Origin of the sequence: Pseudomonas sp. NPDC086112, assembly GCF_044746425.1 — a bacterium.
GTDB lineage: Bacteria > Pseudomonadota > Gammaproteobacteria > Pseudomonadales > Pseudomonadaceae > Aquipseudomonas.
Genome location: NZ_JBIVCD010000034.1, coordinates 1 through 45,293, shown reverse-complemented (window position 1 = coordinate 45,293; position 45,293 = coordinate 1). Strand labels below are relative to the sequence as shown.

Annotated in this window: 40 protein-coding genes, 1 other RNA gene and 3 pseudogenes; 17 read left to right on the top strand and 27 right to left on the bottom strand. The window is 59.6% G+C overall.

All coding sequences use genetic code 11. The features are described 5' to 3' along the window. Both ACIPLA_RS21175 and ACIPLA_RS21170 read left to right on the top strand, forming a co-directional pair. The coding region (locus ACIPLA_RS21175; RefSeq protein WP_401175634.1) for a glutamine synthetase family protein at positions 1-1,237 on the top strand (1,237 nt) is incomplete at its 5' end. Positions 1,238-1,483: 246 nt separating this feature from the next. Next, entirely contained in the window at positions 1,484-2,122 is a 639-nt protein-coding gene (locus tag ACIPLA_RS21170; RefSeq protein WP_218395350.1) for a TetR/AcrR family transcriptional regulator, read from the top strand. A gap of 201 nt (positions 2,123-2,323) precedes the next feature. Here the strand turns inward: ACIPLA_RS21170 and ACIPLA_RS21165 are convergent, their stop codons facing one another. The 8 genes from ACIPLA_RS21165 to ACIPLA_RS21130 all read right to left on the bottom strand — a co-directional run bounded on the left by ACIPLA_RS21165 (position 2,324) and on the right by ACIPLA_RS21130 (position 9,536). Further along, positions 2,324-2,539: a molybdopterin-binding protein gene (locus ACIPLA_RS21165; RefSeq protein WP_003229256.1), complete on the bottom strand. Its 216-nt coding sequence runs from the start codon at positions 2,537-2,539 to the stop codon at positions 2,324-2,326. A gap of 34 nt (positions 2,540-2,573) precedes the next feature. Beyond that, positions 2,574-3,380 (bottom strand): aliphatic sulfonates ABC transporter ATP-binding protein, encoded by an 807-nt coding sequence (ssuB, locus tag ACIPLA_RS21160; RefSeq protein WP_123500365.1) that lies wholly within the window; start codon positions 3,378-3,380, stop codon positions 2,574-2,576. Then, complete coding sequence (ssuC, locus tag ACIPLA_RS21155; protein WP_218395351.1) at positions 3,377-4,159, bottom strand: aliphatic sulfonate ABC transporter permease SsuC; 783 nt, start codon at positions 4,157-4,159, stop codon at positions 3,377-3,379. The genes ssuB and ssuC overlap by 4 nt, the downstream gene beginning before the upstream one ends. 9 nt (positions 4,160-4,168) lie before the next feature. Continuing rightward, positions 4,169-5,317 (bottom strand): FMNH2-dependent alkanesulfonate monooxygenase, encoded by a 1,149-nt coding sequence (ssuD, locus tag ACIPLA_RS21150; RefSeq protein ID WP_218395352.1) that lies wholly within the window; start codon positions 5,315-5,317, stop codon positions 4,169-4,171. A 25-nt stretch (positions 5,318-5,342) separates the two neighbouring features. Further along, complete coding sequence (locus ACIPLA_RS21145) at positions 5,343-6,308, bottom strand: sulfonate ABC transporter substrate-binding protein (RefSeq protein WP_218395353.1); 966 nt, start codon at positions 6,306-6,308, stop codon at positions 5,343-5,345. Positions 6,309-6,409: 101 nt separating this feature from the next. After that, positions 6,410-7,003 carry an NADPH-dependent FMN reductase gene (ssuE, locus tag ACIPLA_RS21140; RefSeq protein ID WP_007899466.1) on the bottom strand — a complete coding sequence of 198 codons (594 nt, stop codon included), beginning with the start codon at positions 7,001-7,003 and terminating at the stop codon, positions 6,410-6,412. A gap of 281 nt (positions 7,004-7,284) precedes the next feature. Then, positions 7,285-7,923, bottom strand: a complete 639-nt coding sequence (locus ACIPLA_RS21135; RefSeq protein WP_401175628.1) for a peroxiredoxin — start codon at positions 7,921-7,923, stop codon at positions 7,285-7,287. 284 nt (positions 7,924-8,207) lie between these two features. Beyond that, positions 8,208-9,536, bottom strand: a complete 1,329-nt coding sequence (locus ACIPLA_RS21130) for an OprD family outer membrane porin (RefSeq protein WP_401175625.1) — start codon at positions 9,534-9,536, stop codon at positions 8,208-8,210. 467 nt (positions 9,537-10,003) lie between these two features. Here ACIPLA_RS21130 and ACIPLA_RS21125 point away from each other — a divergent pair. Continuing rightward, positions 10,004-10,186: pseudogene (locus tag ACIPLA_RS21125) on the top strand (hypothetical protein); the annotation flags it as partial. Between the two features lie 99 nt (positions 10,187-10,285). Here ACIPLA_RS21125 and argA read toward each other — a convergent pair. Both argA and argE read right to left on the bottom strand, forming a co-directional pair. Further along, entirely contained in the window at positions 10,286-11,584 is a 1,299-nt protein-coding gene (argA, locus tag ACIPLA_RS21120) for an amino-acid N-acetyltransferase (RefSeq protein ID WP_123500376.1), read from the bottom strand. 265 nt (positions 11,585-11,849) lie between these two features. After that, positions 11,850-13,019 carry an acetylornithine deacetylase gene (argE, locus tag ACIPLA_RS21115; protein WP_218395354.1) on the bottom strand — a complete coding sequence of 390 codons (1,170 nt, stop codon included), beginning with the start codon at positions 13,017-13,019 and terminating at the stop codon, positions 11,850-11,852. A gap of 175 nt (positions 13,020-13,194) precedes the next feature. On the opposite strand from argE, the gene ACIPLA_RS21110 reads away from it, so the two are divergent. Then, the gene (locus tag ACIPLA_RS21110) at positions 13,195-14,562 is read left to right on the top strand and encodes an inorganic triphosphatase (RefSeq protein ID WP_218395355.1); all 1,368 of its coding nucleotides are present in this window, start codon (positions 13,195-13,197) and stop codon (positions 14,560-14,562) included. A gap of 100 nt (positions 14,563-14,662) precedes the next feature. Here the strand turns inward: ACIPLA_RS21110 and ACIPLA_RS21105 are convergent, their stop codons facing one another. Beyond that, positions 14,663-15,136: an Lrp/AsnC family transcriptional regulator gene (locus ACIPLA_RS21105; protein WP_008076029.1), complete on the bottom strand. Its 474-nt coding sequence runs from the start codon at positions 15,134-15,136 to the stop codon at positions 14,663-14,665. A gap of 126 nt (positions 15,137-15,262) precedes the next feature. On the opposite strand from ACIPLA_RS21105, the gene ACIPLA_RS21100 reads away from it, so the two are divergent. From ACIPLA_RS21100 to ACIPLA_RS21090, 3 genes are all read left to right on the top strand, one after another. Further along, entirely contained in the window at positions 15,263-15,601 is a 339-nt protein-coding gene (locus tag ACIPLA_RS21100; protein WP_218395356.1) for a hypothetical protein, read from the top strand. A gap of 90 nt (positions 15,602-15,691) precedes the next feature. Then, positions 15,692-17,476: a GspE/PulE family protein gene (locus ACIPLA_RS21095; RefSeq protein WP_218395357.1), complete on the top strand. Its 1,785-nt coding sequence runs from the start codon at positions 15,692-15,694 to the stop codon at positions 17,474-17,476. Between the two features lie 176 nt (positions 17,477-17,652). Then, a complete protein-coding gene (locus ACIPLA_RS21090; protein ID WP_218395358.1) occupies positions 17,653-17,973 on the top strand; it encodes a DUF2388 domain-containing protein in 321 nt (106 codons plus the stop codon). Between the two features lie 164 nt (positions 17,974-18,137). Here the strand turns inward: ACIPLA_RS21090 and gcvP are convergent, their stop codons facing one another. The 10 genes and pseudogenes from gcvP to ACIPLA_RS21040 all read right to left on the bottom strand — a co-directional run bounded on the left by gcvP (position 18,138) and on the right by ACIPLA_RS21040 (position 30,459). Next, positions 18,138-21,011, bottom strand: coding sequence for an aminomethyl-transferring glycine dehydrogenase (gene gcvP, locus ACIPLA_RS21085; RefSeq protein WP_401175618.1), 2,874 nt, complete (start codon positions 21,009-21,011; stop codon positions 18,138-18,140). A 269-nt stretch (positions 21,012-21,280) separates the two neighbouring features. Continuing rightward, a complete protein-coding gene (gene gcvH, locus ACIPLA_RS21080; protein ID WP_192344978.1) occupies positions 21,281-21,667 on the bottom strand; it encodes a glycine cleavage system protein GcvH in 387 nt (128 codons plus the stop codon). Positions 21,668-21,717: 50 nt separating this feature from the next. Next, positions 21,718-22,800, bottom strand: a complete 1,083-nt coding sequence (gene gcvT / locus ACIPLA_RS21075; RefSeq protein WP_401175614.1) for a glycine cleavage system aminomethyltransferase GcvT — start codon at positions 22,798-22,800, stop codon at positions 21,718-21,720. A 156-nt stretch (positions 22,801-22,956) separates the two neighbouring features. After that, entirely contained in the window at positions 22,957-24,573 is a 1,617-nt protein-coding gene (locus ACIPLA_RS21070) for an iron ABC transporter permease (RefSeq protein ID WP_123500396.1), read from the bottom strand. A gap of 214 nt (positions 24,574-24,787) precedes the next feature. Then, on the bottom strand, positions 24,788-25,792 hold the full coding sequence (locus ACIPLA_RS21065) for an extracellular solute-binding protein (RefSeq protein WP_401175611.1): 1,005 nt from the start codon (positions 25,790-25,792) through the stop codon (positions 24,788-24,790). Positions 25,793-26,013: 221 nt separating this feature from the next. After that, the gene (locus tag ACIPLA_RS21060; RefSeq protein ID WP_401175668.1) at positions 26,014-27,231 is read right to left on the bottom strand and encodes a 2-octaprenyl-3-methyl-6-methoxy-1,4-benzoquinol hydroxylase; all 1,218 of its coding nucleotides are present in this window, start codon (positions 27,229-27,231) and stop codon (positions 26,014-26,016) included. 9 nt (positions 27,232-27,240) lie between these two features. Further along, a pseudogene (locus tag ACIPLA_RS21055) lies at positions 27,241-27,336 on the bottom strand (tetrameric acyl-CoA thioesterase); the annotation flags it as partial. A 22-nt stretch (positions 27,337-27,358) separates the two neighbouring features. Beyond that, entirely contained in the window at positions 27,359-28,546 is a 1,188-nt protein-coding gene (gene ubiH, locus ACIPLA_RS21050; RefSeq protein ID WP_218395362.1) for a 2-octaprenyl-6-methoxyphenyl hydroxylase, read from the bottom strand. After that, positions 28,543-29,877: a Xaa-Pro aminopeptidase gene (pepP, locus tag ACIPLA_RS21045; RefSeq protein ID WP_192344983.1), complete on the bottom strand. Its 1,335-nt coding sequence runs from the start codon at positions 29,875-29,877 to the stop codon at positions 28,543-28,545. The genes ubiH and pepP overlap by 4 nt, the downstream gene beginning before the upstream one ends. A 27-nt stretch (positions 29,878-29,904) precedes the next feature. Next, the gene (locus tag ACIPLA_RS21040; RefSeq protein ID WP_008012538.1) at positions 29,905-30,459 is read right to left on the bottom strand and encodes a YecA family protein; all 555 of its coding nucleotides are present in this window, start codon (positions 30,457-30,459) and stop codon (positions 29,905-29,907) included. 126 nt (positions 30,460-30,585) lie between these two features. On the opposite strand from ACIPLA_RS21040, the gene ACIPLA_RS21035 reads away from it, so the two are divergent. From ACIPLA_RS21035 to ACIPLA_RS21020, 4 genes are all read left to right on the top strand, one after another. Then, positions 30,586-30,795, top strand: coding sequence for a TIGR02449 family protein (locus tag ACIPLA_RS21035; protein WP_007899405.1), 210 nt, complete (start codon positions 30,586-30,588; stop codon positions 30,793-30,795). Further along, positions 30,792-31,109, top strand: a complete 318-nt coding sequence (locus tag ACIPLA_RS21030) for a cell division protein ZapA (protein ID WP_123500406.1) — start codon at positions 30,792-30,794, stop codon at positions 31,107-31,109. The genes ACIPLA_RS21035 and ACIPLA_RS21030 overlap by 4 nt, the downstream gene beginning before the upstream one ends. A gap of 30 nt (positions 31,110-31,139) precedes the next feature. Next, positions 31,140-31,318: non-coding RNA, 6S RNA (gene ssrS / locus ACIPLA_RS21025), on the top strand. Between the two features lie 85 nt (positions 31,319-31,403). Next, positions 31,404-32,009 carry a 5-formyltetrahydrofolate cyclo-ligase gene (locus ACIPLA_RS21020; RefSeq protein WP_401175605.1) on the top strand — a complete coding sequence of 202 codons (606 nt, stop codon included), beginning with the start codon at positions 31,404-31,406 and terminating at the stop codon, positions 32,007-32,009. Positions 32,010-32,043: 34 nt separating this feature from the next. On the opposite strand, the gene ACIPLA_RS21015 is transcribed toward ACIPLA_RS21020, so the two are convergent. Further along, positions 32,044-32,193 carry a hypothetical protein gene (locus tag ACIPLA_RS21015; RefSeq protein WP_401175602.1) on the bottom strand — a complete coding sequence of 50 codons (150 nt, stop codon included), beginning with the start codon at positions 32,191-32,193 and terminating at the stop codon, positions 32,044-32,046. A gap of 188 nt (positions 32,194-32,381) precedes the next feature. Here ACIPLA_RS21015 and ACIPLA_RS21010 point away from each other — a divergent pair, with 188 nt between their 5' ends. The 4 genes from ACIPLA_RS21010 (at position 32,382) to ACIPLA_RS20995 (ending at position 37,762) form a co-directional block, all read left to right on the top strand. Then, positions 32,382-32,831, top strand: coding sequence for an EVE domain-containing protein (locus ACIPLA_RS21010; protein ID WP_401175599.1), 450 nt, complete (start codon positions 32,382-32,384; stop codon positions 32,829-32,831). 127 nt (positions 32,832-32,958) lie between these two features. Then, positions 32,959-33,924: an HlyD family secretion protein gene (locus ACIPLA_RS21005; protein ID WP_123500412.1), complete on the top strand. Its 966-nt coding sequence runs from the start codon at positions 32,959-32,961 to the stop codon at positions 33,922-33,924. Continuing rightward, positions 33,921-36,644, top strand: coding sequence for a ribosome-associated ATPase/putative transporter RbbA (rbbA, locus tag ACIPLA_RS21000; RefSeq protein ID WP_401175596.1), 2,724 nt, complete (start codon positions 33,921-33,923; stop codon positions 36,642-36,644). Before ACIPLA_RS21005 ends, rbbA begins: the two co-directional genes overlap by 4 nt. Next, entirely contained in the window at positions 36,644-37,762 is a 1,119-nt protein-coding gene (locus ACIPLA_RS20995) for an ABC transporter permease (protein ID WP_218395366.1), read from the top strand. Before rbbA ends, ACIPLA_RS20995 begins: the two co-directional genes overlap by 1 nt. Before the next feature lie 103 nt (positions 37,763-37,865). Here ACIPLA_RS20995 and ACIPLA_RS20990 read toward each other — a convergent pair whose 3' ends face one another. Continuing rightward, on the bottom strand, positions 37,866-38,273 hold the full coding sequence (locus ACIPLA_RS20990) for a flagellar basal body-associated protein FliL (protein WP_095633149.1): 408 nt from the start codon (positions 38,271-38,273) through the stop codon (positions 37,866-37,868). A gap of 150 nt (positions 38,274-38,423) precedes the next feature. Between ACIPLA_RS20990 and ACIPLA_RS20985 the strand changes: the two genes are divergently transcribed. Then, on the top strand, positions 38,424-39,401 hold the full coding sequence (locus ACIPLA_RS20985; protein WP_007899393.1) for an NADPH:quinone oxidoreductase family protein: 978 nt from the start codon (positions 38,424-38,426) through the stop codon (positions 39,399-39,401). A gap of 220 nt (positions 39,402-39,621) precedes the next feature. Continuing rightward, on the top strand, positions 39,622-40,971 hold the full coding sequence (gene glpT / locus ACIPLA_RS20980; protein ID WP_192344987.1) for a glycerol-3-phosphate transporter: 1,350 nt from the start codon (positions 39,622-39,624) through the stop codon (positions 40,969-40,971). Here the strand turns inward: glpT and ACIPLA_RS20975 are convergent. From ACIPLA_RS20975 to rho, 4 genes and pseudogenes are all read right to left on the bottom strand, one after another. After that, entirely contained in the window at positions 40,947-41,615 is a 669-nt protein-coding gene (locus ACIPLA_RS20975; RefSeq protein ID WP_218395367.1) for a gamma-glutamylcyclotransferase, read from the bottom strand. The two genes, glpT and ACIPLA_RS20975, sit on opposite strands and share 25 nt — an antisense overlap. 210 nt (positions 41,616-41,825) lie before the next feature. After that, entirely contained in the window at positions 41,826-42,794 is a 969-nt protein-coding gene (locus ACIPLA_RS20970; protein ID WP_218395368.1) for a CDP-6-deoxy-delta-3,4-glucoseen reductase, read from the bottom strand. Next, positions 42,794-44,260, bottom strand: coding sequence for a 4-hydroxy-3-polyprenylbenzoate decarboxylase (gene ubiD, locus ACIPLA_RS20965; protein WP_218395369.1), 1,467 nt, complete (start codon positions 44,258-44,260; stop codon positions 42,794-42,796). The genes ACIPLA_RS20970 and ubiD overlap by 1 nt, the downstream gene beginning before the upstream one ends. 142 nt (positions 44,261-44,402) lie before the next feature. After that, positions 44,403-45,287: pseudogene (gene rho, locus ACIPLA_RS20960) on the bottom strand (transcription termination factor Rho); the annotation flags it as partial. Positions 45,288-45,293: the final 6 nt, after the last annotated feature.

Genomic DNA, 45,293 nt, shown 5'->3' with positions numbered 1-45,293 from the left:
CCACAAGGTTTACGAGAAAGGCATCAACCTGCCGGCCTCTCTATTTGCTCTGGATATCAATGGCTCGACGGTGGAAAGCACCGGCCTGGGCCTGGACATCGGCGATGCTGACCGAATCTGCTATCCAATCCCCGACACCCTGTGCAATGAGCCCTGGCAGAAGCGCCCGACCGCGCAACTGCTGATGACCATGCACGAACTCGAAGGTGATCCTTTCTTCGCCGACCCGCGCGAAGTCCTGCGACAAGTCGTAGCCAAGTTCGACGAGATGGGCCTGACCATCTGCGCTGCGTTCGAACTGGAGTTCTACCTGATCGACCAGGAGAACGTGAACGGTCGCCCACAACCGCCGCGCTCGCCGATCTCCGGCAAACGCCCGCATTCGACACAGGTCTACCTGATCGACGACCTCGACGAATACGTCGATTGCCTCCAGGACATTCTGGAAGGTGCGAAAGAGCAAGGCATCCCTGCCGACGCGATCGTCAAGGAAAGTGCCCCGGCACAGTTCGAAGTGAACCTGCATCACGTGGCCGACCCGATCAAGGCCTGCGACTATGCGGTCCTGCTCAAGCGTCTGATCAAAAACATCGCCTATGACCATGAGATGGACACCACCTTCATGGCCAAGCCTTACCCTGGCCAGGCGGGTAACGGTCTGCATGTCCACATCTCGATTCTTGATAAAGATGGCAAAAACATTTTTGCCAGCGAGGATCCCGAGCAGAACGCCGCACTGCGTCACGCGATCGGCGGTGTGCTCGAGACCCTACCCGCGCAGATGGCTTTCCTCTGCCCGAACGTCAACTCCTACCGTCGTTTCGGCGCACAGTTCTACGTGCCGAACTCGCCGTGCTGGGGCCTGGACAACCGTACCGTGGCCATCCGCGTACCAACCGGTTCCTCCGATGCCGTGCGCATCGAACACCGTGTCGCCGGCGCCGACGCCAACCCGTATCTGTTGATGGCTTCTGTTTTGGCGGGCGTGCACCATGGCCTGACCAACAAAATCGAGCCGGGCGCACCCGTGGAAGGCAACTCCTACGAGCAGAACGAGCAAAGCCTGCCGAACAACTTGCGTGATGCACTGCGCGAACTGGACGACAGCGAAGTCATGGCCAAGTACATCGATCCGAAATACATCGACATTTTTGTCGCCTGTAAAGAGAGCGAGCTGGAGGAGTTCGAACACTCCATCTCCGACCTCGAATACAACTGGTACCTGCATACCGTGTAAGCGGTTGCAGTAAAAACAACGCCGCCGGCTGACAAAGCCTGCGGCGTTTTTTTATGGCTTTTTTTCAGCAGGACCGAGGCGCCTGCTTCGCGAGCAAGCCCGCTCCCACATTAGATCTCCAGTGAACAAAGTATTTGTGTACGGGGCAGAGTTCAAAAGTGGGAGCGGGCTTGCTCGCGAAGGCGTCCGGGCAGACAACAACAAACCCTGCTCGTACAATGCCCGCTGCCCCCGCAGGAGACTTCGATGACCCGACTCGCCACCCCACGCAAACCCCGCGCCCGCAGTCAGGCCCGGATCGATTCGATACTCGATGCCGCCCGCACGCTGCTGGCCGCCGAGGGCGTGGCCAGCCTGTCGATCTACAGCGTCGCCGAACGCGCGGAGATCCCGCCCTCCTCCGTCTACCATTTTTTCGCCAGCGTCCCGGCCCTGCTTGAAGCCCTGACCGCCGACGTCCACGCCGCATTCCGCGCCTGCCTGCAAGCACCCATCGATCACCATGCCCTCAACGGCTGGCGCGATCTGTCGCGACTGGTGGAACAACGCATGCTCGCCATCTACGACGAAGACGCCGCCGCCCGCCAACTGATCCTCGCCCAGCACGGCCTGACTGAAGTCACCCAGGCCGACCGCCAGCACGACATCGAACTCGGCGACCTGATGCACAAGCTGTTCGACCACCACTTCGAACTGCCGACCCTGCCGAGTGATGTCGATGTGTTTGCGCTGGCCATGGAGCTGGGCGATCGGGTGTATGCACGCTCGGTGCAACAGCATGGGCAGATCACGCCGCGCATGGCTGAAGAAGGGATGCGGGTGTTTGATGCTTATCTTGGGTTGTATTTGCCACCCTATCTGCCCAAGCGCGGTATTACAGCCTGATCCTCGCGGGCTTCACTGGCCCCTTCGCGAGCAAGCCCGCTCCCACAGTGGATTTCTGTCGTACAGAGAATCTGTGGCCACTGAAGATCAAATGTGGGAGCGGGCTTGCTCGCGAAGGCCGCACCGCCGAACTCACTGAGTCACACGCATAAAAACCCCCGAAGGGCTCACACCCTCCAGGGTTGTTGTTTACGCACGCACTTACAACTTGGCGATCGACACCTCGGTGGATTTCACAAACGCGATTACTTCACTGCCGACCACCAGTTCCAGCTCTTTCACCGAACGGGTGGTAATCACCGAAGTGACGATGCCGGAGGCCGTCTGCACGTCGATTTCCGACAGCACGTCACCCAGCACGATTTCCTTGATCGAGCCTTTGAACTGGTTACGAACGTTGATGGCTTTGATAGTCATGATGTTGATTCCTGTCGTTGGATGAATCTTTAAGTTATTGAGCCCAACGCAATTGCGCAGGCAGTGGTGAAACAGGTTCCGGTTCCGGCGGTTGGCCAGGCAGGGACAGCACGCGGTTGAGCACTTCGGTTTCCAGCGCCGCCAGCCGATGGGAGCCACGGACCCGAGGGCGCGGCAGCTCCACATGCAGGTCGAGGCCGACTTCGCCCTCTTCAATCAGGATCACCCGATCGGCAATCGCCACTGCTTCGCTGACGTCGTGGGTCACCAGCAACACGGTGAAGCCATGCTGTTGCCAGAGCCGTTCGATCAGCTGCTGCATTTCGATTCGGGTCAGGGCATCCAATGCGCCCAGCGGTTCGTCGAGCAACAGCAAGCGCGGTTGATGGATCAACGCGCGAGCCAGGGCCACACGTTGCTTCTGCCCGCCGGACAAGGCTGCCGGCCATTCGTTGGCGCGATCCGCCAGGCCGACCGCTTCGAGCGCTTGCAATGCTTGCGGCCGCCAGTTGCCCTTGAGCCCGAGACCGACGTTGTCGATGATCTTTTTCCACGGCAGCAGACGCGCTTCCTGGAACATCAGTCGAGTGTCTTCCCGCGCATCATTCAGTGGCGCTGCGCCTGCAAGCAGCTGCCCCCCCGTGGGCTTGTCGAGACCGGCGAGCAAGCGCAGCAAAGTACTTTTGCCGCAGCCGCTACGCCCGACCACCGCGACAAACTGCCCGGCCGGAATGTGCAGATCGATTTCACGCAACACTTGCCGCGAACCGAAGGTTTTTTGCAGCTTGCGCACCACCAGCGGAATACCGCGCAGCAGGCGTGGAGGTTGTTGAGCCGTCATGCGGCACCTCCCTTGGTTACCTGATAAGCCGGATGCCAGCGCAGCCATACACGTTCAAGCCCTCGCGCCGCCAGATCAGCCAGCTTGCCGAGCACCGCGTACAAAAGAATCGCCAGCACCACCACGTCGGTCTGCAAAAACTCCCGGGCATTCATCGCCAGATAGCCGATGCCCGAGCTCGCGGAAATGGTTTCCGCCACGATCAAGGTCAACCACATGAAGCCCAGCGCAAAACGCACACCGACTAGAATCGATGGCAGCGCACCCGGCAAAATCACTTGGCGAAACAGGCTGAAACCGGACAAGCCATAACTGCGCGCCATCTCCACCAGCGCCGGATCGACGTTGCGAATGCCGTGATACGTGTTGAGGTAAATCGGGAATAACGTACCCAACGCCACCAGAAAAATCTTCGCCGACTCGTCGATGCCGAACCACAGGATCACCAGTGGAATCAACGCCAGGTGCGGTACGTTGCGGATCATCTGCACCGAACTGTCGAGCAGACGTTCGCCCCACGTCGACAGGCCAGTGATGAAGCCCAGCGCAAGACCGATGCCGCCGCCGATGACGAAACCGAGCGCCGCGCGCCAGCCGCTGATGGCCAGGTGAGTCCAGATTTCACCGCTGCTGACCAGGCTCACACCGGCTTCGATCACCGCGATCGGCGCCGGCAGAATCCGCGTCGACAACCAGCCCGCCGACACCGACAACTGCCACACCGCCAGCAACAAGACCGGCAGCGCCCAGGGCGCGAGGTTGTGGATGATTTTCTTCATGGCGGCGCCTCAGCTCTGGGACGCGGCTTTGGGAAGAATGTCGTTGGCTACCATCTCGCCGAACGGGCTGACGTAACCGGCGCTTTTCGGCAGCTCCGGACGCTCGATATCCAGGTGCGGGAACAGCAACTCAGCCACCCGATAGGACTCTTCCAGGTGTGGATAACCGGAGAAGATGAACGTATCGATGCCCAGGTCCGCGTATTCCTTCACCCGAGCGGCCACGGTCGGGCCATCGCCGACCAGCGCCGTACCGGCTCCGCCGCGCACCAGACCGACACCGGCCCAAAGGTTGGGGCTGACTTCCAGATGGTCGCGACTGCCACCATGCAACGCGGCCATCCGTTGCTGGCCGACCGAATCGAAACGCGCCAGAGACGCCTGGGCACGGGCAATGGTGTCATCGTCCAGATGCGAGATCAGTCGATCCGCCGCTTGCCACGCCTCGGCATTGGTTTCGCGAACGATCACATGCAGACGAATACCGAAGCGCACAGTGCGACCGAGCTTCGCGGCTTTGGCACGAACCTGCTCGACTTTTTCTGCCACGGCGGCCGGTGGCTCGCCCCAGGTCAGAACCATTTCGACCTGCTCTGCCGCGAGGTCTTGGGCGGCTTCCGACGAGCCGCCGAAATACAGCGGCGGGCGCGGTTGCTGGATCGGCGGATAGAGCAACTTGGCGCCCTTCACGCTGATGTGCTGACCGTCGTAATCAACGGTTTCACCTTCCAGCACCCGGCGCCAGATGCGAGTGAATTCCACCGAAGCCTGATAGCGCTCTTCGTGACTGAGGAACAAACCGTCGCCGGCCAGTTCTTCCGGATCGCCACCGGTGACCAGGTTGAACAGCGCACGGCCGCCAGACAAGCGATCCAGTGTCGCGGCCTGACGCGCCGCCACCGTCGGGGAAATGATCCCGGGGCGCAGGGCGACAAGGAATTTCAAACGTTGGGTCACCGGGATCAGCGATGCGGCTACCAGCCACGAGTCTTCGCAGGAGCGACCGGTGGGAATCAGCACCCCGCCAAAGCCCAGACGATCCGCCGCTTGCGCGACCTGTTGCAGGTAACCGTGGTCGACGGCGCGAGCGCCTTCAGCGGTGCCAAGGTAATGGCCATCGCCATGGGTAGGCAGGAACCAGAAGATATTAAGGCTCATGGAGTGGTCTCCTCAGGAAATCGAATTACGGCGCTTTGGCCACGGCGGTGGGTGGCGTCCAGATCACGTCTTTGATGCTCAAGGGTTTGGGAATCAGCTTGAGCTGGTAGAAGCTGTCGGCGATTTTTTGCTGGGCAGCGACTACTTCCGGCGTAAGGAACAGCGCGCCGTAGCCCTGGCGTTTCACCGAGGTCAGGGTGATGTCCGTTGGCAGGCCGAGCAGCGGCGAAACTTGCTTGGTCACGTCCTCAGGATTGGCCTTGGACCATTCGCCAACCGCGCGCACTTCTTCCACCAGAGCCTTGATCACTTCAGGATTTTTCTGCGCGTAAGATTTGGTCGCCAGGTAGAACTGATGGTTGTCGACGAGGCCTTTGCCGTCGCGCAGAGGGCGTGCTTGCAGTTGCTGTTCGGCGGCGGCCTGGTACGGGTCCCAGATCACCCAGGCATCGACGCTGCCACGCTCGAACGCGGCGCGGGCATCGGCTGGCGGCAGGAACACGGTCTGGATGTCGGTGTATTTGAGGCCGGCGTCTTCAAGCGCGCGCACCAGCAGGTAGTGCACGTTGGAGCCTTTGTTGAGCACGACTTTCTTGCCCTTGAGGTCCTGCACCGATTTGATCGGCGAGTCCTTCGGCACCAGGATCGCTTCGCTGTGTGGCGCTGGTGGTTCGTAGGCGACATAAAGCAGATCGGCGCCGGCGGCTTGGGCGAATACGGGCGGCGTTTCACCGGTGACGCCAAAGTCGATGGAGCCGACGTTCAGGCCTTCGAGCAGTTGCGGGCCACCGGGGAATTCAGTCCATTGCACGTCCACGCCCTGGGCGGCGAGGCGTTTTTCCAGTGTGCCTTTGGCTTTGAGCAGCACCAGGGTGCCGTATTTCTGATAGCCGATTCGTAATGTCTCGGCCTGAGCTTGAGTAATGGCGCCGAAGGTTACAGCCGCAGCAAACAGAGCGACCAGACCACGACGCAAAATGACAGTGCGCATAGCGCTCTCCTTTTGCAGTAGGGTTTTGGCTGCACCTGCTTGCCCGTTAGCGGGCCAGTAAGGTGGAGTACTTCAAATTCAGATGTGGCTTGAGGGCTGACTTAAATGCTCCAGCGAGCACTCAACAAACGTTCGTTCAACAGGTTTGGATCAAGCGGCTTGGGCCGACGAGCCATGGCGCTGAAAAACTGCTCCAGCGCTTCAAACAATCGTTGCGCAAGCTCCGGCGCCAACTGCGCCTGGGCGCTGCCTTCGCCGTAAGCGATCTGGCTGTCCACGGCAAAAATCCCCTGCAGCATTTCCTGGGCTTTCAACGCCGACAGCACCGGTTTGAGCGCGTAATCCACCGCCAACATGTGGGCGATACTGCCGCCGGTAGCCATCGGCAAAACCACCTTGTGGCTCAAGGCGCGTTCGGGCAGTAGATCGAGCAAGGTTTTCAGCGCACCGGAGAACGACGCTTTGTAAACCGGCGTGGCGATCAGCAAGCCATCGGCGTTTTCAATCTGTTGCAACAGGTCGATCACTTTCGGGCTGTCGAAACGGGCATGCAGCAAATCTTCGGCCGGGAAGTCCCGTACCTGGTAACTCACCACTTCCACACCTTGCTCTTGCAACCAGCGTCGCGAGCGCTCCAGCAAAACTCCGGAACGGGAGCGTGGGCTGGGACTGCCACCGAGTGAGACGACCAGCATTCAGACAATTCCTTGAGCGGTGTTAGCGATTCGCGGCTTGCGATCTCGCGTTGATGGAGTGACCTTAACAGCTGATTTATATATCCATAAATCATATTTATTCATTTGGTTATACTTTAAATGAATATATGGATTGTCTTTTTTTAGGTAAAAAAACAGGCCGTCGAAACGGCCCGAAATCCCCTGCTTTGTGGATGACATGAAATGTTCATTGGTCGGTCTGCCGCCTTCGCGGGCTTGCCCGCGATAGCGATTTCAGCCACACCGCAAAATTCGGATGATTACCTGTTCGGCTGCGGTGTCAGACGCAGGTACGGCTTCACTGCGCGATAACCCTTGGGAAATCGTTGTCTGACTTCATCTTCGTCCTTGAGCGACGGCACGATCACGACTTCATCACCGTCCTGCCAGTTGGCTGGGGTGGCCACTTTGTAGTTGTCGGTGAGCTGCAGTGAATCGATCACCCGCAAAATTTCATTGAAGTTACGGCCGGTACTCGCCGGGTAAGTAATCGTCAGCCGAATCTTCTTGTTCGGATCGATCACGAACAGAGAACGTACGGTCAGGGTGTCGTTGGCATTCGGATGGATAAGGTCATACAGGTCGGACACTTTGCGGTCCGCATCGGCGAGGATCGGGAAGTTGACGATGGCGTTCTGGGTTTCGTTGATGTCCTCGATCCACCTGTGATGCGAGTCCACCGGGTCGACCGATAGAGCAATGGCTTTGACGCCGCGTTGGGTGAATTCATCCTTGAGCCTGGCGGTGAAGCCCAGCTCGGTGGTGCACACCGGCGTGAAGTCCGCCGGATGGGAAAACAACACGCCCCAGCTATCGCCCAGCCATTCGTGGAAACGGACAGTGCCGGCGCTGGAATCCTGTTCGAAATCGGGGGCGATATCGCCAAGTCTGAGGCTCATGCTGCTGCTCCTTGTGAGTGCTTGTTGAGCCCAACTGTGCCTGCGTTTGATATCAATTAAAAAGAATAAATATCGATTTATTTAGATCCATAAAGAATATTAAAAATCTGTTCACTGGACCTGAATAGTCATCGAGACGAACATCGGTCACAAGGTTCGAGAAGGCCTTGAGTTGTTGCAAAAAGGGGAATTTCAAGGAGGGTTTACGGGGGTGAGCCCACCTTGAAAACGCAAAAGCCCCGCCCGGCGTGATGCCGGGCGGGGCTTTTTTACTTAGGCGTAAATTACATGAAGCTATAGGTGTAGTTGAAGATCAGACGGGTCTGGTCCTGACTGGCAATACCTGTATCGCTGCCACGGTAGGAGCCATGACGTAGCGTCGTGCCAAAACCTTTTAGGACGCCCTGCTGAATGGTGTAGTCCACACGCAAGTCACGTTCCCACTCGGACTGATCAGGACCAGTACCGTTTCTGGCCTTAATATCATCGCCATACAGATAAGCTGCCGAAGCTTTCAAACCTGGCACACCCAGAGCAGCGAAGTCGTAGCTGTACTGACCGAATGTAGTGTTTTCACCTGCACGGACAAAGCCGTTGATCATGGAGTCAGTGAACAGGTAGAAGCTTGCGCCTCCAGCTTCTTCGCTGCGACCGCTGCCATTAACTACGCTGCCCTGGTTCAGATAAACGAAACCGCCGTCATCGCTGACGCGCTGATGGCCGAGCAGGAAGGCACTGCCACCCAGGGTGTAGGTGAACATGGCACTCCAGGTCTGGTTATCAACCTCGCCCGTGTTCTTGGCATAACCACCGTTGTTATTGAAACGATAGCCCGCATCGCCGTTCTTGCCGTCGGAGCTGCTGTCGAAATAACGGATATCGGTCTTGAACGACTGGTTGGTGCCGATCGGGTAAACATGCACCAGGCCGAAGAAATTCTGCTTGTAGTAGTCTTCCAGGTTCGCGTGGTAGGCCTGCAAGGTCAGGTCTTTGGTGACCTTCCAGTCAGCACCGGCGTAACGGAATTTGTTGCTTTCCTCGCTACCGCCAGCCACCGCCAGGCCAGTGCTGTTCGACGAAGCGCGACCCGTCGCGTGCTCCAGCTGACCCAGGTTGAAGGTCACATTGTCGATTTCCTTGGAGGTGATGGTGCCACCTTCAAAGGTTTGCGGCAGCACACGGCTGTCGTTCGCCACCAGAATCGGCATGTTTGGCTGCAGAGCACCACCTAAGTGGGCGTCGGTCTTCGAGAAGCGAGCTTTTACGTTACCCGCCATACGACTCCACTCATGCGCAGCTGAGCCATCGGAGTCGCTTGGAGAGAATGAGCTGGGGTACGGGTGATGACCACGGCCACCATCCAGATGGATACCGACGAGGGCCTGGGCATCAATGCCGAAACCAACGGTGCCTTGCGTGAAGCCCGACTGATAATCGAACTTGAGGCCTTCAGCGGTCTCTTTCTGATCCGCACCGCCATCCCGGTTATCGTTATTGAAGTACAGGGTACGGGAACTGACGGATGCCTTGCTGTCTTCGATGAAACCGGCGGCGCCTGCCTGCTGCGCCAAAACCCCTACGGCCACTGCCAGGGCCAAGGTGGACTTCTTCATTGTTTCGCTCCTCTCGTTCTAATTTTTGTGTTCTTTGGTCTCGGGTCTAACGCCCAAGATCCACAGATGCGCGATTAGCACTGGTCCATGACTGACAAGTCAATCGTAACCATGTGTGTCTACGACCAAAGTCTAACCGCCGTGATTTGGTCCCTGCAGGGTAATGACTTCCTCATAAACCCAAAAAGAATTATTTCATTCTTTTTCATACCATTTAGGAATATAGCTCTCGAGCAATGATCCGAACCGGGACAAACGGTATCGGCTCATAAGCTAATTCCTAAATGGTATTTATTGACGTTTTTCTAGATCGATTAGCTTTCCACGTATTCCCCATACGTCAATCACTTTCGAAAAGGCGACGCCATGATGGCCAAACGCGCACTATCTAGTCAAATTGTTACAGTTTGTGTATCACTGATATTTTCTTTTTTCGCTGACGTATTGGGGCGTTCGCAAGGATTTACGCCGCGATGACCGGCGCCAATGATGTGCCGGAGCTGCTGGTCAGCTCGGCATCTCCAGCCCAGGCGAAGGGCGAAACGGCGAAGTGCTTAAAGGGACAAGGGAAGGTCGAGACGGCGCTGCCGGATTATTCGCCGTATGTCAGCGCGAAATTCATCACTAATGTAACAACCCCGCACCGGTAGGAGCGAGGCTTGCCCGCGAAGAGGACATATCTGCCAACACAAGTGTTGAATGTCAGGCCGCCTTCGCGGGCAAGTCTCGCTCCTACAAGGCTTGGGGCATCACAGGGCTTTTTCGAAGATCTTCGAATTACGCTGATAGTTGTAAAGCGACGCCCGCGCCGACGGCAGACGTTCGACGCTGCTCGGCACGAAGCCCCGCTCACGAAACCAGTGAGCGGTCCGGGTGGTCAGCACGAACAAGGTTTTCAGCCCCTGGGCCCGGGCGCGGGTTTCGATGCGTTCCAGCAGTTCATCACCGCGACCGCCATGGCGGTACTCCGGGTTCACCGCCAGACACGCCAACTCCCCAGCATCCGAATCGGCAATCTGATACAGCGCGGCGCAGGCGATGATCATGCCTTCGCGTTCGACCACGCTGAACTGCTCGATCTCACGCTCCAGCACCTCGCGGGAACGCCGTACCAGAATGCCCTGCTCTTCCAGCGGGCTGATCAAGTCCAGCAAACCGCCGACGTCTTCAATGGCCGCCTCGCGTACAACTTCGAATTGCTCCTGGGCCACCAGCGTACCGCCACCGTCACGGGTGAACAGTTCGGTCAGCAACGCGCCATCTTCGGCGTAGCTGACGATGTGACTGCGCGCCACCCCGCCCCGGCACGCTTCAGCGGCCGCGTCCAGCAGCTCGGCCTGATAATTGTTGCCCAGACGCTGCAAATGCGCCGGTACTTGCTGCGGGCGCAATTCGCGGACCAGCCGGCCATTTTCGTCGATCAAGCCCAAATCGGCGCCGAACAGCAGCAGCTTGTCCGCCCCCAGATCGATAGCTGCACGGGTGGCGACATCTTCGCAAGCGAGGTTGAAGATTTCACCGGTCGGCGAGTAACCCAACGGCGACAACAGCACGATGGAGCGTTCGTCCAGCAGGCGATTGATGCCCTTGCGGTCGACCCGGCGCACTTCGCCGGTGTGGTGATAGTCGACACCTTCAAGTACGCCGATCGGCCGTGCCGTGACCAAATTGCCGCTGGCCACCCGCAGGCGCGAACCCTGCATTGGCGATGAGGCCATGTCCATCGACAGCCGGGCTTCGATGGCGATGCGCAGTTGACCGACTGCATCAATCACGCACTCAAGCGTCGCCGCATCGGTGATGCGCATGCCGTGGTGGTAATGCGGGGTCAGGCCGCGAGCAGCGAGGCGTGTTTCAATTTGCGGGCGCGAACCGTGAACCAGCACCAGTCGCACACCCAGGCTGTGCAGCAGCACCAGGTCGTGGACGATGTTGCCGAAGTTCGGGTGCTCCACGCCGTCGCCGGGCAGCATGACGACGAAAGTGCAATCGCGGTGGGCGTTGATGTAAGGCGAAGCGTGACGAAGCCAATTGACGTATTCGGGCATGAACCTGGGCCTGTAATAAATAGCAGCCGAAAAAAGGGTAAAGCAGTAAACGCACAGCGGGCTGATGGTTATCGTCGGAACAGGCTTGGCGACACGCGCGCTCTCCTCATGAATACGGGTTGGGACACTGGCAATTTATACGTTTAGTCAGCCAAAACACAGAACCTGTGGGAGCGGGCTTGCTCGCGAAGGCGGCGTATCAGACACATTAATATCAACTGACACTCCCTATTCGCGAGCAAGCCCGCTCCCACATGGGTTGCGCTCAACTGACCGGCATCGCCGTTTTGGCCGGTGTCAGGCAGTAATGCTCAATCAGTTGACGTAATAGATGCACGGTAGGCTGCAAACGTGACATTTCGAGGTATTCCCCCGGTTGATGAGCACAGGCGATGTCGCCCGGTCCCAATACCAGTGTTTCACAACCAAGACGCTGAAGATAAGGCGCTTCCGTGCCGAACGCCACTGCTTCGGCGCGATGACCGGTGAGCTTTTCGGCAACCCGCACTAATTCCGAGTCCTCGGCCTGCTCGAAGGGGGGCACTTCGGGGAACAACGGCGCGTAATCGATCTTCACTTGATGCCGTTCGGCAATCGGATTGAGCTTCTGCAGAATCGCCGCGCGCAACGCTTTGGGGTCCATGCCTGGCAAAGGCCTCAGGTCGAATTCCAGCGAACACTGGCCGCAGATGCGATTAGGGTTGTCCCCACCGTGGATGCAACCGAAATTCAGGGTCGGCTGCGGCACGCTGAACTGTGGGTTACGAAACTCGCGCTGCCACGCCAGGCGCAGGCCGCGCAGTTCGCCCATGGCGTCGTGCATGGCTTCGAGGGCGCTGTGGCCCAGGCGCGGGTCCGAGGAGTGGCCGCTCTGGCCGAGGATGTCGATGCGTTCCATCATGATGCCTTTGTGCATCCTGATCGGCTTCAGCCCGGTCGGCTCGCCGATCACCGCGGCCCGGCCCAGCGAACGTCCAGCTTCGGCCAGAGCGCGAGCGCCAGACATCGAGCTTTCTTCATCGCAGGTGGCGAGGATCAGCAAGGGTTGCTTGAACGGTTGGTCGAGCAAGGGTTTGACGGCTTCGATGACCAAGGCGAAAAAACCCTTCATGTCGCAACTGCCCAAGCCGACCCAACGACCGTCCACTTCCGTGAGTTTCAGCGGGTCGGTCTGCCACAACGCCTCGTCGTAGGGCACCGTATCGCTGTGACCGGCCAGCACCAAGCCGCCGGGGCCGGAGCCAAAACTGGCCAGCAGATTGAATTTGCCGGGGCTGACCTGCTGGATATCGCAGGCAAAACCCAAGTCCCCGAGCCAAGTCGCCAACAAGTCGATGACCGGCCGATTGGTTTGATCCAGGCTGGGTTGGGTACAGCTGACAGACGGCGCGGCGATCAGCGCAGCGAACTGATCTTTCATGGACGGCAAAGGCATCGCTGACTCCCAACTCCCGAATTGAAGTCCATCATAGAACCATCCGGCGACAGGAATAAACCGTCGCGGCGCGTAGGGTGTCAACAGACCCTATCTCGAATGAGTCCTGTACACTGCACGACCTTGGCAGCCACACATTCCCCCGGCTGCGCTCCCGATCCTGGATTTTCCGGCCATGCAGAAAGAAACCGAAATCAAACTCCGCGTCAGCCGCGAAACCCTCGCCGCCCTGCGCGAGCACCCGTTACTGAAAAAACGCAACAAAAGTGGCTGGGAACGCCGTGAGTTGATGAACCAGTACTTCGACACGCCTGAGCGCGACCTGGCTCGCGCCAAGGTTGCCCTGCGCCTGCGCCGCGATGGCGAAGAAGTGATTCAGACCCTCAAGACCCGCGGCCAGAGCATCGCCGGTCTGTCCGAGCGTCACGAGTACGACTGGCCTCTGGCCAAAGCCAAGCTCGACGTGAAGAAACTCGACGGTGAATGCTGGCCCGAAGAGCTGGCCGAGCTGGACAAGAAAACCCTGAAAGCCATCTTCACCACCGATTTCGTTCGCGAACGCGCAGAAATCGCCTGGGGCCGTGGCAAGACCAAAGTGGTCATCGAAGCCGCGCTGGACCTGGGCCACGTGGTGGTCGGCAAGCAGAAAGAAGAAATCTGCGAGCTGGAACTGGAGCTGCGCGAAGGCGAACCGGCCGCGCTGCTGGAACTGGCCGCCGAACTGGCTGCGACACTGGCGCTGATGCCGTGTGACATCAGCAAGGCCGAACGCGGTTATCGCTTGTTCGACGCCAACAGCTACTCGCTGAGCTTGCCGGCACCGCAGATCACTGCCGAAATGCCGCTGGACGATGCGTTCGCCGCCCTGAGCTGGCATTTGCTGAGCAGCAGCCAGCGTCTGGCCGAGCAATATCGCTTCAATGGCCACTGGCGCCTGTTGCAGGACTGGGTCGAGAACCTCGCTGAAATGCGCGCGTTGATCAGCAGCCTCGGTCAGGCCGCACCGCGTCAGTCGACTCACGATCTGCGGGTCGCACTGGATGCCTTGCTGGAAGACTGGCGACCGCTGGTACAGGCCGGCCTGGACGACGAAGACGTACGTAAAGCTGCGCCGGAGCAGTTCCTCGAAGAGCTGGAAGACCCACGTTGGGGCCTGTTCTCACTGAACACTTCGCGCTGGTTGCTGGCCCGTACCTGGGCCGCCGATCGCAACGTCCGCGGTAATCGCCAGGGCGCTGCACAACTGGGTAGCTGGCTGCCGCGCATGCTGGGCGAAGAAGCCAACTCGCTGCAATTGCAGCGTTACCAGCAACAGCCGGAAGACTTGGCCGAGCAACTGCCGCGTATCGAGCGCATCCAGGCCTGGCTGCACCATGCCCGCGGCGTACTGGAGATCCCGGAAATGGATCGCCTGTACGGTGAGTTGAACAAACTGACGCAACTGGCCAACGAGCCGATCACCGATGAATCGCTGGATGCGCGTAAGCAGCAGGCGATCGCGGTGTATCAGAATCGCGCCTGGAAAACTCTGCTGCGTCTGTAAGGACGCCTTCGCGGGCAAGCCTCGCTCCTACAGGTAATCATCGGACCATTGTAGGAGCGAGGCTTGCCCGCGAAGAGGCCCGCCCAAACGCTGCAAATCTCTACCCCCGCAACACCGGCAAACTCGTCGTGGACTTGATTTCCGATAACGCCACGATCGAGTTGACCTCCTGAATCCCCGGCACCATCGACAGCTTCTCGAAGAAGAAGCGCTCATAAGCCTCGATGTCCGCCGTGACGATCCGCAGCAAGAAATCCACCGACCCCATCAGCACATAACATTCCAGCACTTCGGGAAAACCGCGAATTGCCTCGGTGAACTCGGTGAAGTTCGAACGTCCGTGGGCGTTGAGTTTGATCTCGGCGAAGATCTGCGTGTTAAGGCCGATTTTCTTGCGGTCAAGCAACGTCACCTGAGCGCGAATGATCCCCTCCTCCTTCATCCGCTGAATCCGCCGCCAGCACGGCGACTGCGAGAGCCCCACCTGTTCGGCGATCTGCGCGCTGGAGAGCGAAGCGTCCTCTTGCAGCAACGCGAGAATCTTGCGGTCGTAGCCATCCAGCTCGCTGTGCATAGAAAAACCTATAGTGGGTACTAATTCGAATTGATCGATTCGATAAATGATCAATAAGCCCAATCATAGATAAGAAATGCCCGGCACCGAATGTAAAAATTCCTCCAGTGATTTTGGAGACCGACCATGCCGCATTTAGAAGCCGTGAACACCTCGCCTGCCCGCGCCGATGTATGGAACGTCAGCAACGCCCACTGCCGCGTTCACTATCAATTACTGGCCGAGGCCGAGCCGGATCTGCTGTGTCGGGCGCTCAATCTTTTCGCCTTGCAGTTTCTGACGCCGCAGCAGGTCAACGTGCAGCGTATGGACGATCTGCTGTCGGTCGATATCGTCATGGACGGCCTGAGCTGGCACCGTGCTCAAGTGATCGCGGAAAAATTACGTAACCTGATCAGCGTCTGCTCGGTAAACCTGCAAGCGGCTGATTCTGCGTGGGAAGAGCCGGCTCAGGCGGCAGGCTGAAAAGAAACGTCACGCCTTGGTCGGGTAGTGGCCCAACGGTCTGCGGGTGCGCGACTATCCTTTGCGAACGGTTGTTCAAAAGGAGCCCGCATGTCCGTTCAACTCGCCACTCAGGACCGCTGGCTGGACCTCAATGATTTGCTGCGTGAATTGGTCGCCCAAGGCTTTATCAGCCAGGATTCGGCCGAGCACGCGCTCAACGCCCGCCGCCGTCACGCCATAAATGGTCAACAGCACCCGCTGGAATTCATCGCCAGCCAACACCTGGACGACCTCAGCCGTCCCGGCAAACACCTCGATCTGGAAAGCCTGACACTCTGGCTGTCTCAGCAGGCCGGTCAGCCTTACTTGCGCATCGACCCGCTGAAAATCAACGTCGCGGCCATCACGCCGCTGATGTCCTATGCCTTCGCCCAACGCCACAAGATTCTGGCGGTATCCATCGACCGCGACGCCGTCACCGTGGCCAGCGCCCAGCCCTTCGTCAGCAGCTGGGAAGCCGACCTGACCCATGTGCTGAAGGTGCCGATCAAGCGCGTGGTGGCCAACCCGGTGGACATCCAGCGCTTCAGCGTGGAGTTTTTCCGTCTGGCCAAATCGGTCAGCGGCGCCACCAACGCCGACCAGCAAATCAGCACCCTGGGCAACTTCGAACAGTTGCTCAACCTCGGCGCCAGCGACCAGGAGCCGGACGCCAACGATGCGCACATCGTCAACATCGTCGACTGGCTGTTCCAGTACGCGTTCCAGCAACGGGCCAGCGATATCCACATCGAACCCCGGCGCGAGCAAGGCACGGTGCGCTTTCGCATCGACGGCGTGCTGCACAACGTCTATCAATTCCCGCCGCAGGTGACCATGGCCATCGTCAGCCGCCTGAAAAGCCTGGGGCGGATGAACGTCGCAGAAAAGCGCAAACCCCAGGACGGCCGGGTCAAAACCAAAACCCCGGATGGCGGCGAAGTCGAGCTGCGGCTGTCGACATTACCGACCGCGTTCGGCGAAAAAATGGTCATGCGGATCTTCGACCCGGAAGTGCTGCTCAAGGACTTCGATCAGCTGGGTTTTTCCGCCGATGACCTGCGTCGCTGGCAAGACATGACCCGCCAGCCCAATGGCATCATTCTGGTGACCGGGCCGACTGGTTCAGGCAAGACCACCACGCTGTACACCACCCTGAAGAAACTGGCGACGCCGGAGGTCAACCTCTGCACCATTGAAGACCCGATCGAAATGGTCGAACCGGCGTTCAATCAGATGCAGGTCCAGCACAACATTGACCTGACCTTTGCCGCCGGCGTGCGCGCACTCATGCGGCAAGACCCGGACATCATCATGATTGGCGAGATCCGCGATCTCGAAACCGCCGAGATGGCGATTCAGGCCGCACTCACTGGCCACTTGGTGCTGTCGACGTTGCACACCAACGACGCCCCGAGTGCCATCAGCCGCCTGCTGGAGCTCGGCGTGCCGCATTACCTGATCAAGGCCACGGTGCTCGGGGTCATGGCCCAGCGTCTGGTCCGGACCCTCTGCCCGCATTGCAAGGCGCCATTAACTTTGGGCGAGGACGACTGGCAAACCCTGACCCGGCCTTGGCAAGCGCCACTGCCAGGCAACGCACAACGCGCCATCGGTTGTCTTGAATGCCGCGAAACCGGCTATCGCGGCCGCGCCGGGGTGTACGAAATCATGCAACTGACTGACGGCATCAAAGCGCTGATCAACCCTGATACCGATTTACTCGCGGTCCGCCGTCAGGCCTTCAAGGAAGGCATGCGCAGTTTGCGCTTGTCGGGGGCGCAGAAAGTGGCGGCGGGTTTGACGACGGTCGAAGAGGTGTTGCGAGTGACGCCGCAGAGTGAGCAGAAGTAGGCCTGATGTCGGTAGGAGCTGCCGCAGGCTGCGATCCGTTGATCTTGTTTTTAAAAGCAAAAATCAGAAGATCGCAGCCTGCGGCAGCTCCTACGGTGAGCCGACTAACGTCACGGAACTCGATTGGGTTATTGGCAATCAAAGCCCGCAGTTAAAACCCAGTGGAGTCACCTTTTATGCGTCTCAAACTTGCTGTCGCTACTTTCGCCATGTTGTCCCTTCAAGTCGGTTCGGCGATGGCTGATGACAGCTTTTTGCGTAACGTCCTTACTTCCGGTGCCACCACCGGTACCTCCTACCTGACCTCCAGGGATCATAAGCTGGTCGTCGCCGCCCAGGACGACGCCGGCAGCTTTGTCGCCAGTGACGGCGCCATTCGCGGCCCCTACCTGGAAGCTGCGATACAGAAAGTCCGCGCCGACAACCCTGGCCTGCAAGCCACGGACATGGAACTGGCGAATGCCATCCTGGCGAAGAATGCCATCGCCTCGAAATAAGGTTCGTTGCTGAACAAAAATGCCGCTCACATGAGCGGCATTTTTTTGCGTGCGATACCTGTAGGAGCGAGGCTTGCCCGCGAAAGCGGTGAATCAGTCGACATAAATGTTGAATGTTAAATCGCTTTCGCGGGCAAGCCTCGCTCCTACAGGGGACAGCGACTTCAGCGATATTCGTCCACCGGCACACACGCGCAAAACAGATTGCGGTCGCCATAAACATTGTCCACCCGGTTCACCACCGGCCAATATTTATGGGCCTTGGTGTGCGCATCCGGCGTCACTGCCTGCTCGATACTGTACGGGCGCTCCCAAACCCCGGTGATGTCGGCCAAGGTATGCGGTGAGCGTTTCAGCGGGTTGTCCTCCGCCGGCCAGTTGCCGTTCTGCACCTCGGTGATTTCCGCGCGGATACTCAGCATCGCGCCGATAAAACGGTCCAGCTCCGCCTTCGACTCACTCTCGGTCGGTTCGACCATCAACGTCCCCGGCACCGGGAATGACATGGTCGGCGCATGGAAGCCATAGTCCATCAGACGCTTGGCAACGTCCTCTTCACTGATTCCGGTCTGCGCCTTGAGCGGTCGCAAGTCGAGAATGCACTCGTGGGCCACTCGCTCGTTGCGCCCGGTGTAGAGCACTGGAAATGCACCGGCCAAATGCTGCGCCAGGTAATTCGCGGCGAGAATCGCCACCTCGCTCGCATCCGCCAACTGCGGCCCCATCATGGCGATGTACATCCAGCTGATAGGCAAAATGCTCGCGCTGCCCCAGGGCGCCGCGCTCACCGCGCCGTTCTCCGGCAGCGGGCCGTCGATGGGCACTACCGGGTGATTGGCGACGAACGGCGCCAGGTGCGCCCGAACGCCAATCGGGCCCATCCCTGGCCCGCCACCGCCGTGGGGAATGCAGAAGGTTTTGTGCAGGTTCATGTGCGACACGTCGGCACCGATGTCTGCCGGCCGTGCCAATCCAACCTGCGCGTTGAGGTTGGCACCATCCATGTACACCTGACCGCCATGGCTGTGGATAACTTCACAGATCTCGCTGATGCCTTCCTCGTAAACCCCGTGGGTCGAAGGATAAGTCGCCATCAGGCAGGCGAGTTTATCCCCCGCCGCCGTGGCCTTTTCCTTCAGATCATCCAGATCGACATTACCCGCCTCATCGCACTCGACGATCACCACCCGCATCCCGGCCATCTGCGCCGAAGCCGGGTTGGTGCCGTGGGCCGATGACGGGATCAGGCAGATATCCCGTGCGCCCTGATGACGGCTCTCGTGATATTTGCGAATCGCCAGTAACCCGGCGTACTCGCCCTGAGCGCCCGAGTTGGGTTGCATGCAGATCGCATCGAAACCGGTGATCGCGCAGAGCCAGCGCTCCAGCTCCTCGATCATCAAGGAATAACCCACCACCTGCTCTTTCGGCACAAACGGATGCAGGTTGGCGAACTGCGGCCAGGTGATGGGGATCATCTCGCTGGTAGCGTTGAGCTTCATGGTGCAAGAGCCCAGCGGAATCATCGATTGATTGAGCGCCAGGTCTTTGTTTTCCAGCTGTTTGAGGTAACGCAGCATTTCGGTTTCGCTGTGATGAGCGTTGAACACCGGATGACGCAGATAAGGTGTACTGCGCTGCAACCCGGCAGGAATGCCGGATACCAGCGTTTCAGCGTCCAGGTCGTCGACGTTGAGCCCATGATCGGCACCGAGAAACACATCGAACAGTTTCGCCACGGTGGTTTCGTCACAGGTTTCGTCAAGGCTCAGGCCCAGCTGCCCACGGCCGAGAATGCGCAAATTGATCTGCGCCGCCTGGGCACTTTCGATGATCGCCGTCTGAGTGCCCCCCACCTCCAGGGTCAGGGTGTCGAAGAAATTCTGGTTGAGACGGGTGATCCCGTGACGCTCCAGGCCGGCAGCGAGGATGCAGGTCAGCCGATGGACGCGCTGGGCAATCCGTTTTAGCCCTTCCGGTCCATGGTAGACCGCGTAGAAACTGGCGATATTGGCCAGCAGCACCTGAGCGGTGCAGATGTTGGAGTTGGCCTTCTCCCGGCGGATATGTTGCTCGCGGGTTTGCAGGGCCATGCGCAGGGCGACGTTTCCGCGCGCATCTTTCGACACGCCGATGATCCGCCCGGGAATCGCCCGTTTGTACTCATCACGACTGGCAAAAAACGCCGCGTGGGGACCGCCGTAACCCATGGGTACGCCGAATCGCTGGGACGAACCGAACACCACGTCGGCGCCCAACTCCCCCGGAGGGGTCAGCAACAGCAGGCTTAGCAAATCGGTCGCCACACAGGCCAAGGCATGCTGGGCATGCAGATGATCGATCAATGGACGCAGATCGCGCACTTCACCGTGGGTGTCGGGATATTGCAGCAACGCGCCGAACACCTGGTGTTTTTTCAAGTTATCCACAGCGTCGACGATCAGGTCGAAACCGAACCCTTCGGCTCGGGTCCGCACGACGGAGATGGTCTGCGGGTGGCAATTCTCATCGACAAAAAACAGGTTACTTCTGGATTTGGCCACGCGCTTGGCCAGCGCCATGGCCTCGGCTGCCGCCGTGGCCTCATCTAGCAACGAGGCGTTGGCCAGTTCCAGACCGGTCAGGTCGATGGTCAGCTGCTGGAAATTCAGCAACGCTTCGAGCCGGCCTTGAGCGATCTCCGGTTGATAGGGGGTATAGGCGGTGTACCAACCGGGATTTTCCAGCACGTTGCGCAGGATGACGGCCGGCGTGAGAGTGCCGTGGTATCCCATGCCGATCAGGCTGGTCCAGACCTGGTTCTGCTCGGCGTAGCCCCGCAGCTTGGCCAGCGCAGCTTCTTCGTCGAGGGCCGGCGGCAAGTCCAGCGGCCGGTTGAGGCGGATTCCCGGCGGCACCGTCTGCTCGATCAGCTCGACCCGGCTACCAAGACCGAGGCTGTCGAGCATCGCCTGCTGCTCGGCGGCATCGGGGCCCAGATGGCGGCGCAGGAAGGTATTGGGGTCACGTAACTGGCTCAGGGACGGCAACTGGGACATGACGGGCTCTCTCTTGACTGGCGCTCGGCGTCGATGCAATGCGGTCAAACCAGCATAGCAGTCGCTGCCGACAGCGAGCCTGTGGGGAGTTTGACACTTACCCTGTGGGAGCGGGCTTGCTCGCGAAAGCGGTGGGTCAGTCGCCATATACGCTGAATGATTAATTGCTTTCGCGAGCAAGCCCGCTCCCACATTTAGTCCTCAGCACATCAAGTTGGCAGATACAAAAAAGCCCCGGATAACCGGGGCTTTGAGGTAACGCTGAAGGCTTATTCGCCGATGGCGGCCTTGTAGGCAACTGCATCGAGCAGCAGATTGTCCAGTTCGGTGGTATCGCTTGGCTCGAGCTTGAAGAACCAGCTGTCATAAGGCGCGCTGTTGACCAGTTCCGGGTTGTTGGCCAACTCTTCGTTGACGGCAATGACGGTGCCGGAAACTGGCGAGTAGATATCGGAGGCAGCCTTGACCGACTCGACGACACCCGCAGCCTCACCGGCAGCGAACACTTTGCCGATTTCCGGCAGCTCAACGAACACTACGTCACCCAAGGCTTCCTGAGCATGGTCTGAAATACCCACTTTCACGCCGCCATCATGGTCTAGACGGGCCCATTCGTGACTTTCGGCAAAACGCAGGTCGACAGGGATTTCGCTCATGTTCTGTGTCCTCAAGAAAAATGTCAGCGGTCTTTGCCCGCCAAAAAAAGTTAGATCAAGGTTTTGCCGTGGCGTACGAAGGTCGGTTTGACCACTCGAACCGGGTACCACTTGCCACGGATTTCCACTTCGGCGCGGTCGGCGGTGGCCACCGGTACGCGCGCCAGTGCAATCGACTTGCTAAGCGTAGGAGAGAAACTACCACTGGTGATCTCACCTTCGCCAACATCAGCGATGCGAACCACTTGATGCGCCCGTAAAACCCCACGTTCCTCCAGAACCAAACCCACCAGTTTGTGCTGTACGCCATTGGCCTGTTCGGCTTCCAGGGCAGTGCGGCCAATGAACTGGCGCGTGGCCGGTTCCCAGGCAATGCTCCAGGCCATGTTGGAGGCCAATGGAGAAACTTCTTGATGAATGTCCTGACCGTAGAGGTTCATGCCGGCTTCGACACGTAAGGTATCGCGCGCGCCGAGGCCGATCGGGGAAATACCCGCGCCCACCAGATCGTTGAAAAAGCCCGGTGCCTGGTCGGCGGGCAGCACGATTTCCAGACCATCCTCACCGGTGTAACCGGTGCGCGCGATGAACCAGTCACCGTCGGTCTGACCTTCGAAATATTTGAGCTGCTGAATCAGCGTGCCGCGGGACTGAGTCACCAGTTCGGCAATCTTGTGCCGGGCGTGAGGCCCTTGAATGGCCAGCATCGCCAACTCGGAACGCTCGTTGAGCCGCACATCGAAGTCGCCGAGATGAGCCTGCATCCAGGCCAGATCCTGATTGCGGGTGGAGGCATTCACCACCAGGCGATAACCGTCCTCGAGACGATAGACGATCATGTCGTCGACGATGCCGCCGTGCTCGTTGAGCATGGCGCTGTACAAGGCACGGCCAGGGCTGTGCAGGCGTTCGACGTCATTGGCCAGCAAATGCTGGAGCCAAACCTTGGCCTGAGGGCCGCTGACATCGATAACGGTCATGTGGGATACATCAAAAACCCCGCAATCGCGGCGCACCTGATGGTGTTCCTCGACCTGCGAGCCGTAATGCAGAGGCATATCCCAACCGCCAAAATCGACCATCTTCGCGCCGAGGGCGAGATGAAGGTCGTACAGAGGCGTACGCTGTCCCATGGGTTTCTCCTTCCGGGCGTGGCGAAGGTGCGGGCAGGCGCTGCACGGGATGAAATGCCTTGAAATAAAAGGCTTTCAGCCGATTTCAGCAACCCGATCCGAGGACGGACCGCACCGAATGCCGCGCATTGTAGCCGCAAGGTGTAGGACTGACACCTACGCGTTTCGATGCGCCGAACGTCGGATCAATCCGATGACCGGTAACAGCCCGACCAACACCAGGGTCAATGCCGGCAACGAGGCTCTCGCCCACTCGCCCTCGCTGGTCATTTCAAAGATCCGCACCGCCAGCGTGTCCCAGCCAAACGGGCGCATCAGCAGGGTCGCGGGCATTTCCTTGAGCACATCGACGAACACCAGCAACGCCGCGCTCAACGTGCCCGGCAGCAGCAGCGGCAGATACACTTTGAAAAACAGTCGTGGCCCACTGACGCCAAGGCTACGTGCTGCTTCGGGCAAAGAGGGCCGTATTCGCGCCAGGCTGCTTTCCAGCGGTCCATAGGCCACCGCGATAAAACGCACCAGATAGGCCAGCAACAACGCCGACAGACTGCCCAGCAGCAACGGTTTGCCCGCGCCGCCAAGCCAGCCTGACAGCGGGATCACCAGTTCGCGATCCAGGTAACTGAACGCCAGCATGATCGACACCGCCAGCACCGAGCCCGGCAACGCGTAGCCAAGGTTGGCCAGACTGATGCCGGAGCGGATCGCCCGGGTCGGCGCCAATCGACGGGCAAAGGCCAGCACCAGAGCGACACTGACGGTGATCAATGCTGCCATGCCGCCCAGGTACAGGGTATGGATGATCAATCCGGCATAACGCTCATCCAGATCGAAGCGCCCACGTTGCCAGAACCACACCACCAGTTGCAGCACGGGAATGACGAAGGCGCAGGCAAATACCAGACCGCACCAGCTCATGGCCGCCAGCGCCTTGAGCCCGCGCAGGTGATACAACGCCTTGACCCGTGGCCGTTCGTTGCTCGCCCGATTGGCCCCGCGGGCACGGCGCTCGCCATACAGCACGACCATCACCACCAACAGCAACAGGCTGGCCAGTTGCGCAGCCGTGGAAAGACTGAAAAAGCCGTACCAGGTTTTGTAGATAGCGGTGGTGAACGTATCGAAGTTGAACACCGACACGGCACCGAAATCCGCCAGGGTTTCCATCAGCGCCAACGCCACGCCCGCGCCAATGGCCGGACGTGCCATCGGCAATGCCACTCGCCAGAACGCCTGCCACGGGGATTGCCCAAGGACTCGCGCTGCTTCCATCAAGCCTTTGCCCTGAGCCAGGAATGCGCTACGTGCCAAGAGGTAAACGTACGGATAAAAAACCAGCACCAGTACCAGAATCACACCGCCGGTGGAGCGCACTCGCGGCAGCCTCAAACCGCTGCCGAACCATTCGCGCAGCAAGGTTTGCACGGGGCCGGCGAAATCCAGCAGGCCAACGAAGACAAATGCCAGCACATAAGCAGGAATCGCAAAGGGCAGCATCAGCGCCCAGTCCAGCCAACGCCGCCCGGGAAACTCGCAGAGGCTTGTGAGCCAGGCCAGGCTGACGCCCAGCAGCGTTACGCCGAAACCGACACCGAGGACCAGCGTGAGGGTATTGCCCAGCAACCGCGGCATCTGGGTGTCCCACAGGTGGGACCAGATCTGCTGATCGATGGTTTGCCAGGAAAGAAGCAGGACGCTCAGGGGCAGCAGGACCAGCGCAGCAATGGCGAAGACCAGGGGATACCAGCGGCGTTGGGCAGGGTGGGCCAAGGAAGTTCTCTAGAAAATTGGGAGCCAACGCGGATCGGCAGTCGGTCCCATTCTGTGGCGAGGGAGCTTGCTCCCGTTCGGCTGCGAAGCAGCCGCAAGAGGTTATCAGATCATCTCGCTCGAGCGGAGTCCGATGCCTTCGGGGTCGCTTCGCGACCCAACGGGAGCAAGCTCCCTCGCCACAGACAAGTCTCTCACCACAGTAACAGTGGCTTCAGTTCCAGCCAGCCCGATCCATCATCCGAATCGCTTCAGCCTGACGCTTGCCCGCGATTTCCACCGGCAAGGTGTCGGCCTTAAACTTGCCCCAGCTCGCGACTTCAGCTGAAGGTTGAACGGCAGGGTTGGCCGGGAATTCCTGGTTCACGTCAGCGAAAATCTTCTGCGCTTCAGGCGTGGTCATCCACTCCACCAGCGCCTTGGCGGCTTCTGGGTGTGGCGCGTGTTTGGTCAGGCCAATACCCGACAGGTTGACGTGCACGCCACGGTCGCCCTGATTCGGCCAGAACAGCTTCACCCGCAGGTTCGGCTTCTGTTGGTGCAGACGGCCGTAGTAGTAAGTGTTGACGATACCGACGTCGCACTGGCCGGCGTTGATCGCCTCCAGCACGGCAATGTCGTCGGAGAACACGTCGGTGGACAGGTTGTTGACCCAGCCCTTGAGGATTTTCTCGGTTTTCTCGGCGCCATGGACTTCGATCATGGTGGCGGTCAGGGACTGGTTGTAGACCTTCTTCGCCGTGCGCAGGCACAGGCGACCTTCCCATTGCTTGTCGGCCAGCGCTTCGTAGGTGGTCAGTTCACCGGGTTTTACCCGGTCGGTGGAATAGGCGATGGTCCGTGCCCGCAGGCTGAGGCCGGTCCAGGCATGGGAGGACGCGCGGTATTGCAATGGAATGTTGGCGTCGATCACCTTGGAAGTGAACGGCTGGAGGATGCCCATCTGCTCGGCCTGCCAGAGGTTGCCGGCATCGACGGTCAGCAGCAGATCGGCAGTGGCGTTTTCGCCCTCTGCCTTGATCCGCTGCATCAGCGGCGCTTCCTTGTCGGTGATGAACTTCACCTGCACGCCGGTTTTCTGGGTGTAGACATCGAAGACTGGCTTGATCAATTCATCGATACGCGAGGAGTAAACCACCACCTCGTCGGCGGCCTGGGCGGCGGTGCTGCCAATCAGGGTCAGTGCCAGTGCGGTCAGTAGACGCTTGGGTGCCAACATGGAAGCGGTCTCTCGAGTAGGGAAGTGAGGGCGAATGATAAGGACTCATATTTCGCTTCTCAATCGAACAGTGAGTGGAGGCGTTACCGGATGTTGCACGATTTTGGAAGGTGCGTTGAATGTGCCGCCGCCTTCGCGAGCAAGCCCGCTCCCACACTGGAATGCATTTCAAATGTGGGAGCGGGCTTGCTCGCGAAGAGGCCATCAGCCCAGCGAAGATCTCAGGCCTTGGCCAACGCCGGCAGATCCCCAATCAACCCAAGCGCTTCACGCACGAACAACGCCTTGGCCTCGGGCATCTGATCGACCATCTTCAACCCGGTATTACGCAACCAGCGTACCGGCAACGGATCGGCCTGGAACAACCGCTCGAACCCTTCCATCGCCGCCATCAACGCCAGGTTGTGGGGCATGCGACGACGCTCGTAGCGACTGAGCACTTTCACGTCCGCCAACCGCTCGCCACGCGCGGCCGCTTGCAGCAGCACTTCGGCCAGCACCGCGGCATCGAGGAAACCGAGGTTCACGCCCTGCCCGGCCAGCGGATGAATGGTGTGGGCCGCGTCGCCGATCAGCGCCAAGCCCTCAGCCACGTAACGTTTTGCATGACGCTGACGCAGTGGCACACACAAACGCGGGTCGGCGCGGAGCACCGTGCCGAGGCAGCCTTCGAAGGCCCGCTCCAGCTCTTTACAGAAGCCTTCGTCATCCAGCGCCATCAAGCGCTCGGCTTCGCTCGGCGTGGTCGACCAGACGATCGAGCACCAATCCTGTTGACCGTCCCGCTCCAGCGGCAGAAACGCCAGCGGACCGTTGTCAGTGAATCGTTGCCACGCAGTCATTCGATGGGGTTTTGAGCTTTGCACGCTGGTAACGATCGCGTGGTGCATGTAATCCCATTCGCGAGTCGCAACACCGGTCAGGCGCCGAACGGCCGAGTTGGCGCCATCCGCCGCGATCACCAAAGGTGCCCGCAAGGTGCGGCCATCGGCCAGGGTCAGAAGCCAGTCGTCACCGGAGCGGCGCATCTGTTCCAGACGCGCATTGGCCAGCATCCCGAGATCGCAGTCGTGCAGTCGGTCGAGCAAGGCGTCCTGAACCACGCGGTTCTCGACGATATGCCCGAGCACTTCGGCATGCACGCTGGTCGCCGAGAAATGGATCTGCCCGGTGCCGCTGCCATCCCAGACATGCATGTCCGTATAGGGGCTGCTGCGCCGGCTGACGATGCCATCCCAAACGCCCAGACGTTCGAGTATTCGCTGGCTGGCCGCCGACAAAGCGCTCACCCGCGGTTCGAACGGAGCCTGCCCATCGAAGGGTTTGACGCTCAGGGGGCTACCGTCCAGCAGCAGGACTTCGAGCCCACTGTTTTGTAACGCCAGCGCCAGGGCACTGCCGACCATTCCGGCCCCGACAATCAGCAGATCTGCGCGCATATCCATGCTTTAAGCCTGTCTCGCTTGCGGCTTGAGCCGCACATAAAGGTTTTTCTCGACCCGCGTCACCCAAGTGCTCGCGCCGTCGTGAATATCGACTTGCAGGTACACCCTGCCCGACTTTCGCTTAGTCATCGGGACGCGTACCCAGGCCCATGGCCTGCCGGGCGAACCAGCGTTTGGCCGGCGGCAGCAGATCGAGGCCAAGCAGCCCAATGTTGCGGCCCAGGGAAACCAGCGGCTGAGTGCTGCCAAACAAGCGGGTGACCTGATCGGAGAAGCCCACGGTCAGGCTCTGGTCCAGACGCTGACGCTCGCGATAGGCCTGCAAGGTGGCGAAATCGCCGGGCGATGTCTCACTGCCCAACAAACTGTCGGCCAGCGCCTGGGCGTCACGCAACGACAGGTTGAACCCTTGCCCGGCAATCGGATGCAGGCTGTGGGCGGCGTTGCCGAGGATCGCCAGATGCGGGCGGACTTGTTCCTCGGCTTCGATCAGCGACAGCGGATACAAATTCCGTGCGCCCACCTGTTTCAGCGTGCCGAGACGATAACCGAAGATGCCCTGCAGCTCAGTGAGAAAGCTGCGGTCATCAAGGGCTGCCAGTCGTTGCGCGTCCATGCCCAGACGGGTCCAGACCAAAGCGCAGCGATTGTCCGGCAATGGCAGCAAAGCCATCGGACCATCGTCGGTGAAACGCTCGAAGGCCATGCCGTTGTGCGCTTCGCTGGGGGTGATGTTGGCGATCAGTGCGCTCTGGTTATACGGGCGTTTCTTGATGCCGATTCCCAGTTGCTCACGCAAGCCGGAACGGCCGCCATCGGCGAGCACCGCAAGGTCGCATTCCACCAGGGTTTCATCGTTGAGCGTCAGGCGATAGCCGTCGGTCAGCGGTTCCATGCCGGTGACCTCCGCCGGGCAACGCCAACTGATCACGTCCTTGTCCAGACTGTGCCAGAGGCATTGGCCGAGCCAGGCGTTTTCCACCACATAACCCAGCGCCGGAACGCCCTCTTCCATCGCCGACAGCCGCGCGGTGGAGAAACGTCCACGGTCGGAGACATGAATCTGCTTGATCGGCTCGGCACGGCGGGAGATTTCCTGCCACACACCCAACCGTTGATAAATCTGCCGGGCACCAAAGGACAGCGCCGAAGAGCGGGCGTCATAACTCGGTTGATAGCTGTCGCCGGGGGCAAACGGTTCGATCAGCACGATCTTCCAGCCACGGGCCTTGGCCCCGGCCTGCAACGCCAACGCCAGGCTGGCGCCAACCAGGCCACCGCCGATGATTGCCAGATTGACTCGACTCATGCCGCTTGTGTCCGTGCTGCGGCCATCAATGCCTCGATGTCGGCGACCGTTTTCGGCACGCCGTTCGTCAGGATTTCACAACCGGTTTTAGTGACCACCACGTCGTCCTCGATGCGCACGCCAATGCCGCGCCATTTCTTCGCCACGTTCTGGTTGTCCGGCGCAATGTAAATGCCCGGCTCGACCGTCAGCGCCATGCCGACTTCCAGCACGCGCCATTCGCCGCCGACCTTGTACTCGCCAACGTCGTGCACATCCATGCCCAGCCAGTGGCCGGCGCGGTGCATGTAAAACGCTTTATAGGCTTCGCTGGCGATCAACTCGTCGACGTCGCCCTGCAACAGGCCCAACTTCACCAGACCGGTGGTAATCACCCGGACCGTGGCTTCGTGCGCCTGATTCCAGTGTTTGTTCGGCGCAATTTCGGCAAACGCCGCTTCCTGAGAAGCCAGCACCAACTCGTAAATTGCCTTCTGCTCCGGTGAATACTTGCCATTGACCGGCCAAGTGCGGGTGATGTCGCTGGCGTAGCAGTCGATCTCGCAACCGGCGTCGATCAGCACCAGATCACCGTCCTTGAGCACTGCGTCATTCTGCTGGTAATGCAGGATGCAGCTGTTGCGCCCGGCGGCGACGATCGAACCGTAAGCCGGCATCTTCGCCCCGCCCTTGCGAAATTCGTAATCGAGCTCGGCTTCGAGGCTGAACTCATGCAAACCGGCACGGCTGGCTTGCATCGCACGAATATGGGCCTGGGCGGAAATCCGTGCGGCTTCGCGCATTACCTTCACTTCTGCCGCCGATTTATACAGGCGCATGTCGTGAAGCAGATGATCCAGGGCAACGTATTCGTTCGGCGGCTGGGCGCCGAGGTGCGCTTTTGAGCGGATCACGTTGATCCAGTCCATCAGGTGCCGGTCGAATTCCGGATTGCTGCCCATGGCCGAGTACACCCGGTCACGGCCTTCGATCAGGCCCGGCAGGATGTCGTCGATGTCGGTGATGGGGAATGCGTCGTCGGCGCCGAAGTCGCGGATCGCGCCTTCCTGGCCGGCGCGCAGTCCGTCCCACAATTCCCGTTCGGCATTACGTTCCCGGCAAAACAGCACGTATTCGCCGTGCTCACGGCCGGGCATCAAGACGATGACGGCTTGAGGCTCGGGGAAACCGCTGAGGTACTGGAAATCGCTGTCCTGACGGTAGACGTGCTCGACATCGCGGTTGCGGATGGCCACCGCGGCGGCAGGCAGGATGGCGATGCTGTTGGGTTCCATCTGCGCCATCAGGGCCTTGCGGCGACGGCTGTATTCCGATTTCGGGATATGAATCATGGGCAGACGGCTTTCCCTGGCACGCGATTAATGCAACGACGGTTTGGCAGCCGCTTCGTCGGTTTTCTTGGTTTCGGTGAACAGCAGCAACGGAGCGACGCGCAGGTACTCCATTACTTCCATGTAGTCGCTTTCGCCGTCGTCGGACTCTTCCAGCGCGTCCTGTACCTGGGCAATGGCGGCGAGATCCTGCAACACTTCGGTGGCTTCAGTGCTCAAGGCATATTCGCGGCGGGTCAGACCGAAGCCGGTAAGAAAGCCCTGGCACCACTGGCCCAGTGCAGCCGCGCGCTCGGTGAGCGGCGCGTCGTCGGTCGGCAGCAGCAGAACAACGGTCATGTCGTCGCTGGTAAGCTCGCCCTTGACCATCTCTTGCAGGCCGATCAAGGCGTTGCGAACGTTGTCTTGTGGCTCGCCTTCGAGCAGCTCGGCGGCGTCAGCCAACCAGCTGTCGGCTTCGAAGCCGGCACCGGCGCAACTGCGGCCGAGCAACAAGCCGTGCAGTTCGGCAGGCGAGACGGGATGGCCGCTGGTGCTCAGCAGGGTGGCAAAGGCTTGGTACGGAGAATTCTGAATGGGCATGGGCAGCTAGGCGCCAGACGGCGCTATGTCTAGAATGAAGGCCTTGTATCCTACATCGACAGACTCGCCAAGACTATTAAAGGCTGTCCGCCAGCTATCACGCATCAGACACAACCAGTGGACACAATGGAAGACACCGACCTGCAAGCGCTGATGGCCAGACTCGAGCTGCTAATTACTCGAGTCGAGCAACTAAAGAGTCAGAATGGACTCCTATTAGCTCAGGAAAAGAGCTGGCGCGAGGAACGCGCGCATCTCATTGAAAAAAATGAAATCGCCCGGCGTAAGGTCGAATCGATGATTTCGCGCCTCAAGGCCCTGGAGCAAGACTCATGAGTTCAAGCAATAGCGTTACCGTGCAGATCCTCGACAAAGAATATTCGATCATCTGCCCCCAGGAAGAGCGCAGCAACCTGGTGAGCGCTGCTCGTTACCTGGACGGCAAGATGCGCGAAATTCGCAGCAGCGGCAAAGTCATCGGCGCCGACCGCATCGCCGTGATGGCCGCGCTGAACATCACGCACGATCTTCTGCACAAGGAAGATCGCCCGGATGTGCAGGCCAGCGGTTCGACCCGCGAGCAGGTTCGCGACCTGCTGGACCGCGTCGATCTGGTGCTGTCGACCGATCCGGATGTCACCAAGGGCTGAAACGCGAAACCGCTTGGGGTATACTCGCATCACTCCCTGGGGTGCTTGCCAGTTGACGACGTCCCTGAGCCGATTCGCACTACCCTGGAGGTTGCACGTTGGGCTGGTGTGCATGTCCGCTAGACGGAAAGCCTTAAAGCCTACTGCATCTTCCACCTTGAACTTTCGGGTTCAAGGGCTAAGTCGACAGCGGTTCATCCGGGGAGCCTGATTCCAGTCCGATGCCGGTTTAAATACCGGCATCGGCTTTTTTACGGGTACGCTTTGGTACTCGCACTTCTGAAGCCTGAACCCATGACCGAACCTGCGCTGCTGCCCCGCCCGCAACTTCGACGCATGCTGCGCAAGGCCCGCCGCGCACTGACTCCCAGTCAGCAGCGCGAGGCCGCTCGCGGGCTGTATAAGCAATTGGCCCAGCACCCGCTGTTCCGCCGCGCAAAACACATCTCCCTGTACCTGCCCACCGACGGTGAAATCGATCCGCGCCTGTTGATGCGTGCCGCACAACGTCGGGGCAAGGCGACGTATCTGCCGGTGCTCAGTGCCTGGCCGCGAACCAAAATGGTGTTCCAGCGGATTCGCCCCGGCGAAAAGCTCAAACCCAACCGTTTTCGCATCCCCGAACCACGACACAACATTGCCCGACAACGCAAGGTCTGGGCGCTGGATCTGGTGTTGTTGCCGCTGGTGGGGTTTGACGATGTCGGCGGACGCCTGGGAATGGGCGGTGGTTTCTACGATCGAAGCCTGGCGTACCTGGCGCGCCGCAAAAACTGGCGCAAGCCGACGCTTCTGGGCCTGGCCCATGAATGTCAGAAGGTTCAACGATTAGCTCAGGCGAGCTGGGATGTGCCGCTGCAGGGAACGGTCACGGACAAGGCATGGTATTTCGCGGACTAGACGCCACTGATTTCAGCGGCGTCGAAAGACAGGTTCAGCGCTTGAAGGCCGACGGCTGTTGCTGCGAGATCTCGACCGGAGCATCGGGTTTGTTGTTCCACAAGCTTTGGGCATAGCCGGTGGTCACGACACCAAGGCCGAATAAAATAACCAAAATCCATAGTAAATCCGGTTTGCGTTTCATCGATTGCCCCCCAAAGGCACATCAACACGATGACAGCAGCGGTTTCCGTTGTAGGTGTAGGCCGTGCAGCAGCGTCAAGCTTAGAAGGCCGGCATTTTGCGACAACGTGAACCGACACGCAAACGCTGGCGTCAACCGACTGTCGGTTTGTCATAAAATTGCCCACTCACCTCGCAAGGAGCAAAACCATGGCCTATTGGCTGATGAAATCCGAGCCCGACGAACTCTCGATCGAAGACCTGGAGAAGCTTGGCCGAGCGCGCTGGGACGGGGTTCGCAACTACCAGGCGCGCAACTTTTTGCGGGCCATGGCGGTGGGTGACGAGTTTTTCTTCTATCACTCCAGCTGCCCGGAGCCGGGGATTGCCGGGATCGGCAAGATTGTCGAGGCAGCCTATCCGGACCCGACGGCGCTGGAGCCTGAGAGTCATTACTTCGATCCGAAGGCCACTGCCGAGAAAAACGCCTGGAGCGCGATTGATGTTGCTCACGTCGAGACGTTTTCCAAGGTGCTGAAGCTCGATTATCTGAAGCAGCAAACGGCGTTGGCCGAGATGCCACTGGTACAGAAAGGCTCGCGACTGTCGGTGATGCCCGTCACCGCTGAGCAATGGGCCGCGGTGCTTGATCTGCGCTAAATAACGCAGATCCGTCCGTCACACTGGATCATCTCCCGATCGCTCAGGGTGACCCTCAGTTGACTGACATCAAGCCCCTCAGGCGCTTGCCTGTCAGACTACGGCGCTACAGACGCAGGATGCCTACATGTCGACGCACAGCCGTTCTTCTCTTTTCTTCGCCTTTTTACTGGGGGCTTTGCTACTGGCCGCTGGGGGATTCGGTTATTGGAAGTCGACGCTTAACCGACTGCCCGAAGGTCTGTATGTCGGCAATGGTCGGCTTGAAGCCACTGAAGTGCAGATCGCCAGCAAGACTCCCGGCCGGCTGGCTGAAGTACTGGTGGACGAAGGCGACAAAGTAACCAAAGGTCAACTGCTGGCCCGCATGGACACCCGCACCCTTGAAGCCCAGCGCAGGCAGGCTGAAGCCGAAGTGATACGCGCCCGGGAAAATCTCTCCGCCGCCCAGGCCAATGTGCAACTGCGCCAGAGTGAGCAACTGCTTGCCCATCAAGAGCTCAAACGCTCCCAGGAACTGTTCAAGCGCGGTTTCGCCAGTGGTCAGATCATCGACCAGCAGCAGTCACGCTTCGACACTGGCAATGCGGCCGTCACCGCGGCCCGCGCTCAGGTGTCCGCCGTCGGCGCAGCCATTGGCGCGGCACAGGCACAAGTCGCTCAGCTAACCAGCGAAATTGACGACAGCAGCTTACGAGCCCCCATCGACGGGGTGATTCAGCTGCGCATGGCCGAACCCGGTGAAGTGCTCGGCGCCGGTGGGCGGGTACTACTGCTGATTGACCCGAACGACCAATACATGAACCTCTATCTTGCGGCGTCCGTGGCCGGACGCCTGGCGGTCGGCGATGAAGCGCGGATCCTGCTGGACGCCCTGCCCGGTCAGCCGTTGCCGGCGAAAATCAGCTTCGTGGCGGCCAAATCGCAGTTCACACCCAAAGAAGTCGAGACCCGCGACGAGCGTCAGAAACTGGTGTTTCGGGTCAAGCTACACCTGACCCAACCCAGCGCTGTGCCCCAGGCCAAACCGGGGATGCCCGGCAACGGCTACGTGCGCACCGCTCCCATTGACTGGCCGGCCAATCTTCAATGACCGGCCTGGCACTGCATGCCACCCGCCTTCAGCATCGTTATGGCCAACAGCAGGCGCTGACCGACATCACGTTCAGCCTGCCTGCCGGCACCCGGTGCGGGTTGATTGGTCCGGATGGCGCTGGTAAATCCAGCCTGCTGGGATTGATCGCCGGCGTGAAGACATTACAAGACGGCCAGCTGGAAGTACTCGGTGGCTCGATCCAGAATCGGCGCCACCGCAACAGCCTCTACTCGCGTATCGCGTTCATGCCTCAGGGCCTGGGCGGCAACCTGTATCCCGAGCTGTCGATCAGCGAGAACATTCACTTCTTCGCCACACTGTTCGGGTTGTCCGGGGCCGAGTGCGATCAGCGCATGCAGAGCCTGCTACTGGCCACTGATCTACTGCGGTTTGCCGAGCGCCCGGCCGGCAAGCTATCGGGCGGAATGAAACAGAAGCTCGGCCTCTGTTGTGCGCTGATCCATGAACCGGACTTGTTGATCCTCGATGAACCGACCACTGGCGTCGATCCCTTGTCCCGGCGGCGCTTCTGGGAGTTGATTGATGACGTTCGGCGCCAACGCCCACAACTGACGTTACTGGTCGCCACCGCGTATATGGAAGAGGCCGAGCAGTTTGAACACTGCCTGATGCTCGATGGCGGCAAGCTGATCGCCGCCGGTTTGAGCCACGAACTGAAGGCGGTTACTCCTGGCGGCAAACTTGATGAGGCCTTCACCCACTTTCAGGGCGACACCGGCCATGACAACCAGCCGCTACTGATCCCTCCTCGAACCAACGCCACTGCCGACATCGCCATCGAAGCCCACAACCTGACCTTGCGCTTCGGCGATTTCACGGCTGTGGACAAGGTCAGCTTCGCCATCGGCCGCGGCGAGATCTTCGGGTTTCTGGGTTCCAACGGCTGCGGCAAAACCACCACCATGAAAGTGCTCACCGGGCTGATTCCGGCCAGCGAAGGCAGCGCCACGTTGCTGGGCAATCCGGTGAACGCCAAGGATCTGGCCACCCGAAAACGCGTTGGTTTCATGTCCCAGAGTTTCTCTTTGTATGGCGAACTCAGCGTACGGCAGAACCTGGACTTGCACGCGCGGTTGTTCGATTTGCCCAAGGCCGACAGTGCTCAGCGCATCGACGAGCTGATCCAGCGTTTCAACCTGGGTAGCGTCGCTCATCAACCCTCTGGTGCATTGCCGCTTGGCCTGCGCCAACGCTTATCCCTGGCGGTGGCGGTGCTGCATCGCCCGGAAGTGCTGATCCTCGACGAACCGACCTCCGGTGTCGACCCGGCGGCCCGGGACGATTTCTGGCGACTGCTGATCGAACTGTCCCGCGAACAGGGCGTGACGATTTTCCTGTCTACCCATTTCATGAACGAAGCCCAGCGCTGCGACCGCATCTCGTTGATGCACGCCGGCAAGGTATTGGCCTGCGACACCCCGGCAGCCCTGCAACAGCAGTTCAAGGGCCAGACACTGGAGGCGGCGTTCGTCACCTGCCTGGAACAGGCCCAGGGCCCGATCGCAACGGCGCCGTCGCCAGTGCCCATCGACACGACACTTGCACCTACCACAAAGGTGAAAGATCACGGCTTCAGTTTTGGACGGCTGCGGGCACTGGCGAGTCGCGAAGGCAAGGAACTGCTGCGCGATAAAGTACGCATGGCCTTCGCCCTGCTCGGGGCGATTTTGATGATGGTGATCTTCGGCTACGGCATTTCCCTGGATGTGGAGAAACTCGCCTTCGCGGTTTACGACCAGGACCAGACCCCGCAAAGCCGGGCTTACCTGGAGGCCTTCCGCGGCTCCCGTTACTTCGACGAGCAACCCTCCATAAGCGATGCGGCGCAGTTGCATCGACGACTGCAGCGCTCGGAAATCAAACTGGCGCTGGAGATCCCGCCCGGGTTCAGCCGAGACCTGTTCGCCGGTCGCCAACCCGCTGTAGCGGCCTGGCTCGATGGCGGCATGCCGTTTCGCGCCGAAACCAGCCGCAACTATGTGGAAGCGGTCCACCTGGCCAACCTTGAGCAATTGGCCGAGCAGTCCAGCCCGGCATTAAACCGGCAAGCAGCGGCCGAACTGGAAACCCGCTTCCGCTACAACCAGGACGTCATCAGCGTAAACGCCATCGGTCCCGGGGTGATGGCGCTGATCCTGGCGTTCATCCCGGCCATGCTGACTGCGCTGGGTATCGTGCGGGAAAAAGAACTGGGCTCGATTACCAACTTCTACGCTACACCGCTGACCCGCCTGGAGTTCCTGTTAGGTAAACAGGCGCCGTATCTGGCCGTCAGCCTGATCAACCTCGCCGTCCTGACGGCCATGAATCGCTGGCTGTTCGGCGTGCCCTTCAAGGGCAGCGCACTGACCCTGGCCTTCGGCGGGCTGCTCTACGTACTGGCGACCACCAGCATGGGTCTGTTGATTTCAGCGTTCACCCGAACCCAGATTGCCGCCATCCTCGGCACCATGATCATCACCAGTCTGCCGACCATTCAGTTTTCCGGTTTGATCGTGCCGCGCTCCTCCCTTGACGGCGCGGCCGCGGTCATGGGGATGCTGTTTCCGGCGGGCTACTTCCTCGATATCGCCGTCGGCACCTTTACCAAGGCACTGGATATCCGGCAGTTGTGGCCGCAATGCCTGGCACTGTTCGGGTTCTTTCTCGGGTTCACCGGGCTTAGCCTGGCCATGCTGAAAAAGCAGGAGGTCTGATGCACAAGCTTGCGCACATCCTGCGTCTTGGTCTCAAGGAACTCATGAGCCTGCGACACGACAGTGTATTGCTGCTGTTCCTGTTCTACGCCTTTACCGTGGCGATCTATATGCCGGCCGCGGGCTCCGTGATCGGCGTGCACAACGCCAGCGTGGCCATGGTCGATGAAGATCACAGCCACCTGTCACGACAATTGGCCCAAGCCCTGCAACCACCGGAATTCCAGCCGCCGGTGTCGCTGCCCTATGAACAGATGGACGAAGTGCTGGATAGCGGGCGATACACCTTCGTGATCAATGTTCCGGCAAATTTTCAGGCGGATCTGTTGGCCGGCCGCCAGCCGGCGGTGCAGGTCAACGTCGACGCCACGGCCATGAGCCAGGCCTTCATGGGCGCGGGCTACATCGGACGGATTTTCCAGCGCGAGCTGCTGACCTACAGTGGCCAGGGCGATGCGGCGAACAAGTCCCCCGTGTTGTTGACGACGCGAGCCTTGTTCAATACCAACCTGGAGGGCGGCTGGTTCCTGGCGGTGATTCAGATCGTCAACAACATCACCATCCTCGCCATCATATTGACCGGCACAGCGCTGCTGCGTGAGCGCGAACACGGCACCCTCGATCATTTGCTGGTGCTGCCGCTGACGGCGCTGGAGATCATGCTGGCGAAAATCTGGAGCAATATGCTGGTGGTGGTGCTGTGCACCTGGGTGTCGCTGGAAGTGATAGTCAAAGGCGCACTCGGCGTGCCGCTGGCCGGCTCCATGACCTTATTTTTGCTGGTGACGGCGGTTTATCTGTTCGCCAGCACAGCGCTGGGGATATTCCTCGCGACCCTCGCCCGCTCGACACCGCAGTTCGGCTTGTTGGCGATTCCGGTCATTATCCCGATGTTGCTGCTCTCTGGCGGCAGTACGCCGCTCGACAGCATGCCGCAATGGCTGCAATGGGTGATGCAGGGCTCGCCATCCACGCACTTCGTCAGCCTCAGCGCCGCGATACTGTTTCGCGACGCTGGCATCCGTGTGGTCTGGCCGGACTTGCTGGCATTGAGCGCCATCGGCCTGCTGTTTTTTACCATTGCGCTGATGCGGTTTCGCAAGAGCCTGGCGTCCTGAAGGACCGAGTCGCGCCCTTCGCAAGCCCGCTCCCACAGGGTTCTGCGCTGCTCCTGCAGGAGCGGGGTTGCCCGCGAAGAGGCCGCCTGGACAGCAAAAAGACTTATTGAATAATAAGGTTGTTGAACAACAAATCCTCAACCACCGGCTTGCCGGTCTCATCATTCATCACTTGCTGGGTTTGTTTCAGGGCTTCCTGACGCAGCTTTTCCTTGGCTTCGACGTTGTTCATGGCTTCAGTGGTCTGCTGCGCAAACAACGCCACCAGCTTATTACGGATCAATGGCTCATTGGCCTTTACCGCTTTGGTCGCCTCGTCACCGGTCACCCGCAACGCCACATCGGCCTTGTAGACCTTGAGCTTCGGCGTACCGTCCAGCCCATAGTTGCCCACGAATGGCGGACTCAGGGTGATGTAGTTGACCTTCGGGGCTTCACCTTCTTTGGCTTCTTCGGCCATCGCTGCCACAGGCAGAGACAGGGCCAGCATCAACATGATCCACGCTTTCACAATTCGCTCCTTATCCGGTTTGCGGCCAAGCATAACGACCCGCCGCTCAAGCACAAGCTTATGGCTGACTATCAGGGTCGGGCATGCTCGTTGACCCAATGACTCACACACCTACACTTATCGGCCATCACTCCCAAAGGAATAGCCCTGATGAAAGCCGTGCTGTGCAAAGCCTTCGGCCCTGCCGAATCGCTGGTGCTGGAAGACGTCGCCAGCCCTGTCGCGAAGAAGAATGAAATCCTGCTGGACGTGCATGCGGCTGGGGTGAATTTCCCGGACACGTTGATCATCGAGGGTAAATATCAGTTCAAGCCGCCCTTCCCGTTTTCTCCGGGTGGCGAAGCGGCCGGCGTGGTCAGCGCAGTGGGCGAAAAGGTCAGCCACCTCAAGGTCGGTGACCGGGTCATGGCCCTGACTGGCTGGGGCAGCTTTGCCGAGCAGGTCGCGGTGCCGGGCTACAACGTGCTGCCGATCCCGCCCTCGATGGACTTCAACACCGCCGCCGCATTCAGCATGACCTACGGCACGTCGATGCACGCCCTCAAACAACGGGGCAACCTGCAACCTGGCGAAACCTTGCTGGTACTCGGCGCTTCCGGCGGCGTCGGCCTTGCCGCCGTGGAAATCGGTAAAGCCATGGGCGCCCGGGTGATCGCTGCCGCCAGCAGCGCGGAAAAACTCGCGGTGGCCAAGGCAGCCGGCGCCGATGAGTTGATCAACTACAGCGAAACCAGCCTCAAGGACGAGATCAAACGCCTGACCGACGGCCAAGGCGCCGACGTGATCTACGATCCGGTGGGTGGCGACCTGTTCGACCAGGCAATCCGCGCCATTGCCTGGAACGGCCGTCTACTGGTAGTCGGCTTCGCCAGCGGACGAATCCCTGAGCTGCCAGTGAACCTGGCACTGCTCAAAGGCGCAGCAGTGGTCGGCGTGTTCTGGGGCTCCTTTGCCCAGCGCCAACCACAGGACAACGCGGCAAACTTCCAGCAACTGTTCGGCTGGTTTGCCGAAGGCAAGCTGAAGCCGCTGGTGTCTCAGGTTTATCCGCTGAGCAATGCGGCGCAGGCCATCAATGATCTTGGCCAGCGCAAGGCGGTCGGGAAAGTGGTGGTTCAGGTTCGCTGATTGTTTACCTGACCTGCTTGACCCGAACCGGGTCGCAGCCCTGCGCCCCGGTTACGCCATCCCCATACCGCCCTGCATTTATACCTGAGCGACATGTTCATAAAAGAACATGCGATCTCCCACATTTCCACTGTTTGACTGATGCGAACCGGTGCTATTTTCGGTAACGAAACTGTAACATTCGCATCCGCAGTCAAAACAAGAAATCTGGAGCCTTTGAATGTTTGCTTTCTTTCGTCCTGCCGCACATCAGGCTCCTTTGCCTGAAGAAAAAATAGACAGCACCTATCGACGCCTTCGCTGGCAGATCTTCGCCGGGATTTTCATTGGGTATGCGGGTTACTACCTGCTGCGCAAGAACTTCACCCTGGCATTTCCGGATCTGATCGCCCAAGGCTATACAAAAGGCCAACTCGGGGTGGCGATGTCGGCGATTGCAATCGCCTACGGTCTTTCCAAGTTTTTGATGGGCATCGTGTCCGACCGCTCCAACCCTCGTTACTTCCTGCCCTTTGGCCTGATTGTGTCCGCCGGGGTGATGTTCGTTTTCGGTTTCGCACCGTGGGCAACGTCCAGCGTGACCATGATGTTCATCCTGTTGTTCATCAACGGCTGGGCGCAAGGCATGGGTTGGCCACCGAGCGGGCGCACCATGGTGCACTGGTGGTCGCAGAAAGAACGCGGCGGCGTGGTTTCGGTATGGAACACCGCGCATAACGTCGGCGGCGGCTTGATCGGCCCGCTGGCGATACTCGGCATGGGCTGGTTCAACGACTGGCACAGCAAGTTCTACGTACCGGCAGCGGTGGCGTTGCTGGTCGCTGTATTTGCCTTCATTGTCATGCGCGATACTCCGCAATCGACGGGCTTGCCGCCTATCGAGAAGTACAAGAACGACTACCCGGAAGGCTACGACGCCAGCCACGAAGAAGAATTCAGCGCCAAGGACATCTTCGTCAAATACGTGCTGCGCAACAAAATGCTCTGGTTCATCGCGCTGGCCAACGTCTTCGTCTACTTGTTGCGCTATGGCATCCTGGATTGGGCGCCGACCTACCTTAAAGAGGTCAAGCACTTCGACTTCGACAAGACGTCCTGGGCTTACTTCCTGTACGAGTGGGCAGGCATTCCCGGCACGCTGCTGTGTGGCTGGATGTCGGACAAGATCTTCCGGGGCAACCGTGGCCTGACCGGCATGGTGTTCATGGCGTTGGTGACTGTGGCGACTGTGGTGTATTGGCTGAATCCACCGGGCAACCCGATGGTCGATATGATCTCGCTGTTCGCGATCGGCTTCCTGATCTATGGCCCGGTGATGCTGGTGGGTCTGCAGGCGCTGGAGCTGGTGCCCAAGAAAGCCGCGGGCACGGCTGCCGGTTTCACTGGTTTGTTTGGTTACCTGGGTGGTTCAGTCGCGGCCAGTGCCCTGATGGGCTACACGGTGGACTATTTCGGCTGGGATGGCGGCTTCATCCTGTTGGTCGTCGCCTGCCTGCTGGCAATGGCGTTTCTGGCACCCACCCTGGGTCACAAGAACGTCGCCAGTCAGAGCCGCGAAGCGATCGCCTGATCGGTCTTTGATTTGCAGCGCTTGAGCCGCGCCTCCAGATTCCGGTCTGGCATGGCGTGGCTACGCAGGGCGTGCGCGGTCTGCTCGACATACTCGCGAGTGGTGCCGTAACGCCCGCAAGCGCTTTCGAATACCTGGCTCAGCACATGATCCGGCAAGTTGCCGGCATAGCTGGGCAGGTGCCGCTCCAATACGAATCCCAATGCCTGAACCTGGTTTCCGTCTTCGAGACGGCAGTTGAGCCAGTGTGGGCGATAGGACGGGAATGGCATTTCACGCTGCCAGAGCGCATACAGCGAAGCGTCGAGTTGTTCTTCGGGCAAGCGATAGGCAAACCCGCTGCATGAGCCGCCGCGATCCAGGCCAAACACCAGCCCCGGCACTTCCGGTGTACCGCGATGTTCGTGGGACCACAGGTATAAACCGCGATGGTAGCCATGCACCCGACCGCGCACTCGCTCAACCGCCGCACATTCAGGGCGCCAGATCAGCGAACCATAAGCGAATAGCCAGACCGGCCCACCCTTGTGGCGCGCCATGGTCGCCTGCATTGAGCCGAGTAATTGTTCGTGCGTGAGCTGCGGCCCCAGATCGAGCCGCGGAGGGTAAGCCAGATTCAAAAAAGCAGATTCAATGGCGCTCATGGCGAATAGCGTTCAGCTCCCCGCGGGTGAAGAATTACTTAATAGAACGCACCGCTGTAACAATAAGGCACATATGTTTTAAGGCAATTTAAGTGCCATGGCGGCGCTCTAAAACTTATTGTCTGAATGAGATATAACCTACCGGCATTTATAAAAATTTATAAATACCGATCGGCTATATGGGGAGTTATAACGATTTAAGATCGCGGATCAAGATCGGGGGGCGTAAGCGAACACATCCGCGCGCATTTGATGGGCATCCATCCCCGCTTCGACCAGCGCATCCAGCGTGCCATAGACCATGGCCGGAGAGCCGCTGGCATAGACATGCAGGGCTTTCAGGTCAGGGAAATCTTCACACACTGCCTCATGCAACATGCCGCAGCGCCCTCCCCAGCCACACTGATCGCTGACGACTTTATGCAGGAACAGATTGGGCAGTTTTTCCCATTCATCCCAATGCTCAATGTCATAAAAGTCTTCGGGACGACGCACGCCCCAATACAGATGCACCGGATGCTTGAATCCCGCGGCCCGGCAATGTTCGATCAGGCTGTGGATCTGGCCCATGCCGGTACCGGCAGCAATCAGTACCAGTGGACCGTCTGGCAATTCCGCCAGATGGGTATCGCCGAACGGCATTTCGATGCGCACTATCGCGTTGCGCTGAAGCTGTTCGATCAGGCTCAACGCACTGCTTTCGCGCGCCAGTACATGAATTTCCAGGTCGCGCCCGGAATGCGGTGCAGAGGCCAGGGAGAAGGCGGATTTCTCGCCGTTCTCTCGCTCGATCATCAAATACTGGCCGGCGTGATAGCGCGGCGGCTTGCCCGCCGGCGCACGCAGACGCACGCGCCAGGTATCGCCGCCGACATCCCTGCATTCAATGACCTGACACGACACGCTGCGCACCGGCAATTCTCCCAGCGCGAGCACGCCATCCCACAGCACGATGCAGTCTTCCAGCGGCTCTGCAATGCAAGTGTAGAACTCGCCATGGTCACGCACATCGCCGGCTTGTTCGACCCGCCCTTCCACCAGCAACGCGCCACACACATGGCAATTGCCGTTACGACAGCTTTGCGGGCATTCATAGCCCAGGCGCCGCGCGCCATCGAGAATTCGCTCGCCGGGCAGAATCTCTAGCACTGCTCCGGAGGGCTGCAAGGTTACACGCATCAATCTATTCCTAACTGATTCCAGATGGCATCGATCCGTTGGGTAACGGCTTCATCCTTGACGATGACCCGGCCCCACTCGCGGGTGGTTTCGCCTGGCCATTTATGCGTGGCATCGAGCCCCATCTTCGAGCCCAGGCCGGAAACCGGCGAGGCGAAGTCGAGGTAGTCGATCGGCGTGTTGTCGATCATCACCGTGTCACGCTTGGGGTCCATGCGCGTGGTGATGGCCCAGATCACGTCGTTCCAGTCCCGTGCGTTGATATCGTCGTCAGTGACGATAACGAACTTGGTGTACATGAACTGTCGCAAAAACGACCAGACACCGAGCATTACCCGCTTGGCATGCCCAGGATACGACTTCTTCATGGTCACGATGGCCATGCGGTACGAACAGCCTTCGGGCGGCAGGTAGAAGTCGGTGATCTCCGGAAACTGCTTCTGCAGGATCGGCACGAACACTTCATTCAGCGCCACACCGAGTATCGCCGGCTCATCCGGCGGACGGCCGGTGTAGGTGCTGTGATAGATCGGTTTGATTCGATGGGTGATGCGCTCGACGGTGAACACCGGGAAGCTGTCGACTTCGTTGTAATAGCCAGTGTGGTCGCCATACGGGCCTTCGTCGGCCATTTCACCCGGATGGATCACGCCTTCCAGAATGATTTCAGCAGTGGCCGGCACTTGCAGGTCGTTGCCGCGGCACTTCACCAGTTCGGTGCGATTGCCGCGCAACAGACCGGCGAAAGCATATTCGGAAAGGCTGTCCGGTACGGGCGTCACAGCACCCAGAATGGTTGCAGGGTCAGCGCCCAAGGCCACGGAGACCGGGAACGGCTGGCCGGGGTGTTTCTCGCACCATTCACGGTAATCCAGCGCGCCGCCACGGTGGCTCAACCAGCGCATGATCACCTTGTTGCGGCCGATCACTTGCTGACGATAGATGCCGAGGTTCTGGCGGTCCTTGTTCGGACCTTTGGTGACGGTCAGGCCCCAGGTGATCAGTGGACCGACGTCGCCCGGCCAGCAGGTCTGTACCGGTAACATCGCCAGATCGACATCGTCGCCTTCGATGACCACTTCCTGGCACACCGCGTCTTTGACGACTTTCGGCGCCATGGCAATGATCTTGCGGAAGATCGGCAGCTTGGACCAAGCGTCTTTCAGGCCTTTCGGCGGCTCGGGCTCTTTGAGGAACGCCAACAGCTTGCCGATTTCGCGCAGCTCGCTGACCGCTTCTGCGCCCATGCCCAGCGCCACGCGCTCGGGGGTGCCGAACAGGTTGCCGAGTACGGGAATGTCATAACCGATAGGGTTTTCGAAAAGCAGCGCCGGGCCCTTGGCGCGCAACGTGCGATCGCAGACCTCGGTCATTTCGAGCACTGGGGACACTGGAACCTGGATGCGCTTGAGTTCGCCGCGCTTTTCCAGGCCGCTGATAAAGTCGCGCAAGTCGCGATACTGCATGCGTGAGCCTCGTGTTGGCCGTGGCGTTCGGGGCAGGCAGTTTAGCGCCGAACCCCTCTATTCAGAACCACGAACTGCCGGTTCATCAAAAATCAGATAGCAAAAAGCCGGGTTTCCCCGGCTTTTGCTGACTTTCTGCGACTTACTTGCGTTTCATCGACAGGAAGAACTCGTCGTTGGTCTTGGTCTGTTTCAGCTTGTCGACCAGGAACTCGATGGCAGAGACTTCGTCCATCGGGTGCAGCAGCTTGCGCAGGATCCACATACGCTGCAGTTCGTCGTCGGCCGTCAGCAACTCTTCGCGGCGAGTACCGGAGCGGTTGATGTTGATGGCCGGGAACACACGTTTTTCAGCGATCTTGCGATCCAGAGGCAGTTCCATGTTGCCGGTGCCTTTGAATTCCTCGTAGATCACTTCGTCCATCTTCGAGCCGGTTTCAACCAGCGCGGTAGCGATGATGGTCAGCGAGCCGCCTTCTTCGATGTTCCGTGCAGCACCGAAGAAACGTTTCGGTTTCTCCAGGGCGTGGGCATCGACACCACCGGTCAGCACCTTGCCGGAGCTCGGGATCACGGTGTTGTAGGCACGCGCCAGACGGGTGATGGAGTCGAGCAGGATCACCACGTCCTTCTTGTGTTCGACCAGGCGCTGGGCCTTCTCGATCACCATTTCGGCAACCTGCACGTGGCGGGTTGGCGGCTCGTCGAACGTCGAGGCAACCACTTCGCCGCGCACGGTGCGCTGCATTTCGGTCACTTCTTCCGGACGTTCGTCGATCAGCAATACGATCAGATGAACTTCAGGATTGTTACGTGCGATGTTCGCCGCGATGTTTTGCAGCATGATCGTTTTACCGGCTTTCGGCGGTGCAACGATCAGGCCGCGCTGGCCTTTGCCGATCGGGGCGCACAGGTCGATGACACGACCGGTCAAGTCTTCGGTGGAACCGTTACCGGCTTCCATCTTCATGCGCACGGTCGGGAACATCGTGGTCTTGTTCTGGATGAGATTCTTGTTTTTCGCGTTCTAGGG

What these genes read in the sequence shown, in the direction of transcription:
- ACIPLA_RS20985 (WP_007899393.1), top strand. Translation starts at nt 38,424, where the DNA reads ATGAAAGCCGTGCTGTGCAAAGCCTTCGGCCCTGCCGAATCGCTGGTG.
- ACIPLA_RS21040 (WP_008012538.1), bottom strand. Translation starts at nt 30,459, where the DNA reads ATGCCCATTCAGAATTCTCCGTACCAAGCCTTTGCCACCCTGCTGAGC.
- ACIPLA_RS21135 (WP_401175628.1), bottom strand. Translation starts at nt 7,923, where the DNA reads ATGAGCCTCAGACTTGGCGATATCGCCCCCGATTTCGAACAGGATTCC.
- gcvP (WP_401175618.1), bottom strand. Translation starts at nt 21,011, where the DNA reads ATGTCCCAGTTGCCGTCCCTGAGCCAGTTACGTGACCCCAATACCTTC.
- ubiH (WP_218395362.1), bottom strand. Translation starts at nt 28,546, where the DNA reads ATGAGTCGAGTCAATCTGGCAATCATCGGCGGTGGCCTGGTTGGCGCC.
- ACIPLA_RS21035 (WP_007899405.1), top strand. Translation starts at nt 30,586, where the DNA reads ATGGAAGACACCGACCTGCAAGCGCTGATGGCCAGACTCGAGCTGCTA.
- gcvT (WP_401175614.1), bottom strand. Translation starts at nt 22,800, where the DNA reads ATGGGACAGCGTACGCCTCTGTACGACCTTCATCTCGCCCTCGGCGCG.
- glpT (WP_192344987.1), top strand. Translation starts at nt 39,622, where the DNA reads ATGTTTGCTTTCTTTCGTCCTGCCGCACATCAGGCTCCTTTGCCTGAA.
- ACIPLA_RS20995 (WP_218395366.1), top strand. Translation starts at nt 36,644, where the DNA reads ATGCACAAGCTTGCGCACATCCTGCGTCTTGGTCTCAAGGAACTCATG.
- ACIPLA_RS21060 (WP_401175668.1), bottom strand. Translation starts at nt 27,231, where the DNA reads ATGCGCGCAGATCTGCTGATTGTCGGGGCCGGAATGGTCGGCAGTGCC.
- ACIPLA_RS21030 (WP_123500406.1), top strand. Translation starts at nt 30,792, where the DNA reads ATGAGTTCAAGCAATAGCGTTACCGTGCAGATCCTCGACAAAGAATAT.
- ACIPLA_RS21095 (WP_218395357.1), top strand. Translation starts at nt 15,692, where the DNA reads ATGTCCGTTCAACTCGCCACTCAGGACCGCTGGCTGGACCTCAATGAT.
- ACIPLA_RS20970 (WP_218395368.1), bottom strand. Translation starts at nt 42,794, where the DNA reads ATGCGTGTAACCTTGCAGCCCTCCGGAGCAGTGCTAGAGATTCTGCCC.
- argE (WP_218395354.1), bottom strand. Translation starts at nt 13,019, where the DNA reads ATGCCTTTGCCGTCCATGAAAGATCAGTTCGCTGCGCTGATCGCCGCG.
- ACIPLA_RS20975 (WP_218395367.1), bottom strand. Translation starts at nt 41,615, where the DNA reads ATGAGCGCCATTGAATCTGCTTTTTTGAATCTGGCTTACCCTCCGCGG.
- argA (WP_123500376.1), bottom strand. Translation starts at nt 11,584, where the DNA reads ATGCCCGAATACGTCAATTGGCTTCGTCACGCTTCGCCTTACATCAAC.
- ACIPLA_RS21165 (WP_003229256.1), bottom strand. Translation starts at nt 2,539, where the DNA reads ATGACTATCAAAGCCATCAACGTTCGTAACCAGTTCAAAGGCTCGATC.
- ssuE (WP_007899466.1), bottom strand. Translation starts at nt 7,003, where the DNA reads ATGCTGGTCGTCTCACTCGGTGGCAGTCCCAGCCCACGCTCCCGTTCC.
- ACIPLA_RS21145 (WP_218395353.1), bottom strand. Translation starts at nt 6,308, where the DNA reads ATGCGCACTGTCATTTTGCGTCGTGGTCTGGTCGCTCTGTTTGCTGCG.
- ACIPLA_RS21110 (WP_218395355.1), top strand. Translation starts at nt 13,195, where the DNA reads ATGCAGAAAGAAACCGAAATCAAACTCCGCGTCAGCCGCGAAACCCTC.
- ACIPLA_RS21010 (WP_401175599.1), top strand. Translation starts at nt 32,382, where the DNA reads ATGGCCTATTGGCTGATGAAATCCGAGCCCGACGAACTCTCGATCGAA.
- ACIPLA_RS21005 (WP_123500412.1), top strand. Translation starts at nt 32,959, where the DNA reads ATGTCGACGCACAGCCGTTCTTCTCTTTTCTTCGCCTTTTTACTGGGG.
- ACIPLA_RS21020 (WP_401175605.1), top strand. Translation starts at nt 31,404, where the DNA reads ATGACCGAACCTGCGCTGCTGCCCCGCCCGCAACTTCGACGCATGCTG.
- gcvH (WP_192344978.1), bottom strand. Translation starts at nt 21,667, where the DNA reads ATGAGCGAAATCCCTGTCGACCTGCGTTTTGCCGAAAGTCACGAATGG.
- ACIPLA_RS21065 (WP_401175611.1), bottom strand. Translation starts at nt 25,792, where the DNA reads ATGTTGGCACCCAAGCGTCTACTGACCGCACTGGCACTGACCCTGATT.
- ACIPLA_RS21100 (WP_218395356.1), top strand. Translation starts at nt 15,263, where the DNA reads ATGCCGCATTTAGAAGCCGTGAACACCTCGCCTGCCCGCGCCGATGTA.
- pepP (WP_192344983.1), bottom strand. Translation starts at nt 29,877, where the DNA reads ATGATTCATATCCCGAAATCGGAATACAGCCGTCGCCGCAAGGCCCTG.
- ACIPLA_RS21105 (WP_008076029.1), bottom strand. Translation starts at nt 15,136, where the DNA reads ATGCACAGCGAGCTGGATGGCTACGACCGCAAGATTCTCGCGTTGCTG.
- ssuD (WP_218395352.1), bottom strand. Translation starts at nt 5,317, where the DNA reads ATGAGCCTTAATATCTTCTGGTTCCTGCCTACCCATGGCGATGGCCAT.
- ACIPLA_RS21090 (WP_218395358.1), top strand. Translation starts at nt 17,653, where the DNA reads ATGCGTCTCAAACTTGCTGTCGCTACTTTCGCCATGTTGTCCCTTCAA.
- ssuC (WP_218395351.1), bottom strand. Translation starts at nt 4,159, where the DNA reads ATGAAGAAAATCATCCACAACCTCGCGCCCTGGGCGCTGCCGGTCTTG.
- rbbA (WP_401175596.1), top strand. Translation starts at nt 33,921, where the DNA reads ATGACCGGCCTGGCACTGCATGCCACCCGCCTTCAGCATCGTTATGGC.
- ACIPLA_RS21130 (WP_401175625.1), bottom strand. Translation starts at nt 9,536, where the DNA reads ATGAAGAAGTCCACCTTGGCCCTGGCAGTGGCCGTAGGGGTTTTGGCG.
- ACIPLA_RS21015 (WP_401175602.1), bottom strand. Translation starts at nt 32,193, where the DNA reads ATGAAACGCAAACCGGATTTACTATGGATTTTGGTTATTTTATTCGGC.
- ubiD (WP_218395369.1), bottom strand. Translation starts at nt 44,260, where the DNA reads ATGCAGTATCGCGACTTGCGCGACTTTATCAGCGGCCTGGAAAAGCGC.
- ACIPLA_RS21170 (WP_218395350.1), top strand. Translation starts at nt 1,484, where the DNA reads ATGACCCGACTCGCCACCCCACGCAAACCCCGCGCCCGCAGTCAGGCC.
- ssuB (WP_123500365.1), bottom strand. Translation starts at nt 3,380, where the DNA reads ATGACGGCTCAACAACCTCCACGCCTGCTGCGCGGTATTCCGCTGGTG.